The 57671-nt window shown below is 66.1% G+C and carries 45 protein-coding genes and 1 riboswitch (1 of these 46 running past the window's edge); of the genes, 23 read left to right on the top strand and 22 right to left on the bottom strand.

What is annotated here, in order from left to right; translation table 11 throughout:
- From pqqE to L6D89_RS19760, 4 genes are all read left to right on the top strand, one after another.
- Positions 1-1074: the 3' portion of a pyrroloquinoline quinone biosynthesis protein PqqE gene (pqqE, locus tag L6D89_RS19775; RefSeq protein ID WP_236200884.1), read on the top strand. The gene continues 75 nt to the left of window position 1, outside the view; only the last 1074 of its 1149 coding nucleotides appear in the window; the start codon falls outside the window, past its left edge; its stop codon occupies positions 1072-1074.
- Between the two features lie 2 nt (positions 1075-1076).
- Positions 1077-2870, top strand: coding sequence for an alpha/beta hydrolase family protein (locus L6D89_RS19770; protein ID WP_236200883.1), 1794 nt, complete (start codon positions 1077-1079; stop codon positions 2868-2870).
- Between the two features lie 98 nt (positions 2871-2968).
- Complete coding sequence (ercA, locus tag L6D89_RS19765; RefSeq protein ID WP_236200882.1) at positions 2969-4132, top strand: alcohol dehydrogenase-like regulatory protein ErcA; 1164 nt, start codon at positions 2969-2971, stop codon at positions 4130-4132.
- Positions 4116-5810 (top strand): PAS domain-containing hybrid sensor histidine kinase/response regulator, encoded by a 1695-nt coding sequence (locus tag L6D89_RS19760; protein WP_236200881.1) that lies wholly within the window; start codon positions 4116-4118, stop codon positions 5808-5810. The genes ercA and L6D89_RS19760 overlap by 17 nt, the downstream gene beginning before the upstream one ends.
- Positions 5811-5825: 15 nt before the next feature.
- On the opposite strand, the gene L6D89_RS19755 is transcribed toward L6D89_RS19760, so the two are convergent.
- The gene (locus tag L6D89_RS19755; RefSeq protein WP_236200880.1) at positions 5826-8276 is read right to left on the bottom strand and encodes an ATP-binding protein; all 2451 of its coding nucleotides are present in this window, start codon (positions 8274-8276) and stop codon (positions 5826-5828) included.
- Positions 8277-8629: 353 nt separating this feature from the next.
- Here L6D89_RS19755 and L6D89_RS19750 point away from each other — a divergent pair, with 353 nt between their 5' ends.
- From L6D89_RS19750 to putA, 5 genes are all read left to right on the top strand, one after another.
- Positions 8630-12103, top strand: a complete 3474-nt coding sequence (locus L6D89_RS19750; RefSeq protein WP_236200879.1) for a response regulator — start codon at positions 8630-8632, stop codon at positions 12101-12103.
- Between the two features lies 1 nt (position 12104).
- The gene (locus tag L6D89_RS19745) at positions 12105-12923 is read left to right on the top strand and encodes a CheR family methyltransferase (protein ID WP_236200878.1); all 819 of its coding nucleotides are present in this window, start codon (positions 12105-12107) and stop codon (positions 12921-12923) included.
- Positions 12920-13531 carry a chemotaxis protein CheB gene (locus tag L6D89_RS19740; protein WP_236200877.1) on the top strand — a complete coding sequence of 204 codons (612 nt, stop codon included), beginning with the start codon at positions 12920-12922 and terminating at the stop codon, positions 13529-13531. Before L6D89_RS19745 ends, L6D89_RS19740 begins: the two co-directional genes overlap by 4 nt.
- Positions 13521-14705 carry a hybrid sensor histidine kinase/response regulator gene (locus L6D89_RS19735; protein ID WP_236200876.1) on the top strand — a complete coding sequence of 395 codons (1185 nt, stop codon included), beginning with the start codon at positions 13521-13523 and terminating at the stop codon, positions 14703-14705. Before L6D89_RS19740 ends, L6D89_RS19735 begins: the two co-directional genes overlap by 11 nt.
- A gap of 511 nt (positions 14706-15216) precedes the next feature.
- Entirely contained in the window at positions 15217-19152 is a 3936-nt protein-coding gene (putA, locus tag L6D89_RS19730) for a trifunctional transcriptional regulator/proline dehydrogenase/L-glutamate gamma-semialdehyde dehydrogenase (protein ID WP_236200875.1), read from the top strand.
- 201 nt (positions 19153-19353) lie between these two features.
- Here putA and L6D89_RS19725 read toward each other — a convergent pair whose 3' ends face one another.
- From L6D89_RS19725 to L6D89_RS19655, 15 genes are all read right to left on the bottom strand, one after another.
- Complete coding sequence (locus L6D89_RS19725; protein ID WP_236200874.1) at positions 19354-20199, bottom strand: ABC transporter ATP-binding protein; 846 nt, start codon at positions 20197-20199, stop codon at positions 19354-19356.
- 5 nt (positions 20200-20204) lie between these two features.
- Positions 20205-21035, bottom strand: coding sequence for an ABC transporter permease (locus L6D89_RS19720; protein WP_236200873.1), 831 nt, complete (start codon positions 21033-21035; stop codon positions 20205-20207).
- Positions 21032-21799 carry a hypothetical protein gene (locus tag L6D89_RS19715; protein ID WP_236200872.1) on the bottom strand — a complete coding sequence of 256 codons (768 nt, stop codon included), beginning with the start codon at positions 21797-21799 and terminating at the stop codon, positions 21032-21034. Before L6D89_RS19715 ends, L6D89_RS19720 begins: the two co-directional genes overlap by 4 nt.
- Positions 21787-22425, bottom strand: a complete 639-nt coding sequence (locus L6D89_RS19710) for a cysteine hydrolase family protein (RefSeq protein WP_276574816.1) — start codon at positions 22423-22425, stop codon at positions 21787-21789. The genes L6D89_RS19715 and L6D89_RS19710 overlap by 13 nt, the downstream gene beginning before the upstream one ends.
- Entirely contained in the window at positions 22422-23186 is a 765-nt protein-coding gene (locus L6D89_RS19705) for a creatininase (RefSeq protein ID WP_236200871.1), read from the bottom strand. Before L6D89_RS19705 ends, L6D89_RS19710 begins: the two co-directional genes overlap by 4 nt.
- A complete protein-coding gene (locus tag L6D89_RS19700) occupies positions 23183-24058 on the bottom strand; it encodes a DMT family transporter (RefSeq protein WP_236200870.1) in 876 nt (291 codons plus the stop codon). Before L6D89_RS19700 ends, L6D89_RS19705 begins: the two co-directional genes overlap by 4 nt.
- Positions 24058-24807, bottom strand: coding sequence for an SDR family NAD(P)-dependent oxidoreductase (locus L6D89_RS19695; RefSeq protein WP_236200869.1), 750 nt, complete (start codon positions 24805-24807; stop codon positions 24058-24060). The genes L6D89_RS19700 and L6D89_RS19695 overlap by 1 nt, the downstream gene beginning before the upstream one ends.
- Positions 24807-25580 (bottom strand): SDR family NAD(P)-dependent oxidoreductase, encoded by a 774-nt coding sequence (locus L6D89_RS19690; RefSeq protein WP_236200868.1) that lies wholly within the window; start codon positions 25578-25580, stop codon positions 24807-24809. The genes L6D89_RS19695 and L6D89_RS19690 overlap by 1 nt, the downstream gene beginning before the upstream one ends.
- A gap of 2 nt (positions 25581-25582) precedes the next feature.
- Positions 25583-26605, bottom strand: a complete 1023-nt coding sequence (locus L6D89_RS19685; protein ID WP_236200867.1) for a fatty acid desaturase family protein — start codon at positions 26603-26605, stop codon at positions 25583-25585.
- A gap of 53 nt (positions 26606-26658) precedes the next feature.
- The gene (locus tag L6D89_RS19680; protein ID WP_236200866.1) at positions 26659-27666 is read right to left on the bottom strand and encodes an ABC transporter substrate-binding protein; all 1008 of its coding nucleotides are present in this window, start codon (positions 27664-27666) and stop codon (positions 26659-26661) included.
- Between the two features lie 44 nt (positions 27667-27710).
- Positions 27711-27813, bottom strand: a riboswitch (guanidine-I (ykkC/yxkD leader).
- 223 nt (positions 27814-28036) lie between these two features.
- Positions 28037-29206, bottom strand: coding sequence for an MFS transporter (locus tag L6D89_RS19675; protein WP_236200865.1), 1170 nt, complete (start codon positions 29204-29206; stop codon positions 28037-28039).
- A gap of 125 nt (positions 29207-29331) precedes the next feature.
- Positions 29332-29472: a hypothetical protein gene (locus L6D89_RS19670; RefSeq protein ID WP_236173294.1), complete on the bottom strand. Its 141-nt coding sequence runs from the start codon at positions 29470-29472 to the stop codon at positions 29332-29334.
- A gap of 213 nt (positions 29473-29685) precedes the next feature.
- Complete coding sequence (locus tag L6D89_RS19665) at positions 29686-31479, bottom strand: N-acyl-D-amino-acid deacylase family protein (protein WP_236200864.1); 1794 nt, start codon at positions 31477-31479, stop codon at positions 29686-29688.
- The gene (locus tag L6D89_RS19660) at positions 31476-32219 is read right to left on the bottom strand and encodes a sulfite exporter TauE/SafE family protein (protein ID WP_236173292.1); all 744 of its coding nucleotides are present in this window, start codon (positions 32217-32219) and stop codon (positions 31476-31478) included. The genes L6D89_RS19665 and L6D89_RS19660 overlap by 4 nt, the downstream gene beginning before the upstream one ends.
- Positions 32216-33142, bottom strand: coding sequence for a bile acid:sodium symporter family protein (locus L6D89_RS19655; protein ID WP_236200863.1), 927 nt, complete (start codon positions 33140-33142; stop codon positions 32216-32218). Before L6D89_RS19655 ends, L6D89_RS19660 begins: the two co-directional genes overlap by 4 nt.
- Positions 33143-33332: 190 nt before the next feature.
- Between L6D89_RS19655 and qhpR the strand changes: the two genes are divergently transcribed.
- A complete protein-coding gene (qhpR, locus tag L6D89_RS19650; protein WP_236200862.1) occupies positions 33333-34289 on the top strand; it encodes an AraC-like transcriptional regulator QhpR in 957 nt (318 codons plus the stop codon).
- Between the two features lie 5 nt (positions 34290-34294).
- Here the strand turns inward: qhpR and L6D89_RS19645 are convergent, their stop codons facing one another.
- Both L6D89_RS19645 and mltA read right to left on the bottom strand, forming a co-directional pair.
- A complete protein-coding gene (locus L6D89_RS19645; RefSeq protein ID WP_236200861.1) occupies positions 34295-34531 on the bottom strand; it encodes a hypothetical protein in 237 nt (78 codons plus the stop codon).
- A gap of 253 nt (positions 34532-34784) precedes the next feature.
- Positions 34785-35936: a murein transglycosylase A gene (gene mltA, locus L6D89_RS19640; RefSeq protein WP_236200860.1), complete on the bottom strand. Its 1152-nt coding sequence runs from the start codon at positions 35934-35936 to the stop codon at positions 34785-34787.
- 151 nt (positions 35937-36087) lie between these two features.
- Between mltA and L6D89_RS19635 the strand changes: the two genes are divergently transcribed.
- On the top strand, positions 36088-38448 hold the full coding sequence (locus L6D89_RS19635; protein WP_236200859.1) for a DNA polymerase II: 2361 nt from the start codon (positions 36088-36090) through the stop codon (positions 38446-38448).
- 48 nt (positions 38449-38496) lie between these two features.
- On the opposite strand, the gene queD is transcribed toward L6D89_RS19635, so the two are convergent.
- Positions 38497-38853, bottom strand: a complete 357-nt coding sequence (queD, locus tag L6D89_RS19630) for a 6-carboxytetrahydropterin synthase QueD (protein WP_017516521.1) — start codon at positions 38851-38853, stop codon at positions 38497-38499.
- Between the two features lie 343 nt (positions 38854-39196).
- On the opposite strand from queD, the gene L6D89_RS19625 reads away from it, so the two are divergent.
- From L6D89_RS19625 to L6D89_RS19605, 5 genes are all read left to right on the top strand, one after another.
- Positions 39197-44461, top strand: coding sequence for an Ig-like domain-containing protein (locus tag L6D89_RS19625; RefSeq protein WP_236200858.1), 5265 nt, complete (start codon positions 39197-39199; stop codon positions 44459-44461).
- A gap of 359 nt (positions 44462-44820) precedes the next feature.
- Positions 44821-45054, top strand: a complete 234-nt coding sequence (locus L6D89_RS19620) for an OmpA family protein (RefSeq protein WP_236200857.1) — start codon at positions 44821-44823, stop codon at positions 45052-45054.
- Between the two features lie 341 nt (positions 45055-45395).
- On the top strand, positions 45396-46283 hold the full coding sequence (locus tag L6D89_RS19615) for an Ig-like domain-containing protein (RefSeq protein WP_236200856.1): 888 nt from the start codon (positions 45396-45398) through the stop codon (positions 46281-46283).
- Positions 46258-46923: a hypothetical protein gene (locus L6D89_RS19610; RefSeq protein WP_236200855.1), complete on the top strand. Its 666-nt coding sequence runs from the start codon at positions 46258-46260 to the stop codon at positions 46921-46923. The genes L6D89_RS19615 and L6D89_RS19610 overlap by 26 nt, the downstream gene beginning before the upstream one ends.
- Positions 46924-47032: 109 nt before the next feature.
- Entirely contained in the window at positions 47033-47908 is an 876-nt protein-coding gene (locus tag L6D89_RS19605; RefSeq protein WP_236200854.1) for an OmpA family protein, read from the top strand.
- 248 nt (positions 47909-48156) lie between these two features.
- On the opposite strand, the gene norR is transcribed toward L6D89_RS19605, so the two are convergent.
- Positions 48157-49716 (bottom strand): nitric oxide reductase transcriptional regulator NorR, encoded by a 1560-nt coding sequence (norR, locus tag L6D89_RS19600; protein WP_236200853.1) that lies wholly within the window; start codon positions 49714-49716, stop codon positions 48157-48159.
- Positions 49717-49887: 171 nt separating this feature from the next.
- Between norR and hmpA the strand changes: the two genes are divergently transcribed.
- Genes hmpA through L6D89_RS19585 form a run of 3 tightly spaced genes read left to right on the top strand, consistent with a single transcriptional unit; the run spans position 49888 to position 52555 of the window.
- Positions 49888-51069 carry an NO-inducible flavohemoprotein gene (hmpA, locus tag L6D89_RS19595; RefSeq protein ID WP_236200852.1) on the top strand — a complete coding sequence of 394 codons (1182 nt, stop codon included), beginning with the start codon at positions 49888-49890 and terminating at the stop codon, positions 51067-51069.
- 51 nt (positions 51070-51120) lie between these two features.
- Positions 51121-51378, top strand: a complete 258-nt coding sequence (locus L6D89_RS19590) for a transmembrane sensor/regulator PpyR (protein WP_236173280.1) — start codon at positions 51121-51123, stop codon at positions 51376-51378.
- Positions 51365-52555, top strand: a complete 1191-nt coding sequence (locus L6D89_RS19585; protein ID WP_236200851.1) for an NnrS family protein — start codon at positions 51365-51367, stop codon at positions 52553-52555. The genes L6D89_RS19590 and L6D89_RS19585 overlap by 14 nt, the downstream gene beginning before the upstream one ends.
- Before the next feature lie 687 nt (positions 52556-53242).
- Here the strand turns inward: L6D89_RS19585 and L6D89_RS19580 are convergent.
- Both L6D89_RS19580 and L6D89_RS19575 read right to left on the bottom strand, forming a co-directional pair.
- Positions 53243-53623: a YfeK family protein gene (locus L6D89_RS19580; protein WP_236173278.1), complete on the bottom strand. Its 381-nt coding sequence runs from the start codon at positions 53621-53623 to the stop codon at positions 53243-53245.
- Between the two features lie 33 nt (positions 53624-53656).
- Entirely contained in the window at positions 53657-54739 is a 1083-nt protein-coding gene (locus L6D89_RS19575) for a patatin-like phospholipase family protein (protein ID WP_236200850.1), read from the bottom strand.
- A gap of 147 nt (positions 54740-54886) precedes the next feature.
- Here L6D89_RS19575 and L6D89_RS19570 point away from each other — a divergent pair, with 147 nt between their 5' ends.
- Genes L6D89_RS19570 through L6D89_RS19555 form a run of 4 tightly spaced genes read left to right on the top strand, consistent with a single transcriptional unit; the run spans position 54887 to position 57499 of the window.
- Positions 54887-55195, top strand: coding sequence for a PepSY domain-containing protein (locus L6D89_RS19570; protein WP_236173276.1), 309 nt, complete (start codon positions 54887-54889; stop codon positions 55193-55195).
- Positions 55195-55509, top strand: a complete 315-nt coding sequence (locus tag L6D89_RS19565) for a PepSY domain-containing protein (protein ID WP_236173275.1) — start codon at positions 55195-55197, stop codon at positions 55507-55509. Before L6D89_RS19570 ends, L6D89_RS19565 begins: the two co-directional genes overlap by 1 nt.
- Positions 55509-56183 carry a response regulator transcription factor gene (locus L6D89_RS19560; RefSeq protein ID WP_236173274.1) on the top strand — a complete coding sequence of 225 codons (675 nt, stop codon included), beginning with the start codon at positions 55509-55511 and terminating at the stop codon, positions 56181-56183. Before L6D89_RS19565 ends, L6D89_RS19560 begins: the two co-directional genes overlap by 1 nt.
- Positions 56180-57499, top strand: a complete 1320-nt coding sequence (locus tag L6D89_RS19555; protein WP_236200849.1) for an ATP-binding protein — start codon at positions 56180-56182, stop codon at positions 57497-57499. Before L6D89_RS19560 ends, L6D89_RS19555 begins: the two co-directional genes overlap by 4 nt.
- Positions 57500-57671 lie beyond the last annotated feature (172 nt).

Raw genomic sequence — 57671 nt, 5'->3', positions numbered from 1 at the left:
CGCTGTCCGCTGCAGTGCCCGTACTGCTCCAACCCGCTGGACTTCGCCAGGGGCGGCGAGGAGCTTTCCACCGAACAATGGATCGAGGTATTCCGCCAGGCCCGCGAGATGGGCGCGGCGCAGCTGGGCTTTTCCGGCGGCGAGCCGCTGGTGCGCCAGGACCTCGCCGAGCTGATCGCCGCTGCGCGCGGGCTGGGCTTCTACACCAACCTGATCACCTCCGGCATCGGCCTCAACGAGAAACGCCTGAAGGAGTTCGCCGACGCAGGGCTCGACCATATCCAGATCAGCTTCCAGGCCGCCGACGAGGAGGTGAACAACCTGCTCGCCGGTTCGCGCAAGGCGTTCGCCCAGAAGCTCGCCATGGCCCGCGCGGTAAAGGCCCACGGCTACCCGATGGTGCTGAACTTCGTCACCCACCGGCACAACATCGACAGCATCGAGCGGATCATCGAGCTGTGCATCGAACTGGAGGCGGACTTCGTCGAGCTCGCCACCTGCCAGTTCTACGGCTGGGCCGAGCTGAACCGCGCCGGCCTGCTGCCAACCCGCGAACAGCTGCAACGCGCCGAGCGCATCACCGCCGAATACCGCGAGCGCCTGGCCGCCGCAGGCAACCCGTGCAAGCTGATCTTCGTGGTGCCGGACTACTACGAGGAACGTCCCAAGGCCTGCATGGGCGGCTGGGGCAGCGTGTTCCTCGATGTCACCCCCGACGGCACCGCGTTGCCCTGCCACAGCGCACGCCAACTGCCGGTGAAGTTTCCCAATGTGCGCGAGCACAGCCTGCAGCACATCTGGTACGAGTCCTTCGGCTTCAACCGCTTCCGCGGTGATGCGTGGATGCCCGAACCGTGCCGCTCCTGCGACGAGAAGGAGCGCGACTTCGGCGGCTGCCGCTGCCAGGCGTTCATGCTCACCGGCGATGCCGAGGCCACCGATCCGGTGTGCGCCAAGTCGGCGCACCACGGGATCATCCTCGATGCCCGCCGCGAGGCGGAAACCGCCGCCGCGCCGCTCAGTGCGCTGACCCTGCGCAACGAGCGGGCCTCGCAACTGATCTGCAAGGCCTGAGGATGCAGCACAGTGACTGGAGCGCCGAACGGGCGGTGGCCGCCGCCGGGGATTTCGCCGAGCTGCAGGTGGCCCACGGTGGGCTGCTCTGGGCCGCCTACGATCCGCTCAGCGGGCGCTGCCGCCTGTTCCTCCGGCGCGAAGGCCAGAGCCGCGAGCTGACACCGCCTGGCGCCTCGGTGCGCAGCCGTGTCTACGAATACGGCGGCGGCGCCTGCTGCGCCACCGCCGACGGCGTGGCCTGGGTGGAAGAGGGCGACCAGCAGGTGTACTGGCTGCGGCTGGGCGGCACGCCACGGCCGCTCACCCACCGCGACGATTGCCGCTACGGCGATCTGCATTACGTGCCGGCATGGAACGCGATTCTCGCCGTGGAAGAGGAGAACGGCAGCGGCGGGGTGATCCATCGTGTGGTACGTCTCGACGCCGATGGCCGGCGCCGGGTGATTGCCTGCGGCGCGGACTTCTACGCAGCGCCGGTGGCCGACGGCAGTGGCGAACGCATCGTCTGGGTGGAGTGGGATCGCCCGCACCAGCCCTGGACACGCACCCGCCTGTGCGAGTCCTTCGCGGGCGAAGAGCGCTGCCTCGCCGGGCAGGCCCGCCACGAATCGATCCAGCAACCGCGCTTCGCCGAAGACGGCCGCCTGCACTGGCTGAGCGACGGTGGCGGCTACTGGCAGCCGTACCACGAAGTCCGCGCTGCCTTGCCGAGCGCCGCCGCCGATCACGCCGGCGCTCCCTGGCAACTGGGCGGGCAGACGTTCCTGCCGCTGTCGCAGGGCAACCTGCTGGCGACCCGCTACGAGGAAGGGCGCGGCGTGCTGGTGCTGTATGACGGGCGGGGAGGCGAGCGCCGGCTGGCCCCGGAGTACAGCCGCTTCCGCGCGCTGGCGGCGGACGAACGGAATTTCTACTGCATCGCTGCCGCGGCGGACCGCTTGCCGACGCTGCTGGCGATCCGCCGGGTGGACGGCTCCACCCAGGTACTCGCCGGGGGCGAACGGCCGCTGGCGGAAGCCGAACTGTCCCGCGGTGAGGCGTTTCACTACCCGGTGGGCGAAGACGAGTGCGGGCACGGGTTCTTCTATCCAGCGCATGGAAACCAGGCGGCGCCGCCGCTGGTGGTATTCCTCCACGGCGGGCCGACCTCGGCCTGTTACCCGGTGTTCGACGGACGCATCCAGTTCTGGGCCCGCCGCGGCTTTGCCGTGGCGGATCTCAATTACCGTGGCAGCAGCGGTTACGGCCGCGCCTATCGGGAGCGCCTGCACCTGGGCTGGGGCCAGGTCGAGGTGGAAGATATCGGCGCGGCGCTGGACTACCTCGCGCGGGCCGGGCGCATCGATCGCCAGCGCGTCTTCGTGCGTGGCGCCAGTGCCGGCGGCTACAGTGCGCTGATGGCGCTGGCGCGGCTGCCGGGCCTGCGCGGCGGTGCCAGCCTCTATGGCGTGAGCGACCCGCAGGCGCTGGCGCGGGTAACCCACAAGTTCGAAGCGGATTACCTGGACTGGCTGATCGGCGATCCACAACAGGACGCCTTGCGCTACCGCGAGCGCACTCCGCTGCTGCTGGCCGAGCGCATCCGCGCACCGATGATCTTCTTCCAGGGCGAGCTGGATGCGGTGGTGGTGCCGGCGCAGACCGACGCCATGGTCGAGAGCCTGCGCCAGCGCGGCGTGCCGGTGGAGGTCCACCGTTACGCCGGGGAGCGCCATGGCTTCCGTCAGGCCGCCCACCTGGCCCACGCGCTGGAGGCCGAATGGCGCTTCTTTCAGGCGCTTCTGAGTAGCTGAGCTGCCTGTCAGAGCCGTCTGCCAAGGTCGCATTGCAATACCTGACGGATACAGTAGGCTGCCGGAAATATCCCATAACAATAACGACAGAGCCCCCGATGTCCCACGAGCTCAGCCAACTGCGCAAATTCGTCTCGCCTGAGATCATTTTCGGTGCCGGATGCCGGCACAATGTCGCCAATTACGTGAAGACCTTCGGCGCCCGCAAGGTGCTGGTGGTGTCGGACCCGGGTGTAGTCGCCGCCGGCTGGGTCGCCGATATCGAGGCCAGCCTGGCCGCCCAGGATATTTCCTTCTGCCGCTATACCGATGTGTCGCCCAACCCGCGCGTGGGAGAAGTCATGCGCGGCGCCGAGGTCTACCGCAGCGAAGGCTGCAACGTGATAGTCGCCGTCGGCGGCGGCAGCCCGATGGATTGCGCCAAGGGCATCGGCATCGTCGCCGCCCACGGGCGCAATATCCTCGAGTTCGAGGGCGTGGACACCCTGCGCGTGCCCAGCCCGCCGCTGATCCTGATTCCCACCACTGCCGGCACCTCGGCGGACGTCTCGCAGTTCGTGATCATCTCCAACCAGGACGAGCGGATGAAGTTCTCCATCGTCAGCAAGGCGGTGGTGCCCGACGTGTCGCTGATCGACCCGGAAACCACCCTGACCATGGACCCGTTCCTCTCCGCCTGTACCGGCATCGATGCCCTGGTGCACGCCATCGAGGCCTTCGTCTCCACCGGCCACGGCCCGCTTACCGACCCCCATGCGCTGGAGGCGATGCGGCTGATCAACGGCAATCTGGTGCAGATGATCGCCAACCCGGCGGACATCGCCCTGCGCGAGAAGATCATGCTCGGCAGCATGCAGGCCGGGCTGGCGTTCTCCAACGCGATCCTCGGCGCGGTGCACGCCATGTCCCACAGCCTGGGCGGCTACCTCGACCTGCCGCATGGGCTGTGCAACGCCGTGCTGGTGGAACATGTGGTGGCGTTCAACTACAGCGCCGCGCCCGAGCGCTTCAAGGTGATCGCCGAAACCTTCGGCATCGATTGCCGCGGCATGAGTCACGCGCAGATTCGCCAGCGCCTGGTGGAGCACCTGATCGCCCTGAAGAATGCCGTGGGCTTCCATGAAAGCCTGGCGTTGCATGGCGTTGGCAGTTCCGACATTCCCTTCCTCTCGCGCCATGCGATGCAGGACCCGTGCATCCTCACCAACCCGCGTGAATCCAGCCAGCGCGATGTTGAGGTGGTGTATGGCGAGGCCCTCTGACGAGCAGCAGCAACAGGCCCTGGCCGGGTTGCTCGGGCTGGGCAGCCACTCGGCGCGCAAAAGCCATTATCCCGAGCTGGTGGCGCGCCTGGACGAACTCGAGGCGGAGCGCAACCGCTACAAATGGCTGTTCGAGAACGCCGTCCATGGGATCTTCCAGGCCAGCCTGAGCCAGGGATTGCGCGCCGCCAATCCGGCGCTGGCGCATATGCTCGGTTACGACGATCCTGCGCAGGTGCTGTGGAGCCTGCAGGACATGGCCAGCCAGTTGTTCGTCGGCGGTGAGCAGGAGATGCGCCGCATCCGCGACCTGCTGCGCGACGGTGGCGGGCTGTTCGGCTACGAGACGCGTCTGCGCCGGCGCGATGGGACGCATGTCGTGGCGCTGATGAACCTGCTGATGAAGCCGGACGAAGACGGGCTGGTGGAAGGCTTCGTCGCCGATATCACCGAGCGCGTCCAGGCCCAGCAGCGCCTGCAGAGCCTCAATGAGGAACTGGAGCAACGCGTTGCGGCGCGGACCCTGGAATTGCGGACGCTCAACCAGCAGCTGCGCGAGGCCCGCGATGCCGCCGAGGCGGCCAACAACAGCAAGGACAAGTACCTGGCCGCCGCCAGCCACGACCTGCTGCAGCCGCTGAACGCCGCGCGGCTGCTGGTTTCGACCCTGCGCGAGCGCAAGTTGCCGAGCGCCGAGCAGCTACTGGTGGAGCGCACGCACCAGGCACTGGAAGGTGCCGAAGACCTGCTCAGCGACCTGCTGGAAATCGCCCGCCTGGACCAGAGTGCGATCCGTCCGGACCTGGACCTGCATCCGCTGGACGAACTGCTCGCGCCGCTGCTCTCGGAGTTCGACGAAGTGGCCCGCGCCGCCGGCCTGCGCCTGCGCAAGCGGATTCCCGCGCTGGCGGTGCGCACCGATCACCGCCTGCTGTCGCGTATCCTGCGAAACTTCCTCAGTAATGCCTGCCGCTATACCGAGCGCGGCAGTGTGATGTTGGCGGCGCGGCGGCGCGGCGAGAACGTGCGGCTGGAGGTCTGGGATACCGGGCGCGGGATCCCGGCGGACCAGTTGGAGGCGATCTTCCTCGAGTTCAACCAGCTGGATGTCGGCCGTGCCGCAGACCGCCGGGGCGTCGGGCTGGGCCTGGCGATCGTCGACCGGATTGCCGGCATCCTCGGCTGCCAGGTGCAGGTGCGTTCGGTGCCCGGGCGAGGTTCGGTGTTTGCCATCGAGGTGCCGCTGGTGCGTGATCTGCCGGCACCCGTCGCGGCGGACAACGCTCCGCGCGCGGTCACCGGGGATCCCTTGCCCGGCCGGCGCCTGCTGGTGATCGACAATGAGGACGCAATCCTGGCCAGCATGGCAGCGCTGTTGGGGCAGTGGGGCTGCGAGGTACTGCTGGCGAGTGATTTCGATGAGGCGTTGAGCGTGCTGAAGGGGCGCGCGCCGGAAGTCATCCTGGCCGATTACCACCTCGACCATGGCCAGACTGGCTGCGACGCGGTGCACCGGCTGCGCTTGCAGTTCGCCGCAGAGTTGCCGGCGGTGATGATCACCGCCGACCGCAGCGACGAGTGCCGCCGCGCCCTGCAGAAGCTCGGGGTGCCGCTGCTCAACAAGCCGGTCAAGCCGGGCAAGCTGCGGGCGGTGCTGAGCCTGCTGTTGAGCCATTGACGGCCGGGCGGCGGATCAGTCGCCCTGGCGCCCAAGCATGCCGTTGACCTTGTCGCGCAGGGCATCGATGGAGAACGGCTTGGCGATCATCGACATGCGCGTGGCCAGTTCGCTGCCGTCGATGTGGACGATCTCGGCGAACCCGGTGGCGAACAGGATCGGCAGCTCCGGGCGGGCTTCGCGCGCGGCGCTGGCCAGCTCCTCGCCGTTCATGCCTGGCAGGCCGACATCGGTGAGCAGCAGGTGGATCGCGGTGTCGCCCTGCAGGAGCGGCAGCGCCTCTTCGGCATCCTCGGCCTGCAGCACCCGGTAGCCGATCTCCTCCAGCACTTCCACGGTGAGCATGCGCACCAGGTCGTTGTCCTCGACGACGAGGACGCATAGCTGCTGGCTCGCCGGTTCGTTGGGGGGCGTCGGGGCGTCGGGGATGCTGACCACAGGATTGCCTCTCGGTAGGTAGAGTGTGACGCAGGTGCCCTGGCCGGGCTCGCTGCGCAGGCGGATGTGCCCGCCGGATTGTTTGATGAAGCCGTAGACCATCGACAGGCCCAGGCCGCTGTTGGGGCCGATGCCCTTGGTGGTGAAGAACGGGTTGAAGACCTGGGTCAGGGTCGATTCGCTCATGCCCTGGCCGCTGTCCTGCAGGGCGACGGCAAGATAGTCGCCAGCCGGCAGGTCGTGGGTGCCGCTGGCGATCTCCTGGCGTTGCAGGGTGATGCCCAGGGTGCCGCCGTCGGGCATGGCATCGCGGGCGTTATCTACCAGGTGGAGGAGCGCCTTGTGCAACTGGTCGCGGTCGGTCAGCACGCTCGGCACGTCATCCAGGCTGAGCGTCAGGGCGACGTCCGGCCCGACCCGCACGGCCAGCTCGTCGTGCCAGTCACGCAGTTGCTGGCCGAGGTCCACCGGATGCATGGCCAGCGCCTGGCGGCGAGCGAAGGCCAGCAGGTTGTGGGTCAGCTCGGCGGCGCGCTCGGTGGCCTGGGTGGCGGCGTGGAGGATGTGGCTGAGCTCCGGCTGGGCGTTGGCCGGTGCGCGGCGGGTGATCAGGTCGAGGCTGAAGCGGATGCTCGCCAGCAGGTTGTTGAAGTCGTGCGCCAGGCCGCCGGTGAGCTGCCCGACGGCTTCCATGCGCTGGGCATTGAGCAGGGCGGCCTGCGCCTGTTGCAGCAGTTCGACGCCGCGCTTCTGCTCGCTGATGTCGCGCCCGCAACCATAGATCACGCCGTCTGCCGCGGTGGCATGCCAGGAAATCCAGCGGTAGCTGCCATCGGCATGGCGCATGCGGTTCTCGAAGTGCTGCAGGCGTTCGCCACGGGCCAGCGTGGCGCGGATGTCGATGCTCGGCCGGAGGTCGTCCGGGTGTACCAGCTCCTCGCTGTTGCGTCCGCTGAGCTGCTCCTCGCTCCAGCCCAGCAGGCTGCTCCAGGCCGGGTTGACGCTGCGCAGGATGCCCTGGTGATCGAGCACGCAGAGCAGGTCCTGGCTCACTGTCCATACGCGGTCGCGCTCCAGGGTGCGCTGGCGGGCCTCTTCCTGCACCGCTTCCCTGATCCGGCGTTCTTCCGTGCGCTGGGCAGCGGCGGCCAGGGCATGGCCGAGCAGGGCGGCCAGCTCGTTGAAGAAGGTCGCGTAGTGTTCATCCAGGCGTCGTCGCGGGCTGATGCCGAATACCGCGAGGCTCTCGGTGTCGCCGTCCAGCGGCGTGGCATAGGTGCTGTCGAGCACTTCCGGCCAGGGCGCGAAGGCGCGCGCATGCTGGCTGCCAAGGGGCGTCTGGTGGGCTTGCTGGAGACCGTTGAACAGGTGCAGGGGGTCATCCTCGGCGGTCAGTTGCGCCGGGGCAAAGCGGTCGCGGGTATCGGTGCCGCAGGCGCCGATCAGGGTGCCGGCCCGGTAGAGCAGGCAGAAGGGCACGTCATGGCCTGCTTCGCCGAGCAGGGCGAAGGCCTGGGTGCAGATCTGCGCACTGTCGTCGGCCTGGCCGAGGCGCTCCGCCAGACGGGTGAGCAGGCGCTGGCGGCGTTGCTGGATGACGTTGCCGGTGGTCTCGACCGCCGTGTTGAACAGGCCGATGGGCTTGCCGTCCTGGCCGAAGATCGGGCTGACGTTGTAGGTGAAGTAGGCCTCCTCGACATAGCCGAAGCGCACCATGGGCAGCAGGCGATCCTCTTCATGGGCGGCGACGCCGGTCTGCAGGATGCCGTTGTACATGGGGTCGAGGATCGACCAGATATCCGACCAGGCGACCCGCGCCGGCTGGCCGAGGCAGGCGGGGTGCTTGTCGCCGGGGATGGCGCTCCAGGCGTCGTTGTACAGCAGGATGAACTCCGGCCCCCAGTAGATGCACACGGGCAGGCGCGAGTTGAGCCCGACCTCGAGGATACCCTTGAGGATGGCTGGCCACTGGTCCATGGGGCCGAGTGGCGAGGATGCCCAGTCGTGCTGACGGATCAGCGGTGCCATGGCGCTACTGCTGTTGAGGAAATCGCCTGGCGAAATGGGGGTTTCCCCCGGGGAGCTTGGCATCGAGCAAACCCTGCGACCGATTGATCTTCTGTTCCTTGTCGGACGTTGGAAAGGCCCGTTAACAGAAGATTCCACTTTTCTCCGTGGGCAGCCGGAAATATTTCGAACGCCCGTGCGGGATCGGCTGTCAATTGGCCAGCCGGTGTGTAGCCTACAGCGCTTCACGTTATTATTTATGCTGTTTTAAGAACGTTCTTACAATAACTTCAAATACTTACCTGGCTTCCGTCGTTATAGCCGCTACACCGGCCGATCGCTTCCAGGGAAGGACCGCAGCAGGGAATCCATCGATGAACCAGAAAGTCGTCGCCGACGAAAGCGCCTTCCGCCGCATCCTCGCGCGCAACATGGCGCTGCCGTTGGGCATCTGTTTGCTGGGGGCGGTGCTGTTCATCGGCCTGATTCTCTACATGCTCGACGTGCTGGGCTGGGTCGAGCACACCGATCGGGTGATCTCCAGCGCCAACGAGATGCAGCGCCTCAGCGTGGACCAGGAGAGTGGCCTGCGCGGCTTCCTGATCACCGGCGATGCGCGCTTCCTCGAACCGCTGGAACAGGCGCGGCCACGCATCAACGCCGGGCTCAAGAGCCTGTCGGAACTGGTCGCCGACAACCCGCCGCAGGTGGAGCGGGTTTCGCGCCTGACCTCGATGCAGGACGAGTGGATGACCTTCGCCCAGCAGATGATCGAGTTGCGCCGCCAGGGCCAGGACACCTCCGACGCCATCAAGGCCGGGCGCGGCAAGAGCATGATGGATGCGATCCGTGCGCAGTACGCCTCGCTGATCAACACCGAGCAGCAACTGCGCCACGACCGCAACCAGTTCGCCTCCAGCCTTTCCACCGGCGTGGTCATTCTCTACCTGGTCTTCAGCATCGTGGTCGGCACGTTGCTGGCGTATTTCGGCCGCCGGCAACTGGTCAGCCTGTCCGAGTCGTATGCCGAGTCCCTGCGTCGCCAGGTGCTGCATAACGAACAGCTGCAGCAGCAGGCATGGCTGCGTGATGGTCAGAGCCGCCTGGGCGACCAGTTGATCGGCCAGCAATCGCTGCCGTTGCTGGGGCGCAGCCTGATGGAGTTCCTCGGTGAATTCGTCGGCTCGCCCATCGGAGCACTGTACGTGCGTGACGACCATGGCGGCCTGCTGCGCGGCGCCACCTTCGGCTTCGCCCGCGAAGTGGATGGCGTGGAGTACTTCGCCGCCGACGAAAGCCTGATCGCCCAGGCTGCCCGGCAACGCAAGCTGCGGGTGATGGAGGGCTTGCCGGCCGACTACCTGAAGGTCAACTCGGCGCTGGGCAACGGTTCGCCGGTGAGTGTGGCGCTGCTGCCGCTGCTCAACGAGGGTGGCGTGGTCGGGGTGCTGGAGCTGGGCTTCCTGCGGGTGCTGAGCGAGCGCGAGCAGGCGTTCCTCCAGGGCGTCGCCGAAACGCTCGGCAGCGCGGTCGCCGCCGCGCTGCATCGCCAGCGCCTGCAGGACCTGCTGGCGGAGACCCAGCAGCTCAACGAAGAGCTGCAGGTGCAGCAGGAAGAGCTGAAGACCGCCAACGAGGAGCTGGAAGAGCAATCGCGGGTGCTCAAGGAGTCCCAGGCGCACCTGGAGGCCCAGCAGGCCGAGCTGGAGCAGACCAACGAACGCCTCGCCGAGCAGACCCAGGAACTGGCCGCCCAGCGTGATGACCTGGACACCAAGAACACCGAGCTGAACCAGGCGCGCCTGGACCTGCAGGGCCGCGCCGACGAACTGCAGCGGGCCAGCCGCTACAAGTCCGAGTTCCTCGCCAACATGTCCCACGAACTGCGGACGCCGCTCAACAGCTCGCTGATCCTGGCGCGCCTGCTGGCGGACAACGAACAGGGCAACCTCGATGAGGAACAAGTGAAGTTCGCCGAGTCGATCTACGGCGCCGGCAACGACCTGCTCAACCTGATCAACGATATCCTCGACATCTCCAAGGTGGAGGCCGGCAAGCTGGAGGTGCGCCCGGAAAATGCCAGCGTGCGGCGTCTGGTGGAGGCGGTGGAAAGCATGTTCCGCCCGCAGGCCGACGACAAGCGCCTGCGCTTCGTTGCCGACGTTGCCGAAGACGCGCCGGCGCTGCTGTTCAGTGATCGCCAGCGAGTCGAGCAGATCCTCAAGAACCTGCTGTCCAATGCCCTCAAGTTCACCGATGCCGGCGAAGTTTCCCTGCACGTGAGTGCGGCGCCCGAGGGCCTGCGCTTCGACGTGCGCGATAGCGGTATCGGCATCGCCGAGGACCAGCTGCAGCGTATCTTCGAAGCCTTCCAGCAGGCCGATGGCGCCACCAATCGCCGCTACGGCGGTACTGGTCTGGGCCTGTCGATTTCCCGCGACCTGGCGCATCTGCTGGGCGGCAGCATTATCGTCAGCAGCGAGCCGGGCAAAGGCAGCGTCTTCAGCCTGCTGTTGCCACTGAACTACCAGGCACCGGTCGAGGACACTGCGGTCAGCACGCCTGCGCCGATCGTCGCCAGCGCCGCTCCGGTTGCTCCGCCGGTGGTGCGGGCGCCAGCCGCTGCGACCTTCGCCGACGACCGCGAGCAGGCCAGTGTCGGCCAGCGCTGCGTGCTGGTGGTGGAGGACGAGCCGAAATTCGCCCGCATCCTCTACGACCTGGCCCGTGAACTGGGCTATCGCTGCCTGGTGGCCATGGGCGCCGAGGAAGGCCTGCGCCTGGCCGACGAGCACGCTCCCGACGCCATCCTGCTGGACATGCACCTGCCCGATGAGTCCGGCCTCGCCGTGCTGCAGCGCCTGAAGGCCAATCCGCGCACCCGCCATGTCCCGGTGCACGTGGTGTCGGTGGAGGACCGCAGCGAAGCGGCCCTGCATCTGGGGGCGATCGGCTATGCATTGAAACCGACCACCCGCGAGCAACTGCGCGAAGTCTTCGGCAAGCTGGAGGCCAAGCTGACCCAGGAGGTCAAGCGCATCCTCCTGGTGGAAGACGACCCGCTGCAGCGCGACAGTGTCTCGCGCCTGATCGGTGACGACGACATCGAGATCACGGCGGTGGAGCAGGGCGAGCAGGCCCTGGAGCTGCTGCGCCGGAACATCTACGACTGCATGATCATCGACCTCAAGCTGCCGGACATGCAGGGCAACGAGCTGCTGCGGCGCATGGGCGAGGAAGACATCTGCTCGTTCCCGCCGGTGATCGTCTACACCGGGCGCAACCTGACCCGCGACGAAGAGGCCGAGCTGCTCAAGTACTCGCGCTCGATCATCATCAAGGGCGCGCGTTCGCCGGAGCGCCTGCTGGACGAGGTGACGCTGTTCCTGCACAAGGTCGAGTCGCAGCTTTCCAGCGAGCGCCAGCGCATGCTGCGCACCTCGCGCAACCGCGACCGGGCCTTCGAGGAGCGGCGCATCCTGCTGGTGGACGACGACGTGCGCAACATCTTTGCCCTCACCAGCGCCCTGGAGCACAAGGGCGCACGGGTGGAAGTGGCGCGCAACGGCCGCGAGGCCATCGAGAAACTCGACGCGGTCGGCGACATTGACCTGGTGCTGATGGACGTGATGATGCCGGAGATGGATGGCTACGAGGCGACCCGCCTGATCCGCCAGGACGCGCGCTGGAAGAAGCTGCCGATCCTGGCGGTCACCGCCAAGGCGATGAAGGACGACCACGAGCTGTGCCTGCGCGCCGGTGCCAACGACTACCTGGCCAAGCCCATCGACCTGGACCGCCTGTTCTCCCTGATCCGTGTCTGGTTACCGAAGCTGGAGCGCATCTGACATGCCTGATCGCAGCCAGGATATCGAGCTGCCCCTCCTGATCGAGGCGATCTACCTGAAGTACAGCTACGACTTCCGCGACTACTCCGGCACCTCGCTGAAGCGTCGTGTATTGCATGCCACCAAACTGTTCGAGTGCCGCAGCATCTCCGCCTTGCAGGAGCGCATCCTGCACGACCCACATGCCTTCCATGAGCTGCTGCAGTACCTCACCATCTCGGTGAGCGAGCTGTTTCGCGATCCCAGCTACTTCCTTGCGCTGCGCCAGGAAGTGGTGCCGGTGCTGCGTACCTATCCGTCGCTGCGTCTGTGGGTGGCGGGGTGCAGCACTGGTGAAGAGGTGCATTCGCTGGCCATCCTGCTGCACGAGGAAGGTCTGCTGGAGCGCACGCTGATCTATGCCACCGACATCAATCCGCGCTCGCTGGAACAGGCGCAGCGCGGCATCTATGCGGTCGACGATCTGGCCCAGGCCAGCGAGAACTACCGTGCCGCCGGCGGCAAGGGCTCGCTCTCGGACTATTACACGGCCGCCTACGACGGCGCGCTGTTCGACAAGCTGCTGCGTGCCAACGTGACCTTCGCCGATCACAGCCTGGCCACCGACAGCGTGTTTTCCGAGACGCACCTGATCTCCTGCCGCAACGTGCTGATCTATTTCAACCGGCAGTTGCAGAACCGCGCCATCGGCCTGTTCCACGAATCGCTGTGCCACCGGGGCTTCCTCGGCCTGGGCAGCAAGGAAAGCCTCGATTTCACCGACTTCGCCGCGGAGTTCGAGGTGGTGAACCGCCGCGAACGGGTGTTTCGCAAGCGATGAGTACGCAGCGGGATTTGCAGGGAAAGGTGCAGAGAACGGTGCAGGCCGTGGTCATTGGTGCCTCGGCGGGCGGCGTGGATGCGCTGTTCCAGCTGTTCGGCGGGTTGCCGGCGGACTTCGGCCTGCCCATGGTGGCCGTGCTGCATCTGCCGGAAAACCACGAGAGCCAGCTGGTGGACCTGTTCGCCAGGCGCCTGGCGATCCCGGTGAAAGAGGCCCGCGACAAGGCGCCGGTGGAGGCGGGCACGCTGTACTTCGCCGCCGCCGGGTACCACCTGTCCATCGAGCAGGAGCGCACCTTTGCCCTGAGCCGCGAGGCGCCGAGGAACTTCTCCCGGCCCTCGATCGACATTCTGTTCGACTCGGCCTCCGACGCGTACCGCGAGGCCCTGGTCGGCATCCTGCTGACCGGCGCCAACCAGGATGGTGCCGAGGGCCTGGCGCGCATCCAGCGCCAGGGCGGGCTGAGTATCGTCCAGGACCCGGCCGAAGCCGCCGTGTCCACCATGCCGGAGGCGGCCATTGCACTCCACGCCCCGGACCACATTCTTCGGCTGCGTGAAATTCACGCGCTCCTGACCCGAATGGGCACCCAACATGTTGCGTAACCAGGGAAGCAAACTGCTGATCGTCGACGACCTGCCGGAGAACCTCCTGGCGCTGGAAGCGTTGATCAAGGGCGAGGGCCGCGAAGTGTTCAAGGCCTCCTCGGCGGACGAGGCGTTGTCGCTGCTGCTGGAACACGAGTTCGCCCTGGCCATCCTCGACGTGCAGATGCCGGGCATGGATGGTTTTGCCCTGGCCGAGCTGATGCGCGGCACCGAGCGCACCAAGAACATCCCCATCGTCTTCGTCACCGCCGCCGGGCGCGAGCTGAACTACGCCTTCAAGGGCTACGAGAGCGGCGCGGTGGACTTCCTCTACAAGCCGCTGGACAACCATGCGGTGCGCAGCAAGGTCAACGTCTTCGTCGACCTCTACCGCCAGCGCAAGGTGCTCGACCGCCAACTGGAAGCGCTGGAGCAGGCACGTACCGAGCAGGACGCGTTGCTCGCCGAGTTGCGCGAAACCCAGGTGGAGCTGCAGCGCGCGGTGAAGATGCGCGACGACTTCATGTCGATCGTTTCCCACGAGCTGCGCACGCCGCTCAATGGGCTGATGCTGGATACCCAACTGCGCCGGTTGCACCTGGCCAAGGGTAAGCTGGAGCACTTCGCCGAGGAGCGCCTTGGCGTGCTGTTCGAGCGTGACGAGCGCCAGCTCACCGGGCTGACCCGGCTGATCGAGGACATGCTCGACGTGTCGCGCATCCGCACCGGCAAGCTGTCCATTCGCCCGGAGGTGGCCAACCTCGCGGAAATCGCCCGGCGTGTCCTCGGCAATTTCTCGGTGCAGGCCCAGGCCGCGGGCTGCGAGGTGAGCCTCGAGGCGCCGGAGGTGGTGGAAGGGGTGTGGGACGCCTACCGCGTGGAACAGGTGATCAGCAACCTGGTCAGCAATGCCCTGCGCTACGGTCCCGGCCGGCCAGTGCAAGTGAGCGTTGCGCTGCAGCAGGGCCAGGCGCAGCTCTGCGTGCGCGACCATGGCGACGGTATCGGCGCCGACGAACAGCGGCGCATCTTCCAGCAGTTCGAACGCGGCGCCGGCGCGGCCCGCGTCGCCGGGCTGGGATTGGGGCTGTATATCTCCGAGCAGATCGTCCAGGCCCACGGCGGCCGCATCGAGGTGCGCAGCGAGCCGGGGCAGGGCGCGGAGTTCTGCATCTACCTGCCGCTGGAGTGAGTCGTTTCGGCTCTGACGTTTCCCTGTAGGAGCAACTGTCTTTCTCGGGAAGCCCGTGCCGATGCTTTCCCCTCACCCCAGCCCTCTCCCAGAGGGAGAGGGCTAGGGTGAGGGATGGCCCAAGCGCAGAGGTATCTCGTAGGAGCGGACTCTGTCCGCGATGTCGAATCGGCAGCTTCGATGCCTGGCGCCGCGATGAAACGATCGCGGACAAAGCCCGCTCCTACGTCCAGCCGGCTTTCCCATCGCGCGGGTTGCACCTTTTCCTCCTGCTGGCATGAACACTGCTTTCTTCCTGATGCCCGCCCGGCCTTCAAGGGTTGCGGCGGGCCCAGCCTCTGGCCGTGCTCCGTTTGGTAGCGCCCCGTGTGGGAAATGTCACCGGTTGCACCGGATTCGCGCGTACGACCAAAGGCTTGTTTTTATTGGGTTGCACCTGGTTGCACCTTGCGATTCGGCGGTATAACCTTTCGCCGATTTTCAGGCACACCTTCTAACAACAGGAAGCCCCATGGCCACCACCACCCTTGGCGTGAAGCTCGACGACGCCACCCGCGAGCGCCTCAAGCTGGCTGCCCAGCAACTCGACCGTACCCCGCACTGGCTGATCAAGCAGGCCATCTTCTCCTACCTGGAGCAGGTGGAAGGCGGTCTCACGCCGGCTGAACAGTCCGGTCTGGCCGCGGCAGCGGGCGAAGAGTCGCTGGACGCGCTGAACGAACAAGGGTTGCAGGTGTTCCTCGATTTCGCCGAAAGCATCCTCCCGCAATCCGTGCTGCGCGCGGCCATCACCGCCGCCTATCGCCGCCCGGAAACCGAAGCGCTGCCGATGCTGCTGGACCTGGCCCGCCTGCCGAAAGAGCAGGCCGGCGCCGCCAGCAAGATGGCCCTGGGCATCGCCGAGAAGCTGCGCAACCAGAAGAACGCCGGTGGCCGCCAGGGCCTGGTGCAGGGTCTGCTGCAGGAGTTCTCGCTGTCTTCCCAGGAAGGTGTGGCGCTGATGTGCCTGGCCGAGGCGCTGCTGCGCATCCCGGACAAGGCCACCCGTGACGCGCTGATCCGCGACAAGATCAGTAACGGCAACTGGAGCCAGCACCTCGGCCAGAGCCCGTCGATGTTCGTCAACGCCGCTTCCTGGGGCCTGCTGATCACCGGCAAGCTGGTCTCGACCCACACCGAAGCGGGCATGTCCTCGGCGCTCAACCGCATCATCGGCAAGTCCGGCGAGCCGCTGATCCGCAAGGGCGTGGACATGGCCATGCGCCTGATGGGCGAGCAGTTCGTCACCGGCGAGACCATCGCCGAAGCCCTGGCCAATGCGGCCAACATGGAATCCCGCGGCTTCCGCTACTCCTACGACATGCTCGGCGAAGCCGCGCTGACCGACGAGGACGCCAAGCGCTACCTGGCGTCCTACGAGCAGGCGATTCATGCCATCGGCAAGGCTTCCCACGGCCGCGGCATCTACGAAGGCCCGGGCATCTCGATCAAGCTTTCCGCGCTGCACCCGCGCTACAGCCGCGCCCAGTACGACCGCGTAATGGACGAGCTGTACCCGACCGTGCTCGGCCTGGTGAAGATGGCCCGCGACTACGACATCGGCATCAACATCGACGCCGAGGAAGCCGACCGCCTGGAAATCTCCCTCGACCTGCTCGAGCGCCTGTGCTTCGAGCCGAGCCTCGCCGGTTGGAACGGCATCGGCTTCGTCATCCAGGCCTACCAGAAGCGCTGCCCATACGTGATCGACTACATCATCGACCTGGCCAAGCGCAGCCGCCACCGCCTGATGATCCGCCTGGTGAAGGGCGCCTACTGGGACAGCGAGATCAAGCTGGCCCAGGTCAACGGCCTGGAAGGCTACCCGGTCTACACCCGCAAGCCTTACACCGACGTCTCCTACCTGGCCTGCGCGCGCAAGCTGCTGGCCGTGCCGGAAGCCATCTACCCGCAGTTCGCCACCCACAACGCCCACTCGCTGTCGGCCATCTACCAGTTGGCCGGGCAGAACTACTACCCGGGCCAGTACGAATTCCAGTGCCTGCACGGCATGGGCGAGCCGCTGTACGAGCAGGTGGTGGGCAAGGTTGCCGACGGCAAGTTCAACCGCCCGTGCCGCATCTATGCACCGGTGGGCAGCCACGAAACTCTGCTGGCGTACCTGGTGCGCCGCCTGCTGGAAAACGGCGCCAACACCTCCTTCGTCAACCGCATTGCCGACCACAGCATCTCCCTGCAGGACCTGGTGCTGGACCCGGTCCTGCAGGTCGAGCAGATGGCCGCGCAGGAAGGCACCCTGGGCCTGCCGCACCCGCGCATTGCGCTGCCGCGTGACCTCTATGGCGATGCCCGGCTGAACTCCGCCGGCATCGACCTGGCCAACGAACACCGCCTGGGTTCGCTGTCCTCGGCGCTGCTGTCGAGCACCAACCAGGCCTATGTCGCCGAGCCAATGCTGGGTCTGGCCGATGCCGCGCCGGGCGAGGCGCAGCCGGTGCGCAACCCGGCCGACCTGCGCGATGTGGTCGGCCACGTGCGTGAGGCCAGCGAGGCCGACGTGAACAACGCCATACTCGGCGCGCTGTCCAGTGCGCAGATCTGGCAATCGACCCAGCCGTCCGAGCGCGGTGCCATCCTGATGCGCGCCGCCGACCTGATGGAAGCCGAGATCCAGTCGCTGATGGGCGTGCTGGTGCGCGAATCGGGCAAGACCTTCGCCAACGCCATCGCCGAAGTGCGCGAGGCGGTGGACTTCCTGCGCTACTACGGCGCCCAGGCCAGCACCCACTTCGCCAACGACAGCCACCGCCCGCTGGGCCCGGTGGTGTGCATCAGCCCGTGGAACTTCCCGCTGGCGATCTTCAGCGGCCAGGTAGCCGCCGCCCTGGCCGCCGGCAACACCGTGCTGGCCAAGCCCGCCGAGCAGACCCCGCTGATCGCCGCGCAAGCCGTGCGCATCCTGCTGGAAGCCGGCGTACCCGCAGGGGCCGTGCAACTGCTGCCGGGCCGTGGCGAAACCGTCGGCGCCCGTCTGGTCGGCGACGAGCGCGTGCGTGGCGTGATGTTCACCGGTTCCACCGAAGTGGCCGGCATCCTCCAGCGCAACATCGCTGGTCGCCTCGACGCCCAGGGCCGCACCATCCCGCTGATCGCCGAAACCGGCGGCCTCAACGCGATGATCGTCGACTCCTCGGCGCTGGCCGAGCAGGTGGTGGTGGACGTGGTCAACTCCGCCTTCGACAGTGCCGGCCAGCGCTGCTCCGCGCTGCGCGTGCTGTGCGTGCAGGAAGACGCTGCCGACCGCGTGATACAGATGCTCAAGGGCGCCATGGCGGAATACCGCGTCGGTGCGCCGGAGCGCCTGCACACCGATATCGGCCCGGTGATCGACGAGGAAGCCAAGGGCAACATCGACAAGCACATCCAGGTGATGCGCGACAAAGGCCGCAAGGTATTCCAGAGCGCCCGCGTGGATGCCGAGGAAATCAAGCGCGGCACCTTCGTCGTGCCGACCCTGATCGAGCTGGAGAGCTTCAGCGAGCTCAAGCGCGAAATCTTCGGCCCGGTGCTGCACGTGGTGCGTTACCAGCGTGCCGAACTGGACCAGTTGCTCGCGCAGATCAACGAATCCGGCTACGGCCTGACCCTCGGCGTGCATACCCGCATCGACGAGACCATCGCCCAGGTCGTTGGCACGGCCCATGTCGGCAACCTCTACGTCAACCGCAACGTGGTCGGCGCCGTGGTCGGCGTGCAGCCGTTCGGTGGTGAAGGTCTGTCCGGCACCGGTCCCAAGGCCGGCGGCCCGCTGTACCTGTACCGCCTGCTGTCGACCCGTCCGCAGGAGGCGGTGGCCAACCAGCTCAAGGGCGACGGCGCGCAAGCACTGCCGCGTCCGAAGGATGCCGAGAAGGCCGTGGAAGCACTCGCCCAGTGGGCGCAGAAGGACACCGTCCTGGCAGCGCAGCTGGCCGGCTACGTCGCGCTGTCGCAGAGCTTCACCCAGCAGTTGCTGACCGGCCCGACCGGCGAGCGCAACAGCTACACCCTGTTGCCGCGTGAGCACGTGCTTTGCCTGGCCGAAGACCGCGCCGACCTGCTCGCGCAGCTGGCAGCCGTGCTCGCGGTAGGCAGCCGTGCGCTGGTTGCCGAGTCCAACGCGGCGGTGGTGAAGGAACTGCCGAAGGAAGTCGCCCAGCGCATCGAGCTGGTCGCCGACTGGAGCAGCACCGACAAAGTGTTCGACGCGATCCTGCACCACGGCGATTCCGATCAGCTGCGTGCAGTCTGCGAGCTGGCCAGCCAGCGCAAGGGCGCCATCGTCGGCGTCACCGGGCTGAACCGCGGGGAAACCGATATCCCGCTGGAGCGCCTGCTGATCGAGCGTGCCCTGAGCGTCAACACCGCTGCCGCCGGCGGCAACGCCAGCCTGATGACCATCGGCTGACGTCGATGCCGCAAGCGCCTGTCCGGGCGCTTGCGGCAAGCATTCGGCCGCTCCTGCGGCCATCCGGCCTGCCAGCCTTCGGGTGGGGCTACCCGCTCCCGGCAGGCCGTTCCCCTCGCGCGTTCTGCGCAATCCGTTTCGGGCACCACGCCCGGCACAACGGCGGAGCTACCCGCTCCGCCGCTTCCCCTTCCTCCAGGTTCAGGCCGGCGCCGCGGTACGGGTCAGCTGCTCCAGCAGTTCCAGGTCGGTACTCATGCCCGAGGTCTCGCGGATGCGCGCGAGGATCTGCTTCTTCAGCGCGATGAATTCCGCAGCCATCTTCATGTCCTGATTGCGCTCGGCGGGCAGCGGCACCTCGTAGACGCTGTCGATGCGTCCGGGGCGCGGGGCCATCAGCACCACGCGGCCGCCCAGGTAGATGGCCTCGTCGACGTCATGGGTGACGAACAGGATGGTGCTGTTCTCCAGCCGGTGCACGTGGCGGATCAGGTCGTGCATCACCTCGCGGGTCTGCGCGTCCAGCGCGCCGAAGGGCTCGTCCATCAGCAGTATCTGTGGCTTGGGCATCAGCGCGCGGGCAATCGCCACGCGTTGCTGCATGCCGCCGGAAAGCTGGCTGGGGTAGGCCTGGGCGAAGGCCGACAGGCCCATCAGGTTGAGCAGCGCATCGGCGCGGCCGCTGGCGACCTCCACGTCGGCGTCGCCGCGCACGGTGTCGGAGACCACCTTGAGCCGCCGGCAGAACTTGATGTTGTCCATCACCTTCAGCCAGGGATACAGGCTGTAGTGCTGGAAGACCATGGCGCGGTCGATGCCGGGGCCGTCCACGGCGCGGCCGTCGACGAGGATTTCCCCGCCGCTGTGGCGCTCCAGCCCGCCGATGCTGCGCAGCAGGGTGGACTTGCCACAGCCCGAGGCGCCGACGAAGGTGACGAACTCGTTGGCGCGGATGTCCAGGTTCACGTCCTGCAGCGCCTGCACCTGGCGGCCCTGGCTGCTGAAGACCTTGTCGACGTGGCGAATGGCGATCTTGTTCTGGCTCATCAGGCTTACCTCTTCATCCAGGGAAAGGCCACTCGGCCGAGCCAGCGGAACGCCTGGTCGGTGAGCAGGCCGATGACGCCGATCAGCAGGATGCCGGCGAAGATCTTGTCGGTCTGCATGTAGCGCTGCGCCTTGAGGATGGCGTAGCCGAGGCCCGAGTTGGCGGCCACCAGTTCGGCCACGACAAGGTAGGTCCAGGCCCAGCCGCAGGTGATGCGCAGGGTGTCCAGTAGCGCCGGGCGCGCCGAGGGCAGCACCACCAGCTTGATGATTTCCGCGCGGTTGGCGCCCATGGTCTGCGCTGCCTCGATCTGCGCCATGGGCACCCGGCGCACGTCCTCGGCGACCATCAGCACCATCTGGAAGAAGGTGCCGATGAAGATGATCAGCACCTTGGAGCCTTCGTCGATGCCGACCCAGAGCATCACCAGGGGGATGAACGCCACCGCCGGCATGTAGCGGATGAAGTCGGTGAGCGGTTCGAGGAACGCCTGCACCGGGCGATAGGTGCCGATGTACAGGCCGATGGGCAGGGCGATCACTGCCGAGGCGAGGAAGCCGCCCATGACCCGGTAGACGCTGATGGCGATATCGCCGACCAGGCCTTCGTCGCTCCACCAGTGGCCCAGGCGTGCGAGTACGGCGTCGGGGCTGGGGAAGAACATCGGGTTGGTCAGCCCCAAGGCGCCGCAAGCCCACCAGAGCGCCACGGGCAGCAGCAGGCCAGCGCCGGCCAGTGCCCAGACGGCGCCGCGCGGCAGGTCGCCGCGAATCACCCACCAGCGCTGGCGGGCAGGTTGCGCCACTGGGCGCGGCAGGGGTTGGTGGGCGGTCATGGCGTCACCTCCTCATCAGGGAACAGCGGTAGCTCGCAGGGTTGCCAGCCACCGGCGGGCGGCGCGGCGCCGAGGCTGTTGATCCAGCTGGCGTCGCGCAGCAGCTCGGGGTGGTCGGGGCCGGCCGTGGCGGGCAGCAGCGCGGCGCCGATGCGCGCGGGCAGGGTGGAGAGTTCGATCTTCCAGGGCGTTTCGCCACCGTGGTGGCGCCCGAATGACAGCTCGAAATCCAGCAACTCCGGGTGGTCACCGTCCAGCAGGGCGGCTAGTGAGTCGGCCATCGGCAATGCCTGGCGACGTCCGGCGGCGAACAGGAAGCAGTCACCCGCCAGCAGCAGGCAACCCTGCCTGCCGTCGGCGGCGCTCAACCACACGCCGCGATTGCGTCCGATGGATTCCGGCAGGCGCTCCCAGACTTCGTGGTAACTGCCATCCAGGCCGTCTTCCAGCAGTTTCTCGCTGTTTACGAAGTGCATGCGGCCGATGTCCTCGCCGCCATTGGGCGGCTGGAAGTCGATTGCCCGGTGCCACTGGCAAGTTTCGCCGGTGATCTCGGTGATGCCGGCAAATCCCGCCTGAGTGGCCAGCTCGGCGGATGACTGCGGCGCCGGCAGGGGAATGCGCAGGTCGGCGAACAGGCGCTCGGTCTGCAGCCAGTAGACGCGGGTGCTGGTGTCGCGACCGCCGGCCGTGGTGGTCAGCAGGGTGCGTTGCCAGACGCCGAGATAGGCGGGCGGCACCGGGGAAGTATTCAGGCCAGGCATGCGTTTTCCTCCCATTCGACGAGTACGCTGCGGCTGTCCAGCACCCGGCCGAACAGCCCGCCTTCCACCTCGACCATCGCCAGGGCGGCGGCGTGCAGTTCGGCGCTGGGCGAGCCGCAGGCGTCACCCACCAGGGTACAGGCATAGCCCAGTTCCACCGCCGCGCGCAGGGTGGAGGAAACGCAGACTTCGGTGGTCACTCCGCACAGTACCAGGTGGCCGATGCCGCGGCTGCGCAGCAGCAGGTCCAGGTCGGTGTAGGCGAAGGCGCTGTAGCCGGGCTTGTCCACCACCGGTTCGCCGGGCAGCGGGCGCAGTTCATCGATCAGGTCGTGGCCGTACTCGCCGCGCACCAGCAGGCGGCCCAGCGGGCCCTGGTGGCCGATCGGCGCGCCGGCGAATTCGGCGCGGTGGCGCTTGCTGGCGTGCAGGTCGCTGAGGTCGGCGCGGTGCCCTTCGCGGGTATGCACCACCAGCAGGCCAAGGCTGCGGGCGCTGTCCAGCAGCCGGGAGATGGCCGGAATCGGTGCGCGCAGGCGGTCGATGTCCAGCCCGGCCTGGTCGGCGTAGCCGCCGGGGGCGCAGAAGTCGCGCTGCATGTCGATGACGATCAGCGCAGTGCTCACAGGCGGAACTCCTTGCGCACGGCATCGGCAATGCCGCCGACGATGTCGCGGGCCATGCGCAGGCCCTTGTCGGCGCTGGAGCCGCGCGCCGAGGAGAGCACGCCCGACGGCGGCACCCACTCGGTGCGGCTGGGGTACATGTCGTAGGGCGGGAAGTCGGCGGGGCCATCGTCGGGGATCAGGTCCAGGCGCACGAGATTGGGCAGGTAGTGCAGCATCAGCGAGGTCTCGATCACCGCCGCGTGCTCCAGGGCGAAGCCGGGGAAACCGTCGGGGAAGACCTCGCTGAGTGTGGACTCGCTGCAGAAGTCCCAATGCTCCAGGCGCATCACTTCAAGAGGGCTGCTGGTGCCCAGTTCGCGCAGGGCGAGCTGGATGCCTTCGGTGACGAACCACTGGTTTTCATAATGGCCGTCCACCAGTACCAGGCGGGTCACGCCGTGGCGGGCGAACTCGCGCACGGCATCGCGCACCAGCGCAATCAGCGTCTGCCCGTCGAGGCTGGTGGTGCCGCAGAAATGCTGGCCGCCGCCGCACTTGGGCTGCGACTTGTAGCCGTAGGAGAGCGCGGGCGCGACCAGCCCGTCGACCTGCCGGGCAACGTCTTCGCACAGCGCGCTGGCCAGCAGCGCATCGGTGCCCAGCGGCAGGTGCGGGCCGTGCTGCTCGGTGGCGCCGCAGGGCAGGAAGACCACAGGGGATTGCTCGCGCACCCGGCGCGCGTACTCGACCCAGCTGAGCTGGTCCATCCGGACAGTCATGATTCGGCCTCGCAGAGAGTGGGGGGAAGTTCGGGAGAAGGGCGCGCGGCGATCAGCGCCGCGGCCAGGACCAGGGAGCCGCCGAGCCATTCGCGCAGGCCCAGTTCGCGCTCGCCGAACCAGGCGGCGGTGAGCACGGCGACCAGCAGTTCGATCACCACCAGCACCGCGGCGCGGCTCGCCTCGACGTGGCTGAAGCCGTATTGCGCGGCGCCCATGGCGGCCAGCCAGAACAGGCCGAAGGCGGCCAGTTGCAACCATTGCTGGGCATCGACGGCGGGCAGCGGCGTGCCTTGCAGCAGGCAGAACAGCCCACCCAGCGCGGCGCTGCCGATGAAGCCGACTACCGCCTTGCTCGCCAGCGGCACCTGTTCGGCGGCGCGGGTGGCCAGGTTGTTGAGGGCGAAGGCGAAGCCGGCGGAGAGCGCCAGCCAGTCGCTGGCGGCCAGCGGGCGGAAGGTTTCGTGACTGATACCCAGGGTCAGGGCGATGCCGAGCATGGCCAGCGCCAGCGCGCCGAGCCGCGCAGGCGTCAGCCGTTCGCCGAACAGCAGGCGGCCGCCGAGCAGGCCCCATACCGGCGCCAGGTAGAACAGCAGCATGGCGCGCACCACGTCACCCTCGGACAATGCCGCTACCAGCCCGGCCGTCGCCCAGCCGCCAAACAGGCAGATAGCGAGCAGGGCACTGCGCTGCGGCCACCATTGCCGGCGCTGGTTCAGCACCAGTGGCACGGCCAGCGCGCAGAGCAGCCCGTAGGTGCAGAGCACCAGCGGCATGCCGGCGAGACCCTGCCCGGCGAAGTGCGCCAGTGGCATCCAGCCCAGACCCCAGATGGCGGCGCCCAGCAGCAGGATGATTTCCGCGCGCATCAGGCGCCCATCCAGGCGCCGCCATTGGCGCCGAGTATCTGCCCATGGAAGAAACTCGCTTCGGGCGAGACGAGGAACAGCACGGCAGCAGCGATTTCCTCGGGCTTGCCCAGGCGCCCGGCGGGAATCGCCGTCTCGCGGGCGATCATCGCTTCGCTCATGTGCTCCACCGAGACCATCGGCGTGTCCACCGGCCCCGGCGCCACGCCGTTGATGCGCAGGTGCGGGGCGAACTCGCGGGCCAGCGCCTTGGTCAGCCCGATCACCCCGGCCTTGGCCGCGCAGTAGGCGGCGTAACGCTCGCGGCCGAGCTGGCCGAGTTCCGAAGCAATATTGACGATGCTGCCGCTGCCCCGCGCCTGCATGTGCGCCAGGGCATGCCGGCAGCAGCGGTAGACCGCGGTGAGGTCGACACCGAGCAGCGTGGCCCAGTCGTCTTCGCTGGTGTCCAGGAAGGGTTTCTCCAGCATGATCCCGGCGTTGTTCACCAGGATGTGCAGGTCGCCCTCGGCAAGCACGCGGGCGAACATGTCTTCTACCTGCGGCGGCACGGCAACGTCGGCCTGCACCGCACAGGCGCGTCCGCCCGCGGCGGCGATGCGCGCCGCCAGCGCGCTGGCGGCTTCGGCCTGGTCGAGGTGGTTGATCCATACCGTCGCACCGGCTCCCGCCAGCGCCAGGGCAGTGGCGCGGCCGATACCCTGGGTGGCGCCGGTGACCAGCGCGGTCTGTCCTTCGAGCGGTTTCATCAGTGCATGACCTCGCCATGGCTGACCGACAGCGCCTGGCCGGTGAGGGCGGCCGCCAGCGGGCTGCCGAGGAACAGGAAGGTGCCGGCCAGGTCCGTCGGTGTGAGCAGTTCCGGGACCGCCTGGGCGGCAAGGATCTGCGCCAGTTCCTCGGTTTCGCTGCGACCGTTGGCGGTGGCCATCACCGCGAGCGAGCGCATGGCCGCCTCGGTGGCGATCCAGCCGGGGCACACGGCGTTGACGCGGATGCGCCGTGGCCCGAGTTCCCACGCCAACGCGCGGGTCAGGCCGATCACCGCGTGCTTGCTGGCGACATAGGCGGAAAAGCCCGGCACGCCCTTCAGGCCCCAGATCGAAGCCTGGTTGATCACGCTGCTGCCGGCCTTGAGGCTCGGCAGCAGGGCGCGGGTCAGGCGCAGCATCGAGGCGACGTTGTTGTCCAGCAGCGCCTGCCAGCGGCTGTCCGCTTCGCCATCCGGGTCGTCCAGCGGCGTGGCGTACTCGACGCCGGCGTTGTTGATCAGCACGTCCAGCGGTGCGCCTCCGCGGAGTGCGACAAATCCGGCGATGGCCGCGCTGTCGCCCAGGTCCAGGGCGTGGCTGCGCACATCGCTCAGCGCTGCCAGTTCCTCGACAACTGCTGCCAGTGCAGCGGCGTTGCGATCCAGCAGCTCCAGCGTCGCGCCCTGTTCGGCGAATGCCCGCGCCAGGCCCTTGCCGATGCCGCTTCCGGCACCGGTGATGAGCACGCGTTTGCCCCGGTAGTCGATCATGCTCAGACCGCCGTCAGGAAGGAGACGCCCACGGCGCCGTAGAAGCCTTCGGCGCGGTCCTTGCCCTCGGGCGCCACCTCGCCGTAGTGGTCGTCGACCACGCGGCGCAAGCGGTGCCGATGGAAGCCCTTGAACAGCAGGTGCATCGGCAGAACCTGGGCGTAGCCGTCGCCATACAGCTCGTGGTGCAGTTTGCGCAGGCGGTACCAGGGCGCCACGGGCTTCTCGTGGTGGGCGTTGTGGTAGGCGAAGTTGAGCAGCAGCAGGTCGAGCACCGGCCAACGCACCGAGACCACGTTGGAGTAGGTGTTCATCTGCTCGTAGGTGCGGTCGCGGGACTTGTCGTCGGGGATCTTGCCGCCGTCCTCCAGTACCGCGAAGGCGTCGTAGGTGTGCTGGTAGGCGTCGGTGAAGCGCAGCACGATGATCATCAGCGTCCAGGCGACGAAGTACAGCACCAGCGCCTTGAACGACACCGCCGCAACCAGGCCGAACAGTGCGCCGCGTACCAGCAGGGTCAGCGCCACCCGGCGGCGGTTGGCGCGGTGGCGCGGGTTGTCGGTGATGAAGGGCAGCAGGATCACGTAGTAATGCATGATCAGCTCCACCGCCGGCACGTAGGCCCATTCGGCGGCCAGCACCAGGCTGCGCGCCCAGCGCGGGCAGTGGGCGAGGAAGGCCTTGGTGTCGAAGGTGATCACGTCGGCGCGGTCGACGTGGTGGCGCATGTGCTTGCGGCGCAGGTCCTGGAACCCGGCGTAGCAACTGCCACAGAGCCAGCTGCAGGCCTCGCCGGCCCAGGTGTTGTGCGCCGGCTTGGCGAAGATGGTGCCGTGGGCGAATTCGTGGATCAGGTAGGCCGCGACGATCATCGCGTGGCCCAGCAGCAGGGTGCCGGCGGCGTTGAGCAGCCAGCTGTCGGCGAACAGCAGGGCGAAGCCGGCGGCATAGCCGCCAAAGGCATAGGCCAGGGCCAGGCTGTTGGGCAGCCGGCCATCGGCGTAGCGGTACAGGGACGCGGACATGGATACCTCCGTGAGCGCTCCCGCCGTCCTGGCGGGAGCGGTGGCTGAGCGTCTTACTGGGCGAGGGCCTGGACGAATTGCGCGTCGAAGGTCTGGGCGAGGTCGGGGATCGCCGGGATCTGGCTGTTGTCCTTGAGCAGTTGGGCGATCACCGCGCCGCTGCCGAAGAAGGAGCTGGTGGCGTCGGACTTCTCGAAGTTCTTGCCCATCTCCGCCAGCGGGATGTTGTAGACCCCGGCCATCTGCTCCTTGGCCTCGGCGGCGCTGACGCCCAGCACCTTGCCGATGATTTCGGCGGACTCGTCCGGGTGCGCCTTCATGTAGGCCAGGCCGTCGGCGTAGCCCTGGATCATCGCGCTGATCGCCTTCTGGCGTTTGCCGATGATTGCCTGGTTGAACACCAGCACGTCGGTGATCAGGCCCGGTGCGTCCTTCGACGAATACACGACGTGGAACTTGTCGCCGGGCATGCCGAGGATCTGCGAGACGTTGGGTTCGTAGGTCACGCCCACCGGCAGGCTGCCCGAGGCCATGGCGCCGGGGATGCCTTCGGGCGTCATGTTCACCGGGTTGATGTCCTTGTCGCTCAGGCCGTGGCTCTTGAGCGCGTAGGCGAGCAGGAAGTCGGAGGGTGACAGCGGGTTGAAGCCGATCTTTTTGCCCTTGAAGTCGGCGACCGACTTGATCGACTTGTCCGCGACGATGGCGTCGCCGCCGTTGGAGAAGTCGATGGGCATTACCGCGCGGTACGGCTGGCCCTTGGCGACGCCGCCGACCACCTGGTCGTAGGTGAGCATGCCGCCATCCAGCGCGCCGCCGGTCATGGCGGTGGGGATCAGGGCGGGATCGTTGAAGAACTGCAGCTCCACCTTGAGGCCGTGGGGCTTGTACAGGTCAAGCTTGTCGGCGACATAGAAGGGCGCGTAACCGGCCCAGACGACGGTGCCGATCTTGAGCTTCTCGGCGGCTTGCAGAGTCAGCGGTACGACCCCGGCGGCAGCAACCAGACAGGCACCGAGCAGGGTCTTGCGCAGGGAACGCAGGGAAAGCGGCATGGTCATGGCATTGCTCCTAACGGTTGGAAATCGGCACGGGATGACATCACGTCTCCCGGGCTTTTCTCCCGCCGTGTAGCCCTGTCCCTAGGGCCGGAAAACTCTCGGACCAGACATCCCCTCACGGAGACCGGAACCCTAGTTCGCCTGTGGTGCAACTCCAGTGTGTGCCTTGCAGCGTTCGCTCACCCGGTGGCTACCTTGCCGTGGGCGATGCATCCCGTTGCAGGGGACAGAGCAATTGAAATGCCAGTTTTCGCGAAGCGGAAAAACCACTGGGGATTTCAACCGCTTAGCTGAAATCCCCAGTGGCGAGCGGGTGCTGGCCTTGTGCGCGGCGGCACCAAGTCGATGCGCCTTGCCTTCTATTGAGGCATCAGGCGGTGCGTACGCTGGCGCGGCGCAGCGAGGCGGCCGCGGTGGCGACGAACAGGCCGGCGGCCAGCGCCAGGGCCACGGGGACGCCTTGCGGGCCGAGGTCCATCAGGCTGCCGCTGAGCAGGGGGCCAAGCAGGCTGCCGACGCCCCAGAGCATGCCGGCGGCGGCGTTGGCGGTAACCAGGTCGCGGCCGCGGAAGCGCTGGCCGATCAGCACCAGCGCCAGGGTGTAGACGCCACCGGCCACCGCGCCGAGCACCATCAGCGCCGGCCACAGCAGCGATGGCTGGCCGATCAGCCAGGGCAGGGCGAGGCCGATCAGCATGGCTGCCACGCCGCACAGCAGGTGCAGGCTGGAGCGGTCGAGGCGGTCGGAGAGCCAGCCCAGCGGCATCTGGAAGAGCATGTCGCCGAGCAGGATCACCGTCGCCATGAACGCGGCGATGCCCACCGCGTAGCCGTGGCTGGAGGCGTACACGGGGAAGAGCGACAGCACCACGCTGTCGAAGAAGGAGAAGAACAGCACGCCCATGCACAGCGCCGGCGCTACCCGCAGGAAGCCGGCGAGGGAGAAACTGCGCGGCTCCTCGACGTGCTCGTGGATACCGTCCTCGGGCATGGCGAAGGCCACGGTGGCCAGGGCGACCAGATGCCCGGCGCTGACCAGCAGCACCACCCACGGCGTCTGCGCGCCGAGCAGCGCCACCAGGGTCGGGCCGAGCAGCTGGAAGGCGGTGAAGCTGGTGGCGTACAGCGCCACGATGGTGCCGCGGTTGTGCTCGCCGCACAGCTCGTTGACCCAGGCCTCGCCGAGGATGATCGCGATGCCCATGCCGACCCCCAGCGCCAGGCGCGCGGCGGCCAGCAGCCACAGCGAATGGCTGCTGAACTCGATGGCCGCGGTGCTTGCCGTGCACAGCACGAAGCACAGCAGGTACAGGCGACGCCGGCTCATCAGTTGGCAGGCGCGGTCGACCAGGGTGGCGGCGAGTATCATGCCGGCCGCCGGTACGGCGGAGAGAATGCCGATCTGCAACGCGCTGGCGCCGTTGTCCAGCAGGCGCAGCGCCACCAGCGGCAGGGTGGCGCCCAGGCTCAGGCCGACGATGGAAACGGCGAACAGCAGCACCGCCAGCAGGGGCTTGTTGAGGGTGGTCGGGGTATTCATGGAAACCTTCTCTTGCCCGGGCGCTCAAGCGGCTGGGCATGCCAATGCAAACGAGCCCGCCGGGATTCACCGGTGGGCGCAGTCGAAATGCGGAATGACCGGCGCGAAGGCGCGCGGCGTCCGGCTCAGAGGCCGACGGGCGGGGAGAAGGTGAAGGCGAAGAGCACGCTGCGACGCAGGTTCAGCACGGCATCGACCTTGCGCACGCGCGGAGGCTCCCGCAGGAGGGCGAGCGAAGAATCGGCGAAGCGGCAGAACGGGGTCATGGTACGGGTGCAGCACAGGAGGTAGGAAAACGCGCACTCTAGAGAGTGCGCGTCAGAGCGTCAATCTCGGCCCGCCGCGCGGTCAGCCATGCGCATCGTCACCAGGAAACCTTTGCGTAGGATGGTGTGGAGCGCAGCGATACCCATCAAGGCTGTGTGCCGGCAGCATGGGTATCGCTGCGCTCCACCCATCCTACAAGGGTGCAGCCGTGATCAGCGACCGTAAACCGGGCTGCCTGCCGACACCTCCTGCGGCCTGCTCAGCACATCGCGCCCTGGCAGGAACGTGCCGAACACGCGTTCCTTGCCCAGCGCTTCGGGGAAGCCGCTTTCACGCCGATACGCCACGCGGCCATTGATCAGCGTGGCCTCCACCGCATCGTCGTTGCGCTTCACCAGCCGCGTCAGGCCGATCACTTCCATCGGTGCCTCGCAGACGTCGTCCAGCTCGTCGGTCAGCCCGGCCGGGTTGACCACCACCAGGTCAGCACGGTCGCCGACGCGGATGTAGCCGGCGTCGATCCCGGCGAAATCCGCCAGCTCGCCGGTCAGGCGGTGCACCGCACGGCCGGTATCCATGAAGCTGCGCCCGGCCAGTTCGGCATCGCGCACGTACTTGAGCATGCGCAGCGGGAAGTTGTACTGGGCGTGGGAGGCCAGGTGCGCACCGGAGTCGGCGAAGCCCGGCTGGGTCCAGGGGCTGGCCAGCAGCTTGCCCATGATCTCCGGGCGGTGGTTGCCGTAGCAGGTGGTCCACTTGAGGTCATTGCGGTACTGGCCGGCCAGCTCGAAGAAGGCGTCCACCGGGTCCAGCCCGCGCTCGCGGCCGATGTCCTCGAAATTGCGCCCGACCAGCGAGGCGTCGGGGCACTCGCGCACCCAGCAGTCGGACAGGTTGCGGTGCCACAGGCCGAGGCTGAGGGTGGCCTTGATGTCTTTCTTGAAGCGCTCGCGGAAGGCCGGGTCCTGGATGCGCGTGTAGAGCTCTTCCGGGTCCTTGATGTCGCGCAGCACTTCGCCGGCGCCGAACTCCTCGAAGCCGTTCATGTTCAGCCCCTCGATGCGCACCACGAAAGGCGCCGGCAGGGTCTGCCAGCGGTAGCGGCCGCGCAGCAGGCGGTTGGCGACCCAGCCCGAGGCACGGGTGATGCGGTGCATGAACGGCTGCGACTTGAGATCCAGCGCGGTGAGCATCGAGCACTTCAGCGGCCGGCGGAACCAGCCGTGGGCCTGGTAGAGGAAGGCGAACACGTTGATCTTGGTGACCGCGTTGGGCGCGCCCTGCATCAGCGCGTTGCGCCGGCGCAGCACGGCGAACAGGCGGGAGAACTCCTTCCAGCTGGCGAAGGTAGAAGGCAGCGGGCTGGACCAGGCGCGGTCGCCATCCATCTTGTCCAGGCGCGTGGTCATCACCGAAAGGCCGAAACAGCCGGCATCCAGCGCCTGCTCCAGCAGTTCTTCCATGCGTTGCAGTTCGGCTTCGCTGGGCTTGGCTCCGCTGATGGCGCGCTGCAGGCCCATCACCGTGACGCGCAGCTCGGAGTGGCCGAGGAACGAGCAAAGGTTCGGCCCCAGCGGCTGCTGGTCGTAGAAGGCGCGATAGCCCTTGGCGTCCTTCCAGGTGCGCTTGTCGCGCAGGATCGGCAGCACCTGCTCGCGCGGCACGGCTTCCACGCGGGTGAACAGGTCGGAACAGTCCTCGGCCTCGCCCAGCACCATGCTGATCGAGCAGGAGCCGACGGACACGGTGGTCACACCGTGGCGCACCGATTCCTTCAGCGCCGGGGCGGCGATGGCTTCGGCGTCGTAGTGCGAGTGGATCTCCAGGAAGCCCGGGGTGACCCAGCGGCCGCTGGCGTCGATGACTTCTGCGCAGCCGTTTTCGTCCAGCGGGCTGACGCTCAGGGTGTCGATCCGACCGTCCTTGATGCCAACGTGGCGCAGGCTGCCGGGGGCGTCGCTGCCGTCGAAGTAGAGGCCGTTCTTGATGATGATGTCGTAGCTCACAGGAGACTCCAGGGCGACAGCAGGAGGACGCCGCTGACCAGCAGCAGGCAGTGGATGGCGAGGCGGAAGTGGCGTTCCTCGAAGCGCTGGTGCAGGCGCTCGCCGAGCCACACGCCGAGCAGCAGCAGGGGGGCGTAGGCGAGCACCTGGGGTAGCGCCGGGCGCAGGCGGCCGTCGAAAAGGAAAGCCAGGGTCAGCAGGCCGTTGAGGGTGAACCAGACGCAGACCAGGGTCGCGCGCAGGCGGGTCTTGTCCAGCGATCGAGTCGCCAGGGCATAGACCAGCAGAGGGCCGCCCGAGGCGAACAGGCCGTGGCAGATGCCTGCGGCGCCAGTGGCCAGGCGTACCACCCAGTTCGGTGTCTGTGCGCGTGTCGGCGCGCCAGCGCGCAGCCGCCACAGTTCACGCCCGGCGAACCACAGGATCAGCACGCCGAGGCCGCGCTTCAGGGGGAGTGGGTCCAGGTGCGGCAACAGCAGGTAGCCGATCAGCATGCCGACCAGCATGCCCGGCAGCACGGTGCGCAGCAGCAGGTGGGTATCGATCAGGCGATGGTGGCGCCAGCACAGGTAGCCGGTCATGCCGATGTTCAGCGGCACCAGCACCGGCAGCAGCGTCTCGATGGGCAGCAGCAGCGCGCCGAGCGACAGGGCGATCACCACGCTGCCGAAGCCGGTGATGGCTTCCAGGGTGTAGGCCAGCAGGATGAAACCGCCGAGGGCGATAGCGGGGGCGTTCACCGGCCTGCTCCGTGCGCTGCCGCGACACCACTGTCACGCGGCTCGCGGCGGGCCCACCATTGCGCCAGGAGCAAGCCGGAGAACAGCTGCCAGCAACCCCAGAAGGCCGCGATCAGCAGCATGCCGCCGGCCTGCGGGAAGAAGGTGAGGATCAGCGCCATGCCCAGCGCGGAATTGTGGATGCCGCTTTCCAGGGTCACGGCGCGCACGTCGGCGTCCGGCAGCTTCCACAGTCGTGCGCAGGTGTAACCGAGCAGCAGCGCGGTGCCGTTGAGCAGCAGCACCAGCCAGAAGAACAGGTGGAAGTAGGCGATGAACTGCTGGAAGTTCTTGGCGAAGGCCATGCCGACGAAGCCCAGCATCACCAGCAGCGACAATTGCCGCATGGGCTTTTCCAGGCGCCGCGCCAGCTGTGGTTTGTGCTTGCCCAGGGCCATGCCCAGCAGCATCGGCAGGATCAGCACCAGTACCACCACGCCCACCAGTTCCAGCGGGTCGATGTGGATCTGCGTGAGGCGATCGCGGGTCGCCGGGTTGAGGCCGGCGTAGAGGGCGAAGTTCAGCGGCGTGAAGAGGCCGGCGCTGAGGCCTGACACCGCCGTGACGCTGGCTGACACGGCAACGTTGCCGCGGGCCATCCAGGTCATGATGTTGGAGAAGGTGCCGCTGGGGCAGGTGGCGACCAGGAGCATGCCCAGCGCCAGTTCCGGGTCGATGGGCAGGAGGATGGTCAGCAGGCAGGTGGCGGCGGGCAGCAGCAGGAATTGCACCAGCATGCCGATCACTGGAGCCTTGGGCTGGCGCAGGATGCGGGTGAAGTCGTCGCGGCGCAGTTCCAGCGAGACGCCGAACATCATCAGGGCGATGATGGCGTTCAGCGCGATCATCGAGCCGCCGGAGAATTCGAGATGGACTTCAGGCATTACCGTTCCCCCACAGCGTGAAGGTGGGGAATGACGAACGGAATGCAGCCGGCGGCACGGGCGCGGCTCCGGTTGGATTGGGCATGCAAGGCGACTCTTGTTTGTATTTATCGTTGTAATTGGCAAGCATAGGGCAGCGTTACCGCCCGGTAACGGCTCAATCGGGACCTTCGCCGGTTAATTCGGGACCATGCCGCACACTATTACCGTCCATTACGCCCAGGGCATCCTGCAGGCCGCCCAGCGCCTGGGACTACCGGTGCCTGCCGATCTGCAGGCGGCGAGCCTCGAACCGCGCATTCCCTTGCAGCGCCAGGACGCATTCTGGGAAAGCATCTGTGCCGCCTCGGGTGATCCGTTGCTGGGCCTGCGCCTGGGCAGTGCCCTGCAGGTCGGGCACCTGGACATGGTCGGCGCGCTGCTGATGAGCTGCGACCACTACGGCGAGGCGCTGGACGCCTTGCTCGAGTACTACCCGATCATCGCCGAAGGCAGCGAATTCCAGCGCGAGCAGGATGGCTCGCAGGTGCGCCTGGTCTATCGGCCAAGCTATGCCGTGCGCCGCGAGGAACGTGTGGAGGCCGCCCTGGCCAGCCTGGTGCACCTGACCCGCTGGATCACTGGCGATCGCGTCAAGCCACGGCAGGTGGCCCTGAGCCACGCTGCAAGGGGGGAACCGGCGCGTTACCGGGAGCTGCTCGGGTGCCCGGTCATCTTCGAGAGCGACGGCAATGCCCTGACGTTTGCCGTGGCTGATCTCGACGTGCCGCTGATCCAGGCCAATGCGCTGATGCGTGAGCACCTGCGCGCGCTGGCCGATGCGCAGCTGGAACGCCTGGGCGCGCAGAGCCTGGCTGCGCGCGTGCAGCAGTTGCTGCGGCAGAACCCACGCTGGGGCAAGGAGAAGGTCGCCGAGCAACTGGAGCTCAGCGGGCGCCACCTCAACCGCAAGCTGGCGGACGAAGGCAGCAGTTTCAAGCTGCTGCGCGAGCAGGTGCTGCACGGCATGGCCGAACAGCTGCTGCGCGAATCCACGCGGCTGGGCGAGGTCGCCGAGCGCCTCGGGTTCTCTGACGAGAGCGCTTTTGCCAAGGCTTTCCGCCGCTGGAGCGGGATGACGCCAGGTCAGTTCCGCCAGGGCAACTGAAGCCTTTACTGGCGGTGACTGACTGCGGCGAGCGCCTGGGTCGCGGGCAGGTCGACGCGCTGGGGAACGTTGCGCTGGTGCTCGATGACACCGGTACCGGGCAATTTCGCCACGAAGAACTGATCAACGCCGAAGAACAGCAGGACCAGGGCGATGGCACCGATCCAGCAGAGCACGTCGTAGTCCAGCGGCCAGCCACGGTGCTGGCGCTGTGAGCGGAGGGGAGGCTGGCTTTTCTTCATGGCGGTCACCGCGATCGGGTTGAGGGTCGCGAAGCCAGGGCAGTGCCTGGATTCGCTGAGCATTTTCCGATTGGCGGTGCTGCCGGTGATTCAGGGAGCTCTGTAGGACGAGTAGGAATTCCCTCTGTCTGAAAGTTCGCCGTAGCGCAGGACGTATGAGGTTCGACGTGATGCGCCGATGGACGTTACGCCGTCGCTGCGCAGGCGCCGCGTACTACCGCGAACGGTTGTACGCTACGCGCGGCCGAAGGCTTCACGCCCCCGGTAGCGCCTTGTCCTTCGGCCAGAGCAGCCACAGCTGGCCATCCTGCTTCATGTGCCCGGCCAGCTCGCCGGCGGCGTCGCCGGTTCCCCAGAACAGGTCCGCGCGCACTTCGCCGACGATGGCGCCACCGGTGTCCTGGGCAGCCACCGGGCGAACCACCGGTGCGCCGTCCGGGCGGGTGGTGGAAAGCCACATCAGGCTGCCCAGCGGGATCACCTTACGGTCGATGGCCACGCTGTAGCCTGGCGTCAGCGGCACGTTAAGTGAACCGCGCGGACCTTCGTTGCTGTCTGGGCGCTGGCTGAAGAACACGTAGCTGGGGTTGCTCGCCAGTAGCTCGTCGACGCGCTGCGGGTGGGCGCGGGCCCAGTCGCGGATGCGCGCCATGCTGACTTCTTCCTTGCTCAGCTCGCCCTGTTCCACCAGCCAGCGGCCCACCGGCTTGTACGGGCGGCCATTCTGCTCGGCGTAGCCCAGGCGCAGTTGGCGGCCGGAGGCCAGCTGTACCCGGCCGGAACCCTGGATCTGCAGGAACTGCAGGTCCATCTGATCGGGCAGCCAGGCCAGAACCGGCGCATTCACGCCGTCGCGGCGGATGCCGGCGGCATCGGCATAGGGCACCAGCGTGTTGCCTTCGAGTTTGCCGCGCAGGCGCTTGCCCTTGAGTTCCGGGTAGACGCTGTCCAGCGCAACGGTGATCAGGTCCTTCGGCACGCCGTAGACCGGTACGGTGTGCTGGGCGTCGCGCTGCTGGCTGCCACGGTAGACCGGCTCGTAGTAGCCGGTGATCAGGCCGTTCCTGCTGCCCTCGGCGGATCGCAGCTGGTAGGGCTGCAGGTGGGCTTGCATGAACTGGCGGATTGCCGGGGCGGAGGCCGGCACGCTGGCGGCGTCGGCGCAGGTCGCGGCCCAGGTGTCATCTTTCTTCAGGCGCACGGCACAGGCCGAGCGCCAGGCGCTGAAGCCTTGCAGCACGTCGCTGTCGGCAGTCTGCGGCAGGTCCGTCCAGGCGGCCTTCGAATAGGTGGGCGCCTGGGCCTCTTCGGGCTTTTTGCCGAACAGGCCGCAGCCCGAGAGCAGCGTGGCGAAACACAGGGTGGCGAGGAGAGGGCGGGTCCAGTGGCGGGGCGAATCGGTCACGGGCGAGTCCTGGCAGGCAAACGAAAGCCCGCTAGCTTGGGCAGACGCGGGGCGTGCGTCAAACGCATCGGTCGGATTTACACGCCTTGCAACGAATCCGCGGGCGGACCGGTAGAATGACGCTCTGATTCGACAGACGAGTGGTTAGAGCGTGGAGGCAAGGCAGGGTTTCGTCCTGACCCGACATTGGCGGGATACGCCCGAAGGCACCGAGGTGGGCTTCTGGCTGGCCACCGATGAGGGGCCCCGGCATGTGCTGTTGCCGCCGCAGAGCTCGGTGGCCTTCGTGCCGGCCGAACAGCGCGTGCGTGCCGAGAAGCTCCTGGCTGGCGAGCGCGGCGCGGAACTGCGCCCGCTGGGCCTGCGCGACTTCCAGCAGCGCCCGGTGCTGGGCTTGTACTGCCAGCAGCACCGCCAACTGATGAACCTCGAGAAAAAGCTGCGTGAAGCGGGTGTCGAAGTGTTCGAGGCAGATATCCGACCGCCCGAACGCTACCTGATGGAACGCTTCATCACCGCGCCGGTGGCCTTCAACGGTGAGCCAGGCGCGGGTGGCAGTATCCTCACGGCGCAACTGCGGCCCGCGCCGGAGTACCGGCCAAGGCTGAAACTGGCCTCGCTGGACATCGAGACCAACATCCGTGGCGACCTCTATTCCATCGCCCTGGAAGGCTGCGGCCAGCGCCAGGTGTACATGCTCGGCCCCGCCAATGGCATCGATGGCGAACGCGATTTCGAACTGGAGTACTGCGACAGTCGCGCCGCGCTGCTGGAGCGCCTGAACCAGTGGCTGGCCGAGCACGATCCGGACGCCATCATCGGCTGGAACCTGGTGCAGTTCGACCTGCGCGTGTTGCAGGAACACGCCAAACGCCTGGAAATACCCTTGCGCCTGGGCCGTGGCGGCGACGAAATGGGCTGGCGGCAACATGCCTCGTCCAATCACTTCTTCGCCGCGGCGGCTGGCCGGTTGATCATCGACGGCATCGAAGCCTTGCGTTCGGCGTTCTGGAGTTTCCCCTCGTTCAGCCTGGAAAGCGTCGCGCAGCAACTGCTGGGCGAGGGCAAGGCCATCGACAACCCCTACGACCGCATGGCCGAGATCGACCGTCGCTTCGCCGAGGACAAGCCGGCGCTGGCGAAATACAACCTCAAGGACTGCGAGCTGGTCACGCGCATCTTCGAGAAGACCCGCATCCTCGACTTCCTGCTGGAGCGCGCCAGTGTCACCGGGCTGCCGGCCGACCGCAGTGGTGGTTCGGTGGCAGCCTTCACCCACCTGTACCTGCCGCCGATGCACCGGTTGGGCTACGTCGCGCCGAACCTTGGCGGCAGGGCGCCGGAGGCCAGCCCGGGCGGTTTCGTCATGGATTCGCGGCCGGGACTCTACGAATCGGTGCTGGTGCTGGACTACAAGAGCCTGTACCCGTCGATCATCCGTACCTTCCTGATTGACCCCGTAGGGCTGGTGGAAGGCTTGAGCGACCCGTCCGACGAGGCCTCGATCCCCGGCTTCCGCGGCGGCCGATTTTCCCGCACGCAGCATTGCCTGCCGGCCATCGTCGAGCGCGTCTGGCAGGGCCGCGACGCCGCCAAGCGCGACGGCAATGCGCCACTGTCGCAGGCGCTGAAGATCATCATGAATGCCTTCTATGGCGTGCTCGGCTCCAGTGGCTGCCGCTTCTTCGACCCGCGCCTGGCCTCGTCCATCACCATGCGCGGCCACGAGATCATGCGCCGTACCCGTGAGCTGATCGAAGGGCAGGGCCATCGGGTGATCTACGGTGACACCGACTCCACCTTCGTCTGGCTCGGCCGTGCCCATGACGAGGACGCTGCCGCCACGATCGGCAAGGTACTGGTGTGCCACGTCAACCAGTGGTGGGTCGAGCACCTGCGGGCGGAGTACGGGTTGGAAAGCGCGCTGGAAATCCAGTTCGAACGGCACTTCCGGCGCTTCCTGATGCCGACCATCCGCGGCGCGGAGGAGGGCAGCAAGAAGCGCTATGCCGGGTTGGTACGGCGTGACGATGGCAGCGACGAGATGGTCTTCAAGGGGCTGGAGACCGTGCGGACCGACTGGTCGCCGCTGGCCCAGCAGTTCCAGCAGGAACTCTACCTGCGCATCTTCCAGCGGCAGCCATACCGGGACTATGTGCGTGACTACGTCCGGCGCACCCTGGCGGGCGAGCAGGATGACCTGCTGGTGTTCCGCAAGCGCCTGCGCCGGCAACTGGGCGATTACCAGCGCAACGTGCCGCCCCATGTGCGCGCGGCACGCATCGCCGACGACTACAACGAGCGCCAGGGTCGCCCGCGCCAGTATCAGCGCGGCGGCTGGATCAGCTACGTCATCACGGTCAATGGCCCGGAACCGCTGGAGACGCTCAGCTCGCCGATCGACTACGACCACTATGTCAGTCGCCAGCTGCAGCCGATCGCCGACGCCATCCTGCCCTTCGTCGAGGATGACTTCAGCGCGCTGGTAGACCGGCAATTGGGGCTGTTCTGAAACGAAAAAGGCCGGCGAATGCCGGCCTTTCCTGTTCCTGCGGGCGCATCAGTCGCCGCGGTATTCGCAACCGCTGGTGCAGGTCTCGTGCACGCGAACCTTGGACAGTTCCGGCAGCAGCGGCTTGAGCTGTTGCCAGATCCAGCGGCAGAGGTTCTCGCTGGTGGGGTTTTCCAGGCCGGGGATATCGTTCAGGTAGTTGTGGTCGAGCTGGTCGTAGATCGGCTTGAAGATCTGCTTGATCTCGGCGAAGTCACGAATCCAGCCGGTATGCGGATCGACCTCGCCCTCGATGTAGATGGCGGCCCGGAAGGAGTGGCCATGCAGGCGGCCGCACTGGTGCCCGGCGGGGACGTGGGGCAGGCGGTGGGCGGATTCGAAGGTGAATTCCTTGAACAGTTCCAAAGTGGCGTGCTCTGTGACGATTGCCGGCCCGGGAACGGGCCGGCCGGAAAATGGGCGCACAGTCTATCACCATCACACGCGTCGAGCGGCTCGACCCGGCCAGCGGCTGGCTCGGTCGGGAAGCCCTCTGGCAGCGTCGGTTTGCTGGCATTGCGCGCACCAGGTGGATGCTCTCGGGCCTTGCACAAGCCGTGCATACCACCCGGAAACCCGACCCGGACAGCTGGTTTGTCGAGTTCCTCAGAATAGTCGCGCGGTCTGTCAGGGCATTCTGATCCTTCGCAAAAGGGCAAGAAATTAACCTTCCCGCCTCTGAAAAATTTCCCTGGTGAGGTTGGTTTCAATGGCAAGTCAAACAGTCAGTCTTGTTGCCGTATCCGAGAACGCAGCCAAGAAGATTGCGCTCGGGTCTGGCGGCAAGATCAAGGTACAAGCAGGCACCAAGTACCTACTGCAGACAGAGAACAGCCAGGTTGCCCCGGAAAACATCACGGTCAAGCGTATCGGCAAGGACCTGCTGGTTTCCTTCGAAGGCAGCGAAAAACCCGACGTGACTCTCCAGGGCTTCTTCGCTGACGGCATGGACAGCCACCTCTACGGCGTCTCCGAAGATGGCCAACTGCATGCGTATGTTCGAACGGATGGCGAGGGCTTCTACGGCCCGCTGCTGATAGCTGACGGTGAGTCGGCGCCGATTGCCTTGGGCGGCGACGGCGTGGCCTATAACGTTGCCCTGGTCGGCGAGACCGATGACAGCTCCGGCTTCATCCTCTGGCCCTTGCTGCTCGGCCTGGCAGGGGTCGGCGCCGCCGCCGCGATCATTCATCACAACCGGGATGACGGGCACAAGACGCACACCAGTCCTGCTCCGACCAACATCAAGGTCATGGACGATGTCGGCCCGATTCAGGGACAGCTGTCCAGTGGCGATATCACGGATGACGCGCACCCGGAAATTTCCGGCAACGGCGTGCCCGGAGCGATCATCCATCTTTTCGATAACGGTCAGGAAATCGGCTCGACCACGGTTGCGCCCGATGGCACCTGGACCTTGACGCCAGAGCTTGCCGACGGCGAGCACAGCTTCGATGCCACCCAGGTGGTCCCTGGCCAGAAGCCCAGCGCCCCGGTGGATGTGATCGACCTCATTGTCGACACCCTTGCCCCGGCCAAACCAACCATCGAGCAAGTGCTCGACGCGGTAGGCAGCATCCAGGGCCCTATCGCCAATGGCGGCGTGACCGATGATCCGGCTCCGACCCTGTCCGGCAAGGCCGAAGCAGGTTCGACCGTCACCCTCTACGACAACGGTGAGGAAATGGGCTCCGTGGTGGCGGACGGCAATGGCCAGTGGAGCTACACCCCGGCCACGCCGCTCAGCGAGGGTGAGCACTTGTTCACTGTCGACGCGACCGACAAGGCCGGCAACACCAGCGAGCCGTCCGACGTCTTCAGCATCATCACCGACTACACCTCTCCGGTAGCGACCCTGACCATCGATGTGGTCGCCGGCGACGACATCGTCAACCTGTTCGAATCAAAGGCTCAGCAGCTCATCAGCGGCAAGGCCGGTGGCGAGTTCCTGCCCGGCGACCTGGTGACCTTCACCTTGAATGGCACGACCTACAGTGCGGCAGTCAATGCAGCGGGTGATTGGAAAGTGGCGGTGGCCGGCGCCGACCTGGCGGAAGACAGCAGCATCCACGCCACCCTGGTGGCCCACGATGCCGCCGGCAACAGCACCAGCGTCGTTGCGGATCACGCCTACAGCGTGGACCTCGATCCTCCCCTGGCAACGCTGGCGATCGATGTGGTGGCCGGCGATGACGTGGTCAACCTGTTCGAATCGAGGGTTCCGCAGCTCATCAGTGGCAAGGTGGGCGGCGAGTTCATGCCCGGCGACCTGGTGATCTTTACCCTGAACGGCACGGCCTACAGCGCAGCAGTCAATGCCTCGGGGGAATGGAAAGTCACGGTGGCCGGTGCCGATCTGGCCAGGGACACTAGTATCCAGGCTACCCTGGTCGCCCATGATGCTGCCGGCAACAGCGCCAGTGTCGTGGCTGATCACCCCTACAGCGTGGACCTCGACCCGCCCGTGGCGACGCTGACCATTGACGTGGTTGCGGGCGACGACATCCTCAACCTGGCTGAGTCAAAAACCAGCCAGATCATCAGCGGCAAGGCCGGTGGTGAATTCCTTGCCGGCGACATCGTCAGCTTCACTCTCAACGGGCATGCCTATAGCGCCGCCGTCAGTGGCTCAGGTGACTGGAGTGTTTCCGTTGCCGGTTCGGACCTGGCCAAGGAAACCGGTATTCACGCCACCCTGGTGGCCCGCGATGCCGCCGGTAACAGCGCCAGCGTGGTGGCCGATCACGCCTACATGATCGCCGTCGATCCCGGCACCACCACCCTGACCATCGACACCGTTGCCGGCGACGACATCGTCAACCTGGTCGAATCGCAAGCCAGCCAGCCTATCAGCGGCAAGGTCGTGGGTACCTACCTGGCCGGTGACCAGGTGACGTTCAACCTCAATGGCCACGCTTACAGCGCCGCCGTAGGTGCAGATGGCAAGTGGAGTGTCGCCGTGCCGGGCAGCGACCTGGTGGGCGACAGCGCCCACCAGATCAACGCCACCGTCATCGGTCACGACCTCGCCGGCAACGCCAACACTGCCACTGTCAGTCATGCCTACTCGGTAGACGTTACCCCCCCGGTAGCGACGCTGAGCATCGACAGCGTGACCAGCGATAACACCATCACTTCATCCGAGGCAGCCGGCAACGTCACGATCAGCGGCAAAGTCAGTGGGGAGTTCACCGCGAACGATCAGGTGAGCTTCCAGCTCGACGGCACCACCTACAGCACTACGGTAACAGCTAATGGTGACTGGAGCGTCTCCGTACCGGGCAGCAAGCTGGTTGCCGAGAGTGGCCACAAGATCGACGCCAGCCTGGTCGCGCATGATGCGGCGGGCAACGTAGCCACCATCAGTGCATCCCACCCGTATCTGGTGCAGCTCAACAGCGTGTCCATCACCAGCATGAGCAAGGATTCGGGTATCGACCTGGATCATGTCTCCGATTTCATCACCGCTGATGGTTCAGCAGGGCGCGGCGTCTACGGAACCTTGACCCAGGTGCTGACTGGTGACCAGAAGGTGCAGATATCCACCGATGCCGGTGCCACCTGGAAGGACGCCCTGACCTCTGGCTTGAACTGGGTCGCTGTGGACACCAGTTCACACGCCGCCAACTGGACCATCCAGGCCCGTATCGTGGAAAACGGCGTAGCCCAGGGCGAAGCGGCGAGTAAAGCGGTGATCTTCCTCGGTGTTGCTGGTGGCGCCCCGAGCATCACCAACATCCCGGGTGCCGATACCCTCTACACCACAGCGAAGACTGCCGATGGCAGCGACGTGCACGTTTCCCTGGCCGGCACCAATGCCAGGGCCGGGGACACCTTGCACATCGTCTGGGGTGATACTTCTTATGATCAGGTGCTGACTGCCGCTGACATCACCTCGGGAGCTGTATTGGCCAAAGTGCCGGCGCAGCAGACCACGACCCAGGGTGGCCAGTGGGACTTCGCAGTCACCGCGCAGATAGTCACCGTGGAAGGGCAAATCAGTGCCCCGAGTTCGGCAGTTCAGATCCATGGCGAGGGCTGGACCACGCTGGCGATCGACGACCTGAATCGTGATCTCATCACGATGGGGGGGCAATCGGTCTACCAGGGTGGCGGCGTTACCATCACTTCGGACACGACCTTGCACCATCGCGTGCAAGGCGGCACGGGCAATGCGGGTCTGGTACTGGATAACTCGTCGGTCGGGAATACTTCCCACTATGCGCAGATCAGCTTCACTCAAGCGCTGGAGAGCTTCTCCGTAAATATCAGTGCGCTGCAAAACAAGTATGGTGGCTCGCGTGTGGTGGTCTATGACACGCAGGGCGAGGTGTTGTCCGACAGCCACGCGCTGTCCGATGGGACGGGGGGAACCTCCGAGTCCACGCTTTATAGCTATGCAGCCCCACTCGGTCGCGATATCGGCATGGTGATGATCTATGGCGATGGCACTGATGGGGGAGGAGGCGCAGGTGGCATCGTCCTGGATACTCTCCAGTTCAAACAGACCCAACACGCCCCTGGCTTCAACGACACCTTCACCAATGAAGTCGGTATGACCGGTACCTTCCATAGCGAGGAAGGCCATTTTACCGTGGCGCCGACTGGTACGGTCTCCATCCGCAGTGCTGACGAGCACAACCTGGACGGGGCCTACATGTACATTGGCTCAGGAACCAGTGCGATCGGGGACTCTTCCGCCAGCTTCATCTTCGATCAGGCGGTGCAGTCCATCTCCTACAGCCTGTGGGGCCTTGAAACCCAGCAGAGCATTCCGGGCAACTATTCGAAGCTCGAGGTGTACGACACCAATGGTGCACTGATATTCACCCGTAACGTAGTCAACAATGGTGGCTCCACCTACAACTACGAGCAGGTGTCCTACACCGCGCCTGAAGGTCTCGGCATCGGCAAGGCAATTGTCTACCAGGATCAGAACGCCTGCCTGCTGGATAACTTCACCAGCGTGTTGGCACCCAGTGCGCCATCGGGCCAGAAACTGATCGATCACGACTGGGAGACTTACTTCGATGAAGTCAGTGTCACCAAGGGGGTGATTTGGCAAGGCCAATCCTTTGCGACAGGCGCCTTCAGTGGCGGTACCACGTTGGAGGGTTATCACAGCGATGCAGGTGGTTTTATCGTCAATGGGAGCGCTGCCAAGGAAGCTGCTGCCAGCAACCTCTGGGCGAACGCCACCAGTGGCTCCATGTATGTTGCAGATGCCGCGACGGCAGTCGTGACCTTCGATTCTGCGCGCTCCAAAGTTGAGCTCGGCGTCACGGGTATTGAAATTACGGCGGGTAATCATGCCGTTCTCAATATCTACGATACCGGCGGAAACCTGCTGGAGACGATCCGCATGTCAAACCCCAGCGGGACCTACGACATTCAATCGTTTTCCTACGATGCGCATAGCAACATGATCGGCAGCATCGAAATCATCGGTGATAGCGGCGGCACACATATCACCAGTATTTCGTCCTCGGTCACCCAGGTAACGGCGGATAGCGACGTCATTTCGATGGCGGTCGATCCGATGACCTACTTCGCCCAGGAATCAGCCCATATCTTCGGCAGCGCCGGGCTGGACACCCTGAAGCTGACCGGCGCAAACCAGGTCCTGGACCTGACCCAGCTCACGGGTGACAACGGTCAGGCCAAGATCAGCAGTATCGAGAAGTTCGACATCACCGGCACAGGCAACAACACGCTGAAGCTCTCGCTCAATGATGTGCTGCATCTGGGTGAGACGGACATGTTCCGCAAGGATGGCAAGGTGCAGGTGATGGTAGACGGCGATGCCGGCGACAAGGTGGAACTGCATGGTCTGCACGACCATGGAAGCTTCTCTGGGACCTGGCAGAGTACTGGCACTGCGGACATCGGTGGCGTGACTTACCACGTGTACAACTACAGCCAGCTGGACGCCGAAGTGCTGATCAAGGAAGCCATGACCGCCAGCATCGTCTGATGCACGTCATGAGCAGAATCGAGATATCCGTCTCTTCCCCCTCTGCGGAAATCGGGCCGTCGGACCAGCCACCCGGATGACCGGCCGGCCACCTCCGCCTTTACCAATTGACTGCTCCGCCCAGATCGGCGGAACTCACCAGAGAACTGTTCAAATGACTTCGATTACTTCCCCAAAGGGCGTTGCGAAAGCCAACCGCCAATGGCCCCTGGTGTTGGTGACCCTTGCTGTACTGACCAGCTTGCATGCGCCGCTTTCCGGCGCGACCGAAACCAACCAGAGCATCTACGGCGAGACCTACCAGAAGGTCGAAAGTGTCGCTCCCGAACAAGCGCAGATCGTCATGTACCGAGGCCAGGATGCCGGCAAGGAAGGCCCAAGCCAACCAGACCCTGTCGCAGCAACGCGCCGAGACTGTGCGCCGCGTGCTGCTGGAGCAGGGCGTGCAGAGCCAACTGGTACACGCCAGCGGCCGTGGCAGTTCCGAGCCGGTGGTGCAGTGCAACAGCGGTTCGCGCAGCGAGAAAATCGCCTGCAACGCGCCGAACCGCCGCGTGGAACTGGTGATCCAGGGTACTCAGAACGGTGGTTGAGAATGGTCCGGGGAGACGGTTCGGATAATTTGTTTTCCGAGCTGTCTCCGGGGGAAACGTAATTCTCTCGATTTGCCAGGATTTCGCTATCTGGAATTCAACGAAGTGGCAAGTTTGATTTAACAGGCTGAGTGTTTTGACTGTTTAATGGCGCGCCACGCTGAATCTTTCCGTATATGTAGGACTTCTTTTTCTTCTATTTTCCAAATAAGGATGAAGGCTTGAGTTTTGAATTAAATCAGAAAATCTTACATCTTTGTCGGAGCGTTCCGATATTCCTGAGTTGGGCATGAAATTAAATTGATCACCTCGTACGATTTCCCTACAGAGGTGGTGTTTAAATGGCAAGTGAAACTATTGGTCTGATCGCCGTTACCGAACATGCAGCCAAGAAGATTGCGCTCAGAACTGGCGGAAAGATCAAGGCACAAGCCGGCACCCAGTACCTTCTGCAAGTGGAAAACAGTCAGGTCGCTCCGGAGAATGTCACCGTCAAGCGAGTTGGCAAGGATTTGCTGGTCTCTTTCGAAGGCAGTGACAAGCCCGACCTGACCCTTCAGGACTTCTTCGCCGAAGGCATGGACAGCCAGCTGTTTGGCGTTGCTGAAGACAACCAGCTCCATGCGTATGTGCGCACCGATGGTGAGGGTTTCTACGGCCAACTGATGCTGGCCGACGGCGAGATGGCTCCCATTGCCCTGGGTGGCCCCGCGCTGGGCACGGCGCCGCTGGTATCTGACATCGAGGATAGCAAGGGCTTCCTGCTGTGGCCGCTCCTGGCGGGGGCAGCAGTGATTGGCGCGGTGGCCGCCAGCCAGAAGCATGATGATCATCACCGGGTGCATGTGCCGGCCGACCCCAGCATCGACCGGGTAATCAATAACAACGACCCGGCTCAACCGCTCGACGTCGCCAAGGACGGTTTAACCAATGATTCCACCCCCGTCATCGTTGGCAGCTCGGAAGCGAACACTATCGTTCATGTCTATGACCATGGCGTCGAGCTAGGCAGCACGACGGCTGCCGCCGATGGCAGCTGGTCGTTCGAGGTCCCGGCGGACAAGGCGCTGGCGGATGGCAGCCATGATTTTACCGCCATTGCCGAGACGCCTGCCGGTACCCGCAGCGGCCCCTCCAACGACTATCCCATCCACGTCGACAGCCTGCCGCCGAGCGCCCAACGCCGGCCCGGAAACTGTTGCAGTGCAGCAAGGAGTCCACAGCAGTAGCGCTCAGCCGCAGGAGACGGAGTCGCAAGGCACGCCGTTGCCTGGTATCGAATCTCCCCATGCCGAGCCGATGGCAGCCTCGGCGGAAGAGCCAGCTGTCGCGCCGCACGTCGACCCATTGGGCCACGTCGTGCCGGCGGTCGATATCGCCGGCCTCTCGGACACCTACTACGGCGAAAGCGACAGCTACGTCAGCCTGAGCAACGCCGAGGCCTACCTGGCCAGCGACGCCAACCAGGGCATCCATGGCGCAGCCGGAGTGGACACCCTCGCGGTGGCCGGGCACGACCAGGTCCTCGACCTGACCGCCGCCCACGGCAAGGTAACGGGCATGGAAGTGATCGACCTGACCGGCGACGGCCAGGCGCACAACAGCCTGAAACTGTCGCTGGAGGACGTCCTGGATAACGGCCAGGCCGACTTGTTCCACACCAGCGACAGCCACAGCGTGCAAATGCTGGTCAAGGGCGACAGCTCCGACGTGGTCAACCTCGACCACCACTCGAGCAACGGCACGGACAGCACCTGGTCCGACAAGGGCACGGTGGCGGTAGGGGACATCTCCTACCACGTCTACCAGAACTCCAGCACCGAAGCCGAGCTGCTTATCCAGCAAGGCGTGCAGGTCCACCTGGTCTGATGCCGACGAGGCGGGGCCGGCCCTTCGGGGGTGGCTCCAACTCCTCCCTTACCCCGCACTTTTTCTGATCGAACCCTGCCGCACCCGCGGCGGGGTTCTGGAGACACCCATGAACCGTTCCCTTTACCTCAGCGTCCTGGCCGTTGCCATCGGCTTCGCCTCGAGCGCCTTCGCGCAAAACGACGCCATCTATGGCGAGACCTACCAGAAGGTCGAAAGCGTCGTTCCCGAACAAGCCCAGATCGTCATGTACCGTGGCAACGACGCCGGCAAGGAAGCCGCCCACGTCTACATCGACGGCCACCTGCAAAGCGCCCTGATGCCCGGCGGTTACACCGTGTTCTGCACCCCGGCGGGCGAGCATGCGCTGGAGTCCTACATCGGTGACGCACCGCTGTATGTCGGCAAACGCAACCCGGCGAGCTTCGCCAAACTCTCCGGTGGGCAGACCTACGTGCTGGAAGCCCCGGTGATGCCGCACCAGAGCACCCCCATCGTGCACACCGGCCAGGACGCCGAGCAGAGCCTGCAAGGCCTGCGCCGGCAGGCCCACGTCATCAGCCGCGCGCCTTCCGTGGTGCCGTGTCAGACCGAAACCAAGCTGAGCCTGCGCAGCGACGTGCTGTTCCACTTCGCCAAGGGTGGCTACAACGACCTGACCGCCGAAGGCCGCAGCCAACTGGGCCAGGTAGTACAGGAAATCCAGCAGCAGCCCGGGCGGATCAGTGGCATCGAAGTGATCGGCCACGCCGACCCGATCGGCAAGGCCCAGGCCAACCAGACCCTGTCACAGCAGCGCGCCGAGACTGTGCGTCGTGTGCTGCTGGAGCAGGGCGTGCAGAGCCAACTGGTGCACGCCAGCGGCCGTGGCAGCTCCGAGCCGGTGGTGCAGTGCAACAGCGGTTCGCGCAGCGAGAAAATCGCCTGCAACGCGCCGAACCGCCGCGTGGAACTGGTGATCCAGGGCACTCAGAACGGTGGTTGAGAATGGCCCGGGGAGACGATTCGGGTAGACCCCCGAGCCGTCCCCGGGGAAGTGCAATCCTCCCGACCCGCCAGTGTTCCACCTACCTCACGCTGCGCGGGCCGGGAAGGGTTCATTCAGCAGACGCCGGGTATTGCGCCGCTCCACTTCACAAACTGCCCCCTCCATAGCCGTAATGCTGTGCCAGAGTGAGCCCGCGTTGAGCCTGCGCAGCGACCTCCTGTCTAGTTCACCCTGCGAATCTGGATTTACTTGATGGCGAGTCGTCTCGCCAGCCGATTGAGGTTCGCACGGTCCAGGCCCATCTCGCGGGCCACTGCGGCCCAGTTGCCTTCGTGGCGTTCCAGGCTCTGGCTGATCATGCGGCGCTGGAAGGCGTCCACCGCTGGCCGCAGCTCGCCGGCCGGCTCCGTGTCGGCGCCACTATCGCCGTCTTTCGCATCGGCAGCGGGCACACCTCCCTGGAGTGCGCTCAGGGTGAGGTCATCGACGCCCAGGCTGAGAATGCGTGAGCGTTGCGAGTGGTTTGCCAGGGCCTTGAGCGAGGCGCGACCAATCAGATGCTCCAGCTCGCGCACATTGCCCGGCCAGGCGTAGCCGACCAGCGCTGCCTGGGCCTCGCGGGTCAGGCGCAGGCTGCGCAGCCCCAGGCGCGGTCGGTTCTGTTCGAGAAAGTAGCCTGCCAGCAGCAGTATGTCGTTGCCGCGCTCGCGCAGCGGCGGAACCCGAAGCGGATAGACGCTCAGCCGGTGGTAGAGGTCGGCGCGGAAGCGGCCGGCGCGGACTTCCTCGGCCAGGTCGCGGTTGGTGGCGGCGATCAGACGCACATCCACATGGTGTTCGCGGTCGGAGCCCAGGCGCTGCAACTGGCCGCTCTGCAGCACGCGCAACAGCTTGGCCTGGATCGCCAGCGGCAGCTCGCCCACTTCGTCGAGGAACAGGGTGCCGCCGTCGGCCAGTTCGAACTTGCCGCGGCGCTCACCCACCGCGCCGGAGAAGGCGCCGCGGACGTGACCGAAGAGCTCGCTTTCCACCAGGGTTTCCGGCAACGCCGCGCAATTCAGGCTGACCAGTGGCTCGGTGCGGCGCAGCGAATTGGCGTGGATGGACTGCGCGACCAGTTCCTTGCCGACGCCGGTTTCGCCGGTGATCAGCACGCTCAGGTCGCTGCCGGCGACCACCTGGATTTCATGCATCAGCGCCTGGTGCGACTTGCTCTGGCCGATCAGTTCCCTGGGCTGGTCACCGGAGGCGCGTTGGTAGGCGTCGGCGCGCTGCTGCTCATGCTCGGCACGCTGCGCCAGGTCAGTCATGCGCTGGCTGGCTTTCACCGTGGCGGCGGCGAGGCTGGCAAAGGCTTCCAGGTTGTCCAGGTCACCCGTGGAGAAGCGCTCGGGGTCCAGCGCATCCAGGGTCAGCAGGCCCCAGGGTTGTTCGTCGAGAAACAGCGGGCAGCCCAGGCAGTCATGGACCTCGAGATGGCCGTGAAGGCCTTCCACCAGCCCATCGTAAGGGTCCGGCAGGCCGCAGTCGGCGGCGAAGTGCGTCGGGCCGGGATGCTCGATGAGGGCCCGCAGGCGTGGATGTTCGCTGATCTTGAAGCGGCGACCGAGGGTGTCCTGGCTCAGGCCGTCGACCGCCAGTGGCACCAGCTGATCGCCTTCCAGGCGTAACAAGGCAGTGGCGTCGCAGGGCAGCAAGCCGCGCAGGGCCTCCAGCAGGCGCCGATAGCGTTCGCTTTCCGGCAGTTCACGGGACAAGTCGGCAACCAGCGGGAGGAGGGTGGCAAGCAGGGGGTTTCGAGTCATTATGACCTCTTTGTAGTCAATTTGACGCGGAAAGTTTCGGGTCATTATGACTCATTTTCTTGCGCGGGTCCCGTCGATGCTGGGCTGGATGGTTGGCACGCTTCCTGAAACATCTCTGGCAGAAAGCACAGGCACCCCCACTCACTGCCTGGCCAACTCGAGGAGATCCGCATGCTGTCCAACGAACACCGTACCCTGGTCAAGGCCACCGTCCCGCTGCTGGAGACCGGCGGCGAAACCCTGACCCAGCACTTCTACAAGATGATGCTCAGCGAGTACCCGGAAGTTCGTCCGCTGTTCAACCAGGCGCACCAGGCTTCCGGCGACCAGCCCCGTGCCCTGGCCAATGGCGTGCTGATGTACGCCCGGCATATCGATGAGCTGGAGCAGCTCGGCCCGCTGGTGGCGAAGATCGTCAACAAGCACGTTGCCCTGCAGATCCAGCCGGAGCACTACCCGATCGTTGGCAGCTGCCTGCTGCGGGCCATTCGTGAAGTGTTGGGCGAGGAGATCGCTACCCAGGCAGTGATCGATGCCTGGGCCGCTGCCTACGGCCAACTGGCCGATATCCTGATCGGCGCCGAGGAGTCGGTGTATCAGCAGAATGCCGAGCAGCGCGGCGGCTGGCGTGGTGCGCGGCGCTTCCGCATTGCGCGCAAGGAAGTCGAGAGCGAGGAAATCACCTCCTTCTACTTCCAGCCGCTGGATGACGAGCCGCTGCTGGACTTCCAGCCCGGCCAGTACATCGGCCTCTCCCTGGACATCGGCGGGGAGGAGGTACGCCGTACTTACTCGCTGTCCGACGCGCCCAACGGTCGTGAGTATCGCATCAGCGTAAAGCGTGAGCCCGAGGGCAAGGTGTCGAACTACCTGCATGACCGCCTGAACGTTGGCGATGAGCTGGACCTGTTCCCGCCGGCGGGCGATTTTGTCCTGCGTGGTGGCGACAAGCCGCTGGCCCTGATTACTGCCGGTGTCGGCATTACCCCGGCGCTGGCCATGCTCAAGCCGGCGCTGGAATCCGGCCGTGAAGTGCACTTCATCCACTGCGCTCGTCATGGCGGCGTGCATGCGTTCCGCGAGTGGGTCGAGGCGCAGTCCGGCGCCTATCCGCAGCTCAAGCATTACTTCTGCTACAGCGAGCCGCGCGCGCAGGACGCGTCCCACGTCGAAGGTTTCCTCAGCCGCGAGTTGCTGGCCGACTGGCTGCCGGAGGACCGCGACCTGGATGCGTATTTCCTCGGACCCAAGCCGTTCATGGCGCAGGTGAAACGTCACCTGCGCGAGATCGGCGTGCCCGAGCAGCAGTCCCATTACGAGTTCTTCGGCCCGGCCAGCGCGCTGGAGGCCTGAACCTGAAGCGCCGGCTCAAGAGTGGGCCGGCGCAACCCGAGGAGGTGTGAGATGGAAAGTCTTTTCGCTTGCCCGCAACGCAATCTGTCGATTTCCTGGTCGCTGCTGACCGGCGGGCTCGTATTACTGCTGTTGGGAGTCGTGGGAGCCTATTTCGTCGATGGCCAGCTGAACCTGCAAAGCATTGTCGCAGCGCATGCCTTCACCATCCTCGGCCCGACACTATTGAAGCTGGGCTACGTGCTGCGGCTGGTAGCCCAGCATCAGATGCGCAAGGACGGCTGGGAGGCTTGCTGTGTTACTGGTTGATCGAAAGGCTCTGCTGACTATTGCGCCACTGTGGCGCCTGGGCTTTCGCCCGTTCTTCCTCGGCGGTGCGGTGTTCGCGCTGGTCGGCATCGCCGCCTGGGCGGCTGTGCTGCTGGGGTTGCTGCCGGCGTGGCAACCGCTGGGCGGCTGGCTGGCCTGGCACCGGCATGAAATGCTGTTCGGCTTCGCCGCGGCAATCATTGCAGGCTTCCTGCTGACGGCCGTGCAGACCTGGACCGGCCGTCCGGGCGTCTGCGGCAAGCCGCTGATGGTGCTGTCACTGGTCTGGCTGGCTGCGCGTATCGGCTGGCTGGTCGGTGCACCACTGTGGCTGGTCACTGTGCTGGAGCTGACGTTCATGCCGGCGCTGGCCTTCTTCATCGGCCGCAGCCTGTGGCAGGTCCGGCAGAAGCGCAACTACCCGGTCATCGCGGTGCTGAGCCTGATGACGCTTGCCGATGCGCTGGTGATGGCCGGCATCTGGACGGGCAACGATGGCTGGCAGCGTGGCGGTGCATTGGCTGCGCTGTGGCTGGTGGCGGCGCTGATGGGGCTGATCGGTGGCCGTGTGATTCCGTTCTTCACCCAGCGCGGGCTGGGTCGCAGCGCCCAGGTGCCGGCCTGGAACTGGCTGGATAACTCGCTGCTGGGCGGCACGATGCTGGTGGCGGTGCTGACCGCCGTTGGCCTGGGCCTTGCCCCGCAGCCGTTGCTCGGCGCGCTGTTTGCTGCGTTGGCGGTGGGGCATCTGGTCCGTCTGTGGCGGTGGTATGACAGGGACTACTGGGGCGTGCCTCTGCTCTGGTCGTTGCACCTGGCCTACCTGTGGATGATGTTGGCCCCGGCGGGGATGGCGCTGTGGAACTTCTCACCGAGCTTCAACATGAGCCTGGCGATCCACGCGCTAACCGTGGGCGGCGTCGGCGGGTTGATCCTGGCGATGATCGCGCGGGTGAGCCTTGGCCACACTGGCCGGCCGCTGCAACCACCGAAGGCGATGGCCTGGGCCTTCGCGCTACTCAACCTGGGCGCCGTTGCGCGGGTGCTGCTGGTGATCTGGTGGCCGCTGGAGGGCTTGAGCATCGCGGCCGGCTGCTGGGTAGCGGCTTTCCTGCTGTTCGCCTGGCATTACGGCCCGATGTTCTGGAAGCCGCGCCTGGATGGGCAGCCGGGGTAGGACGGGTGGCTATGACGCGGTTCGCGGGCATGGTCCGGCTAGGGTAGGAGCAACTGTCTTCTCTGGATAGTCCGTCGCTGGGTCTTCCCCCTCACCCCAACCCTGGCTGCGCGCCCCGCTCCTCAGGGAGAGGGGGCAGTCCGAGCCGACTGACGCGAAGGTTTCATCCTGCACCGAACGGTCCCCTCTCCCCTTGGGAGAGGGCTAGGGTGAGGGATGGCCCAAGCGCAGGGGTATCTCGCAGGAGCGGACTGCCTCCGCGATGTCTTCCCCGCTGCTCCAGCGTCGGGCGGTTCGCGAGCAAGCTCGCTCCTACAGGGAGCGCTGGCGAGGTGTTCGGCACCTGAAGCAGACATTTACGTAGGAGCGGACTGCCTCCGCGATGTCTTCCCCGCTGCTCCAGCGTCGGGCGGTTCGCGAGCAAGCTCGCTCCTACAGGGAGTGCTGGCGAGGTGTTCGGCACCTGAAGCAGACATTTACGCAGGAGCGAACTGCCTCCGCGATGTCTTCCCCGCTGCTCCAGCGTCGGGCGGTTCGCGAGCAAGCTCGCTCCTACAGGGAGCGCTGGCGAGGTGTTCGGCACCTGAAGCAGACATTTACGTAGGAGCGGACTCTGTCCGCGATGATTTTCCGCCCGCTGAGCGGCTTCGGGCCAATCGCGGACGGAGCCCGCTCCTACGATCATGCTCAGTTGTCTTGCGGTGCCTGGCGCAGCCGCTTGAGCTCGTCGTTCAGCCAGGCGCTGGCGTCCTGCTTTCCAGCGGGGCAGTCCACCTGATAGCGCTGGCCACTCATGCTGCTCTTGGTCGCAGCGCGTTCGATGAAGTCTTCCGCGCTGCTCACCAGGTCCTTGTGTTCCAGGTAATCGAGCTTCTTCTGCAGGTGCGCCCGCGCTTCACTGGCCGGGTACTCGCTGCCGTTGCGGAGGAACTGGCAGTCGCTGTGTTCGACGAAGTCCAGCAACTGGCTGATTTCCTGCTGCGCCTTGGCATCGACAGCGGCCTGTGCGCAGGTGCCGGCGAACAGGAGGGAGAGCAGGAGCGAGCGGAGCTTTCGGGAGTGAGCCATAGCGATTCCGTGGCAGATGCGTGAAGCCGCCGATTATGTCAGCGGCTGCAGGCGCTCGCCGAGGCGGCCGCTGTCTACCAGTTCAAGAAACTCGTCACCCATCCGCCGGCTTTCGTCCATCGCCTTGCGCCAGTAGCGTTCGCGGCCAGCGTCGTCGCCGAGGTAGCGGTGGAAGTCCTTGCGGTCCGGCAGCTTGTTGTGCGGCAGGCGCGCCAGGTAGTCCTTCGATGGGGCGAGCAGCAGCACGTCCTGCAGGCGGCCGGCATCGCCGCGGCGCCAGGGCAGGCCCTTGTCGAACCAGCCGGGGATGACCTTGTCGGTGAAGTGCGGGTAGAGCACCACGCCTTCGGGCTGGTAGGGCAGGTCCAGGTGGTAGTCCAGCAGCCCGCCGTCGCGGTAGGTGCCGGGGCCGGCGCCGGGAATATCGCGCACGCCTTCCATGACCATGGGGATGGAACCGGAGGCGAGCAGGGCGTGGCGCAGGTTCGCCAGGTCCAGGTGCAGGTAGCGCGAGGGGAAGTCCGACAGTGGTTGCAGCGGCGGTGCCCGACGGGCGTCGTGGATGATCAGCCGTTCGAAGTGCCGGTGCAGATGGCGACGGCCGACCAGGTTGTCGCGGATCACCGCGCCGAGGCCGAGGCCGAGGTTGGCCTTGCCGTCCTGCGCCAGGCGGCCGTGGCTTTTCACGACCACCACGTTGAGGCGGTACCAGGGGTTGTCGAGCACGCTGGCGTCGTGGCCGTCGAGCAGGTCGTCGAGCATCTTCGCGCAGCTCTTCGACACGTCGCTGATACTCGCGTTGCGGGCGAAACGCTGTTGCGTGTAGAGCTCGCCCAGGCGGCGAATGCCTTCGGCCGGGTCGGGCAGGCAGGCGCTGGCGAAGCGCCAGGAACCGATGGAGGCACCGATCAGCGAACGCTCGCGCTGCGCACGCGGCAACCATTCACCGAACAGCGCCAGGTCCAGGCCCTGGATGCCCAGCGCCTTCGGACCGCCGGCGGCGCCAGGGAGAATGCCCACATCGGCAGGGGCCAGGCCCTGCTCGCGGATGCGCTGGAGCGCACGGCTACCAGCCTTGAGGGTAAGGGTAGGGGTGTTGATCTGGATGGCGGTCATGCGGGCCTCGCTGTGGCAGGCCGCGATTATAGAGCCTGTACGGGGAGAGCAAGGATACTTCAGCGGGTGAATGTCCGTTGCCGATTCAGCTTGAATTAAGTCCTTCACCTTAGTCTGACAGCAGTGAAATTCTGACGAGGTGCCCTGATGAAATGGCTGCTGATCCTGACCGCATTCTCCGCTTTGCTGCTCGGCGCAGGCGTTGCCACGGCCCACGATATCGGCCCGGACGAGGCGTTGCGCCTGCGCGATGCCGGGACCATCCGCAACTTCGAGGAACTCAACCGCACCGCGCTGGCCAAGCATGCCGGCGGTTCGGTGTACGATAGCGAGCTCGAGCTGGAACATGGCCGCTATCTGTACAAGGTCGACATCAAGGACGCCCAGGGCGTGAAGTGGGATGTCGAACTGGATGCGGTCACCGGCGAAGTCCTCACCGATCACCAGGATGACTGATGAAGACCGTTCTGCCCCGCAGGGCGTTGCTTGGCCTGGCGCTGGTTGCCCTGGGCGGCGTCGCGCAGGCCCATGACCTGAGCCAGGATGAAGCCCTGCGCCTGAGCAAGGAAGGGGTGATCCGCCCCTTCGAGGAAATCCTCCCCGCTGCGCTGAGCCGCTACCCCGGCTCACGCCTGCTCGAAGCCGAGCTGGAAAAGGAGCACGGCAACTACATTTACGAAGTGGAGTTGCTGACCGTTGACGGTGTGGTGCGCGAACTGGAACTGGATGCCCGCGACGGGCGCATCCTCAAGGATAAGGAAGACGATTGATGCGTCTGCTGCTGGTGGAAGACCACGTACCTCTAGCCGATGAACTGCTGGCGACCCTGACCCGCCAGGGCTACGCGGTGGACTGGCTGGCCGACGGCCGCGACGCCGCCGTGCAGGGCGCCAGCGAGCCCTATGACCTGGTGATCCTCGATCTCGGCCTGCCTGGCCGGCCCGGGCTGGAAGTGCTGCAGGAGTGGCGCGGGATGGGCCTGGCTACGCCGGTGCTGATCCTCACCGCGCGGGGCTCCTGGGCCGAACGTATCGATGGCCTGAAGGCCGGCGCCGACGATTACCTGACCAAGCCGTTCCACCCCGAAGAGCTGCTGCTGCGCATCCAGGCCCTGCTGCGCCGCGCCCGTGGGCTGGCCAACCAAAGCCAACTGGAGGTGGCCGGCCTGAGCCTGGACGAGTCGCGCCAGTGCGTGCAACAGGGCGGCAAGGAGGTAGACCTGACCTCCGCCGAATTTCGCCTGTTGCGTTATTTCATGCTGCACCCGGGCCAGTTGCTGTCGAAGTCGCACCTGGCCGAGCACCTGTATGACGGCGAGACCGAGCGCGATTCCAACGTCATCGAGGTGCATATCAACCACCTGCGTCGCAAGCTGGGTCGCGAGATCATCGAGACCCGCCGTGGCCAGGGCTACCGTTTCACCGGCAACGGAGCCGGCAATTGATATCGATCCAGCGTCGGCTCGGCCTCGGGCTTGGCGTGGTACTGGTGGTGGTCGGCCTCGCGCTGGCCCAGGCCGGCCTGTGGCTGTTCGACCAGGGCCTGCGCCGCTATCTGGTGAACGGGCTGCAGGACGAGGCGGAAAGCCTGCTGGTGGGTATCACCCGCGGTCCGGCCGGGTTGCAGCTGGACGGCCAGCGCGTTGATGCGGCCTATGAACGGTTGTTTTCCGGGCGCTATTTCGTCATTCGCTTCGACGACCAGACCTGGCGTTCGCGCTCACTGTGGGACAGCGAGCTGAAGCTGCCCTCGCACAAGGGCTTGGCCAAGGTGCTGGAGAAAGGTCCGGAAGGCCAGCGCCTGCTGGTCTATCGCGGTGACTACAAGCGCTACGGCAAGACGCTCAGCATCGTCGTCGCGCAGGACTACACGCCCGTCCTCAAGAGCTTCAATCGCCTGCGCAACATCGGCCTGGGCGCGGGTGCGCTGGCCTTGTTGCTGATCCTGGTGTTCCAGGGCTTCACCGTGCGCCGTGCCCTGCGCCCGCTGGAGCGGGTGCGTCAGCAGATTGCCCAGTTGCAGGAAGGCCAGCGCAGCCAGCTGGACAGCCAGGCGCCGCTTGAATTGGAGCCTCTGGTGGAGCAGATCAACCACCTGCTGCAGCACACCGAGGACACCTTGCGCCGCTCACGCAATGCGCTGGGTAATCTCGGCCATGCGCTGAAGACGCCGCTGGCGGTGCTCATCAGCCTCGCCGACCGCGAAGAGCTGCGCGATCACCCGGAGCTGCGGCGAGTGCTGCAGGAACAGCTGGAGCAGATCGAACAGCGCCTGGCCCGCGAACTGGGGCGTGCGCGGTTGGTGGGTGAGGCATTACCGGGCGCGCACTTTGACTGCGATGCCGAGTTGCCCAGCCTGTGCGACATGCTCAAGCTCATCCATGGCGATCACCTCGCCATCGACTGGCAGGCACCGCCCGCTACGCGCCTGCCGTATGACCGGGAAGACCTGCTGGAAATGCTCGGCAACCTGCTGGACAACGCCTGCAAATGGGCCGACGCCCAGGTGCGTTTGACGGTGGAGAAGGGCGCAGACGCCTATCGACTGAGCGTGGACGACGATGGTCCGGGCATCGCCGAGGACCAGCGAGACAGTGTGCTGGAGCGCGGCACGCGGCTGGATGAGCAGGTCGCCGGGCATGGCCTGGGCCTGGGTATCGCGCGCGACATCGCGGCGGCCTGTGGCGGTGGCCTGAAGCTGGAAAGCAGTGAACTGGGCGGGTTGCGCGTGGTGGTGGAGTTGCCGCGGCGCGTGGGGTGACGGTCAGCTGAGGCAGGCTTCTGTGGGGGCAGAGTGCGTCCGGCACCGTGCCGTGCGGTTCGCGAGCAAGCTCGCTCCTACAGGGAAACACCAGCGCCAGACTGTAGGAGCGAGCTTGCTCGCGAACCCGCCGTGGCGCCGAACTCATCGGCTGATCGCGGGGGGAGTTCGC

It is taken from the genome of Pseudomonas pseudonitroreducens, from assembly GCF_021603645.1.
Taxonomy (GTDB): domain Bacteria; phylum Pseudomonadota; class Gammaproteobacteria; order Pseudomonadales; family Pseudomonadaceae; genus Pseudomonas; species Pseudomonas pseudonitroreducens.
This window is presented reverse-complemented; position numbering and strand designations above follow the sequence as displayed.

Bases quoted from the DNA above. Each gene is read 5' to 3' on its own strand.
- L6D89_RS19770 (WP_236200883.1), top strand. From the start codon at position 1,077: ATGCAGCACAGTGACTGGAGCGCCGAACGGGCGGTGGCCGCCGCCGGG.
- ercA (WP_236200882.1), top strand. From the start codon at position 2,969: ATGTCCCACGAGCTCAGCCAACTGCGCAAATTCGTCTCGCCTGAGATC.
- L6D89_RS19760 (WP_236200881.1), top strand. From the start codon at position 4,116: ATGGCGAGGCCCTCTGACGAGCAGCAGCAACAGGCCCTGGCCGGGTTG.
- L6D89_RS19755 (WP_236200880.1), bottom strand. From the start codon at position 8,276: ATGGCACCGCTGATCCGTCAGCACGACTGGGCATCCTCGCCACTCGGC.
- L6D89_RS19750 (WP_236200879.1), top strand. From the start codon at position 8,630: ATGAACCAGAAAGTCGTCGCCGACGAAAGCGCCTTCCGCCGCATCCTC.
- L6D89_RS19745 (WP_236200878.1), top strand. From the start codon at position 12,105: ATGCCTGATCGCAGCCAGGATATCGAGCTGCCCCTCCTGATCGAGGCG.
- L6D89_RS19740 (WP_236200877.1), top strand. From the start codon at position 12,920: ATGAGTACGCAGCGGGATTTGCAGGGAAAGGTGCAGAGAACGGTGCAG.
- L6D89_RS19735 (WP_236200876.1), top strand. From the start codon at position 13,521: ATGTTGCGTAACCAGGGAAGCAAACTGCTGATCGTCGACGACCTGCCG.
- putA (WP_236200875.1), top strand. From the start codon at position 15,217: ATGGCCACCACCACCCTTGGCGTGAAGCTCGACGACGCCACCCGCGAG.
- L6D89_RS19725 (WP_236200874.1), bottom strand. From the start codon at position 20,199: ATGAGCCAGAACAAGATCGCCATTCGCCACGTCGACAAGGTCTTCAGC.
- L6D89_RS19720 (WP_236200873.1), bottom strand. From the start codon at position 21,035: ATGACCGCCCACCAACCCCTGCCGCGCCCAGTGGCGCAACCTGCCCGC.
- L6D89_RS19715 (WP_236200872.1), bottom strand. From the start codon at position 21,799: ATGCCTGGCCTGAATACTTCCCCGGTGCCGCCCGCCTATCTCGGCGTC.
- L6D89_RS19705 (WP_236200871.1), bottom strand. From the start codon at position 23,186: ATGACTGTCCGGATGGACCAGCTCAGCTGGGTCGAGTACGCGCGCCGG.
- L6D89_RS19700 (WP_236200870.1), bottom strand. From the start codon at position 24,058: ATGCGCGCGGAAATCATCCTGCTGCTGGGCGCCGCCATCTGGGGTCTG.
- L6D89_RS19695 (WP_236200869.1), bottom strand. From the start codon at position 24,807: ATGAAACCGCTCGAAGGACAGACCGCGCTGGTCACCGGCGCCACCCAG.
- L6D89_RS19690 (WP_236200868.1), bottom strand. From the start codon at position 25,580: ATGATCGACTACCGGGGCAAACGCGTGCTCATCACCGGTGCCGGAAGC.
- L6D89_RS19685 (WP_236200867.1), bottom strand. From the start codon at position 26,605: ATGTCCGCGTCCCTGTACCGCTACGCCGATGGCCGGCTGCCCAACAGC.
- L6D89_RS19680 (WP_236200866.1), bottom strand. From the start codon at position 27,666: ATGACCATGCCGCTTTCCCTGCGTTCCCTGCGCAAGACCCTGCTCGGT.
- L6D89_RS19675 (WP_236200865.1), bottom strand. From the start codon at position 29,206: ATGAATACCCCGACCACCCTCAACAAGCCCCTGCTGGCGGTGCTGCTG.
- L6D89_RS19670 (WP_236173294.1), bottom strand. From the start codon at position 29,472: ATGACCCCGTTCTGCCGCTTCGCCGATTCTTCGCTCGCCCTCCTGCGG.
- L6D89_RS19655 (WP_236200863.1), bottom strand. From the start codon at position 33,142: ATGCCTGAAGTCCATCTCGAATTCTCCGGCGGCTCGATGATCGCGCTG.
- qhpR (WP_236200862.1), top strand. From the start codon at position 33,333: ATGCCGCACACTATTACCGTCCATTACGCCCAGGGCATCCTGCAGGCC.
- L6D89_RS19645 (WP_236200861.1), bottom strand. From the start codon at position 34,531: ATGAAGAAAAGCCAGCCTCCCCTCCGCTCACAGCGCCAGCACCGTGGC.
- L6D89_RS19625 (WP_236200858.1), top strand. From the start codon at position 39,197: ATGGCAAGTCAAACAGTCAGTCTTGTTGCCGTATCCGAGAACGCAGCC.
- L6D89_RS19620 (WP_236200857.1), top strand. From the start codon at position 44,821: ATGCCGGCAAGGAAGGCCCAAGCCAACCAGACCCTGTCGCAGCAACGC.
- L6D89_RS19615 (WP_236200856.1), top strand. From the start codon at position 45,396: ATGGCAAGTGAAACTATTGGTCTGATCGCCGTTACCGAACATGCAGCC.
- L6D89_RS19605 (WP_236200854.1), top strand. From the start codon at position 47,033: ATGAACCGTTCCCTTTACCTCAGCGTCCTGGCCGTTGCCATCGGCTTC.
- norR (WP_236200853.1), bottom strand. From the start codon at position 49,716: ATGACTCGAAACCCCCTGCTTGCCACCCTCCTCCCGCTGGTTGCCGAC.
- hmpA (WP_236200852.1), top strand. From the start codon at position 49,888: ATGCTGTCCAACGAACACCGTACCCTGGTCAAGGCCACCGTCCCGCTG.
- L6D89_RS19590 (WP_236173280.1), top strand. From the start codon at position 51,121: ATGGAAAGTCTTTTCGCTTGCCCGCAACGCAATCTGTCGATTTCCTGG.
- L6D89_RS19580 (WP_236173278.1), bottom strand. From the start codon at position 53,623: ATGGCTCACTCCCGAAAGCTCCGCTCGCTCCTGCTCTCCCTCCTGTTC.
- L6D89_RS19575 (WP_236200850.1), bottom strand. From the start codon at position 54,739: ATGACCGCCATCCAGATCAACACCCCTACCCTTACCCTCAAGGCTGGT.
- L6D89_RS19570 (WP_236173276.1), top strand. From the start codon at position 54,887: ATGAAATGGCTGCTGATCCTGACCGCATTCTCCGCTTTGCTGCTCGGC.
- L6D89_RS19565 (WP_236173275.1), top strand. From the start codon at position 55,195: ATGAAGACCGTTCTGCCCCGCAGGGCGTTGCTTGGCCTGGCGCTGGTT.
- L6D89_RS19560 (WP_236173274.1), top strand. From the start codon at position 55,509: ATGCGTCTGCTGCTGGTGGAAGACCACGTACCTCTAGCCGATGAACTG.